This is a genomic window from Fontibacillus phaseoli (genome assembly GCF_003337355.1).
GTDB lineage: Bacteria > Bacillota > Bacilli > Paenibacillales > Paenibacillaceae > Fontibacillus > Fontibacillus phaseoli.
The window spans coordinates 628,952-686,622 of the sequence record NZ_QPJW01000001.1 but is presented as its reverse complement, the minus strand read 5'-3'; the positions used below and the strand labels follow the sequence as shown (position 1 = coordinate 686,622).

General features: G+C 51.7%; 50 protein-coding genes (2 of these 50 running past the window's edge). 6 read left to right on the top strand and 44 right to left on the bottom strand.

Annotated features, from left to right (window positions below; genetic code table 11):
- The 8 genes from DFP94_RS03350 to DFP94_RS03315 form a co-directional block, all read right to left on the bottom strand.
- A protein-coding gene (locus DFP94_RS03350; RefSeq protein ID WP_114495004.1) for a glycosyltransferase family 2 protein crosses the window boundary here: on the bottom strand, window positions 1-690 show its 5' portion. 687 nt of this gene lie to the left of the window's left edge; 690 of the gene's 1,377 nt are visible here — the first part of the coding sequence; its start codon is at window positions 688-690; its stop codon lies beyond the left edge, outside the window.
- Window positions 691-733: 43 nt separating this feature from the next.
- On the bottom strand, window positions 734-1,924 hold the full coding sequence (locus DFP94_RS03345) for a HEAT repeat domain-containing protein (RefSeq protein WP_114495003.1): 1,191 nt from the start codon (window positions 1,922-1,924) through the stop codon (window positions 734-736).
- A 72-nt stretch (window positions 1,925-1,996) separates the two neighbouring features.
- Window positions 1,997-4,216 carry a hypothetical protein gene (locus tag DFP94_RS03340; protein ID WP_114495002.1) on the bottom strand — a complete coding sequence of 740 codons (2,220 nt, stop codon included), beginning with the start codon at window positions 4,214-4,216 and terminating at the stop codon, window positions 1,997-1,999.
- Window positions 4,217-4,891: 675 nt separating this feature from the next.
- Complete coding sequence (locus tag DFP94_RS03335) at window positions 4,892-5,389, bottom strand: YhjD family protein (RefSeq protein WP_114495001.1); 498 nt, start codon at window positions 5,387-5,389, stop codon at window positions 4,892-4,894.
- Window positions 5,386-6,639: a DNA polymerase IV gene (locus DFP94_RS03330; RefSeq protein WP_114495000.1), complete on the bottom strand. Its 1,254-nt coding sequence runs from the start codon at window positions 6,637-6,639 to the stop codon at window positions 5,386-5,388. Before DFP94_RS03330 ends, DFP94_RS03335 begins: the two co-directional genes overlap by 4 nt.
- Before the next feature lie 351 nt (window positions 6,640-6,990).
- A complete protein-coding gene (gene map, locus DFP94_RS03325) occupies window positions 6,991-7,737 on the bottom strand; it encodes a type I methionyl aminopeptidase (protein ID WP_114494999.1) in 747 nt (248 codons plus the stop codon).
- 49 nt (window positions 7,738-7,786) lie between these two features.
- Window positions 7,787-8,599 carry a TetR/AcrR family transcriptional regulator gene (locus DFP94_RS03320; protein WP_114494998.1) on the bottom strand — a complete coding sequence of 271 codons (813 nt, stop codon included), beginning with the start codon at window positions 8,597-8,599 and terminating at the stop codon, window positions 7,787-7,789.
- Window positions 8,600-9,235: 636 nt separating this feature from the next.
- The gene (locus DFP94_RS03315; protein WP_114494997.1) at window positions 9,236-9,523 is read right to left on the bottom strand and encodes a stage VI sporulation protein F; all 288 of its coding nucleotides are present in this window, start codon (window positions 9,521-9,523) and stop codon (window positions 9,236-9,238) included.
- Between the two features lie 169 nt (window positions 9,524-9,692).
- Here DFP94_RS03315 and DFP94_RS03310 point away from each other — a divergent pair, with 169 nt between their 5' ends.
- Entirely contained in the window at window positions 9,693-10,190 is a 498-nt protein-coding gene (locus DFP94_RS03310; protein ID WP_114494996.1) for a hypothetical protein, read from the top strand.
- Between the two features lie 106 nt (window positions 10,191-10,296).
- Here the strand turns inward: DFP94_RS03310 and recG are convergent, their stop codons facing one another.
- From recG to DFP94_RS03290, 4 genes are read right to left on the bottom strand one after another with little or no spacing between them, the layout of a single operon-like run.
- Window positions 10,297-12,342, bottom strand: a complete 2,046-nt coding sequence (gene recG, locus DFP94_RS03305; RefSeq protein WP_245954446.1) for an ATP-dependent DNA helicase RecG — start codon at window positions 12,340-12,342, stop codon at window positions 10,297-10,299.
- A gap of 18 nt (window positions 12,343-12,360) precedes the next feature.
- A complete protein-coding gene (locus tag DFP94_RS03300) occupies window positions 12,361-13,230 on the bottom strand; it encodes a DegV family protein (RefSeq protein ID WP_114495758.1) in 870 nt (289 codons plus the stop codon).
- A 26-nt stretch (window positions 13,231-13,256) separates the two neighbouring features.
- On the bottom strand, window positions 13,257-15,032 hold the full coding sequence (locus tag DFP94_RS03295; RefSeq protein WP_114494994.1) for a DAK2 domain-containing protein: 1,776 nt from the start codon (window positions 15,030-15,032) through the stop codon (window positions 13,257-13,259).
- A 14-nt stretch (window positions 15,033-15,046) separates the two neighbouring features.
- A complete protein-coding gene (locus DFP94_RS03290; protein WP_114494993.1) occupies window positions 15,047-15,406 on the bottom strand; it encodes an Asp23/Gls24 family envelope stress response protein in 360 nt (119 codons plus the stop codon).
- A gap of 295 nt (window positions 15,407-15,701) precedes the next feature.
- On the opposite strand from DFP94_RS03290, the gene rpmB reads away from it, so the two are divergent.
- The gene (gene rpmB, locus DFP94_RS03285; RefSeq protein ID WP_068781907.1) at window positions 15,702-15,890 is read left to right on the top strand and encodes a 50S ribosomal protein L28; all 189 of its coding nucleotides are present in this window, start codon (window positions 15,702-15,704) and stop codon (window positions 15,888-15,890) included.
- A 103-nt stretch (window positions 15,891-15,993) separates the two neighbouring features.
- Here rpmB and spoVM read toward each other — a convergent pair whose 3' ends face one another.
- From spoVM to DFP94_RS03185, 20 genes are all read right to left on the bottom strand, one after another.
- Window positions 15,994-16,074 (bottom strand): stage V sporulation protein SpoVM, encoded by an 81-nt coding sequence (spoVM, locus tag DFP94_RS03280; RefSeq protein ID WP_036621610.1) that lies wholly within the window; start codon window positions 16,072-16,074, stop codon window positions 15,994-15,996.
- A 185-nt stretch (window positions 16,075-16,259) separates the two neighbouring features.
- Window positions 16,260-16,919 carry a ribulose-phosphate 3-epimerase gene (gene rpe, locus DFP94_RS03275; RefSeq protein ID WP_114494992.1) on the bottom strand — a complete coding sequence of 220 codons (660 nt, stop codon included), beginning with the start codon at window positions 16,917-16,919 and terminating at the stop codon, window positions 16,260-16,262.
- A 4-nt stretch (window positions 16,920-16,923) separates the two neighbouring features.
- The gene (gene rsgA, locus DFP94_RS03270) at window positions 16,924-17,832 is read right to left on the bottom strand and encodes a ribosome small subunit-dependent GTPase A (protein ID WP_114494991.1); all 909 of its coding nucleotides are present in this window, start codon (window positions 17,830-17,832) and stop codon (window positions 16,924-16,926) included.
- 33 nt (window positions 17,833-17,865) lie between these two features.
- The gene (gene pknB, locus DFP94_RS03265; RefSeq protein WP_114494990.1) at window positions 17,866-20,010 is read right to left on the bottom strand and encodes a Stk1 family PASTA domain-containing Ser/Thr kinase; all 2,145 of its coding nucleotides are present in this window, start codon (window positions 20,008-20,010) and stop codon (window positions 17,866-17,868) included.
- Window positions 20,007-20,780: a Stp1/IreP family PP2C-type Ser/Thr phosphatase gene (locus DFP94_RS03260; RefSeq protein WP_114494989.1), complete on the bottom strand. Its 774-nt coding sequence runs from the start codon at window positions 20,778-20,780 to the stop codon at window positions 20,007-20,009. Before DFP94_RS03260 ends, pknB begins: the two co-directional genes overlap by 4 nt.
- A gap of 6 nt (window positions 20,781-20,786) precedes the next feature.
- The gene (gene rlmN, locus DFP94_RS03255) at window positions 20,787-21,833 is read right to left on the bottom strand and encodes a dual-specificity RNA methyltransferase RlmN (RefSeq protein WP_114494988.1); all 1,047 of its coding nucleotides are present in this window, start codon (window positions 21,831-21,833) and stop codon (window positions 20,787-20,789) included.
- A 212-nt stretch (window positions 21,834-22,045) separates the two neighbouring features.
- Window positions 22,046-25,063: a DUF5704 domain-containing protein gene (locus tag DFP94_RS03250; protein WP_147273835.1), complete on the bottom strand. Its 3,018-nt coding sequence runs from the start codon at window positions 25,061-25,063 to the stop codon at window positions 22,046-22,048.
- Window positions 25,064-25,347: 284 nt separating this feature from the next.
- Window positions 25,348-26,598, bottom strand: a complete 1,251-nt coding sequence (locus DFP94_RS03245; RefSeq protein WP_114494986.1) for an S-layer homology domain-containing protein — start codon at window positions 26,596-26,598, stop codon at window positions 25,348-25,350.
- Between the two features lie 232 nt (window positions 26,599-26,830).
- Window positions 26,831-28,324: a 16S rRNA (cytosine(967)-C(5))-methyltransferase RsmB gene (rsmB, locus tag DFP94_RS03240; RefSeq protein WP_114494985.1), complete on the bottom strand. Its 1,494-nt coding sequence runs from the start codon at window positions 28,322-28,324 to the stop codon at window positions 26,831-26,833.
- Complete coding sequence (gene fmt / locus DFP94_RS03235; RefSeq protein ID WP_114494984.1) at window positions 28,321-29,265, bottom strand: methionyl-tRNA formyltransferase; 945 nt, start codon at window positions 29,263-29,265, stop codon at window positions 28,321-28,323. The genes rsmB and fmt overlap by 4 nt, the downstream gene beginning before the upstream one ends.
- 7 nt (window positions 29,266-29,272) lie before the next feature.
- Window positions 29,273-29,755, bottom strand: coding sequence for a peptide deformylase (def, locus tag DFP94_RS03230; protein ID WP_114494983.1), 483 nt, complete (start codon window positions 29,753-29,755; stop codon window positions 29,273-29,275).
- Between the two features lie 261 nt (window positions 29,756-30,016).
- Window positions 30,017-32,569, bottom strand: a complete 2,553-nt coding sequence (gene priA / locus DFP94_RS03225; RefSeq protein ID WP_114494982.1) for a primosomal protein N' — start codon at window positions 32,567-32,569, stop codon at window positions 30,017-30,019.
- The gene (coaBC, locus tag DFP94_RS03220; RefSeq protein ID WP_114495757.1) at window positions 32,566-33,786 is read right to left on the bottom strand and encodes a bifunctional phosphopantothenoylcysteine decarboxylase/phosphopantothenate--cysteine ligase CoaBC; all 1,221 of its coding nucleotides are present in this window, start codon (window positions 33,784-33,786) and stop codon (window positions 32,566-32,568) included. Before coaBC ends, priA begins: the two co-directional genes overlap by 4 nt.
- 169 nt (window positions 33,787-33,955) lie before the next feature.
- Window positions 33,956-34,177 carry a DNA-directed RNA polymerase subunit omega gene (gene rpoZ, locus DFP94_RS03215; protein ID WP_114494981.1) on the bottom strand — a complete coding sequence of 74 codons (222 nt, stop codon included), beginning with the start codon at window positions 34,175-34,177 and terminating at the stop codon, window positions 33,956-33,958.
- Window positions 34,178-34,201: 24 nt separating this feature from the next.
- Window positions 34,202-34,801 (bottom strand): guanylate kinase, encoded by a 600-nt coding sequence (gene gmk / locus DFP94_RS03210; RefSeq protein WP_114494980.1) that lies wholly within the window; start codon window positions 34,799-34,801, stop codon window positions 34,202-34,204.
- A 13-nt stretch (window positions 34,802-34,814) separates the two neighbouring features.
- Window positions 34,815-35,075 carry an extracellular matrix/biofilm regulator RemA gene (gene remA / locus DFP94_RS03205; RefSeq protein WP_044479181.1) on the bottom strand — a complete coding sequence of 87 codons (261 nt, stop codon included), beginning with the start codon at window positions 35,073-35,075 and terminating at the stop codon, window positions 34,815-34,817.
- A gap of 51 nt (window positions 35,076-35,126) precedes the next feature.
- Window positions 35,127-36,017, bottom strand: a complete 891-nt coding sequence (locus DFP94_RS03200; protein WP_114495756.1) for a YicC/YloC family endoribonuclease — start codon at window positions 36,015-36,017, stop codon at window positions 35,127-35,129.
- Window positions 36,018-36,052: 35 nt separating this feature from the next.
- The gene (locus tag DFP94_RS03195; protein WP_114494979.1) at window positions 36,053-37,927 is read right to left on the bottom strand and encodes a bifunctional homocysteine S-methyltransferase/methylenetetrahydrofolate reductase; all 1,875 of its coding nucleotides are present in this window, start codon (window positions 37,925-37,927) and stop codon (window positions 36,053-36,055) included.
- A gap of 938 nt (window positions 37,928-38,865) precedes the next feature.
- Window positions 38,866-39,702 carry a diaminopimelate epimerase gene (gene dapF, locus DFP94_RS03190; RefSeq protein WP_114494978.1) on the bottom strand — a complete coding sequence of 279 codons (837 nt, stop codon included), beginning with the start codon at window positions 39,700-39,702 and terminating at the stop codon, window positions 38,866-38,868.
- Between the two features lie 105 nt (window positions 39,703-39,807).
- Window positions 39,808-42,606 carry a calcium-translocating P-type ATPase, SERCA-type gene (locus DFP94_RS03185; protein WP_114494977.1) on the bottom strand — a complete coding sequence of 933 codons (2,799 nt, stop codon included), beginning with the start codon at window positions 42,604-42,606 and terminating at the stop codon, window positions 39,808-39,810.
- A 183-nt stretch (window positions 42,607-42,789) separates the two neighbouring features.
- Between DFP94_RS03185 and DFP94_RS03180 the strand changes: the two genes are divergently transcribed.
- Window positions 42,790-44,544, top strand: coding sequence for an Rqc2 family fibronectin-binding protein (locus DFP94_RS03180; protein WP_114494976.1), 1,755 nt, complete (start codon window positions 42,790-42,792; stop codon window positions 44,542-44,544).
- Between the two features lie 191 nt (window positions 44,545-44,735).
- Here DFP94_RS03180 and DFP94_RS03175 read toward each other — a convergent pair whose 3' ends face one another.
- The 9 genes from DFP94_RS03175 to DFP94_RS03135 form a co-directional block, all read right to left on the bottom strand.
- Window positions 44,736-45,602: a PHP domain-containing protein gene (locus DFP94_RS03175; RefSeq protein ID WP_114494975.1), complete on the bottom strand. Its 867-nt coding sequence runs from the start codon at window positions 45,600-45,602 to the stop codon at window positions 44,736-44,738.
- A 44-nt stretch (window positions 45,603-45,646) separates the two neighbouring features.
- On the bottom strand, window positions 45,647-46,552 hold the full coding sequence (locus DFP94_RS03170; protein ID WP_114494974.1) for a selenium metabolism-associated LysR family transcriptional regulator: 906 nt from the start codon (window positions 46,550-46,552) through the stop codon (window positions 45,647-45,649).
- An 86-nt stretch (window positions 46,553-46,638) separates the two neighbouring features.
- On the bottom strand, window positions 46,639-47,082 hold the full coding sequence (locus DFP94_RS03165; protein WP_114494973.1) for a hypothetical protein: 444 nt from the start codon (window positions 47,080-47,082) through the stop codon (window positions 46,639-46,641).
- Between the two features lie 221 nt (window positions 47,083-47,303).
- On the bottom strand, window positions 47,304-47,567 hold the full coding sequence (locus tag DFP94_RS03160; RefSeq protein WP_114494972.1) for a YlbG family protein: 264 nt from the start codon (window positions 47,565-47,567) through the stop codon (window positions 47,304-47,306).
- 39 nt (window positions 47,568-47,606) lie between these two features.
- Window positions 47,607-48,047 carry a YlbF/YmcA family competence regulator gene (locus tag DFP94_RS03155; RefSeq protein ID WP_114494971.1) on the bottom strand — a complete coding sequence of 147 codons (441 nt, stop codon included), beginning with the start codon at window positions 48,045-48,047 and terminating at the stop codon, window positions 47,607-47,609.
- Window positions 48,048-48,161: 114 nt separating this feature from the next.
- Entirely contained in the window at window positions 48,162-50,039 is a 1,878-nt protein-coding gene (locus DFP94_RS03150; protein ID WP_114494970.1) for a helicase-associated domain-containing protein, read from the bottom strand.
- Window positions 50,036-51,727, bottom strand: a complete 1,692-nt coding sequence (locus tag DFP94_RS03145) for a DNA repair helicase XPB (protein ID WP_114494969.1) — start codon at window positions 51,725-51,727, stop codon at window positions 50,036-50,038. Before DFP94_RS03145 ends, DFP94_RS03150 begins: the two co-directional genes overlap by 4 nt.
- A 98-nt stretch (window positions 51,728-51,825) precedes the next feature.
- Complete coding sequence (locus tag DFP94_RS03140) at window positions 51,826-52,251, bottom strand: CBS domain-containing protein (protein WP_114494968.1); 426 nt, start codon at window positions 52,249-52,251, stop codon at window positions 51,826-51,828.
- Between the two features lie 61 nt (window positions 52,252-52,312).
- The gene (locus DFP94_RS03135; RefSeq protein ID WP_114494967.1) at window positions 52,313-53,482 is read right to left on the bottom strand and encodes a M20 family metallopeptidase; all 1,170 of its coding nucleotides are present in this window, start codon (window positions 53,480-53,482) and stop codon (window positions 52,313-52,315) included.
- Between the two features lie 206 nt (window positions 53,483-53,688).
- On the opposite strand from DFP94_RS03135, the gene DFP94_RS03130 reads away from it, so the two are divergent.
- Together DFP94_RS03130 and ftsW are read left to right on the top strand one after the other, a co-directional pair.
- A complete protein-coding gene (locus DFP94_RS03130; protein ID WP_114494966.1) occupies window positions 53,689-54,030 on the top strand; it encodes a YugN family protein in 342 nt (113 codons plus the stop codon).
- 12 nt (window positions 54,031-54,042) lie between these two features.
- Window positions 54,043-55,290: a putative lipid II flippase FtsW gene (gene ftsW / locus DFP94_RS03125; protein WP_114494965.1), complete on the top strand. Its 1,248-nt coding sequence runs from the start codon at window positions 54,043-54,045 to the stop codon at window positions 55,288-55,290.
- A 117-nt stretch (window positions 55,291-55,407) separates the two neighbouring features.
- On the opposite strand, the gene DFP94_RS03120 is transcribed toward ftsW, so the two are convergent.
- A complete protein-coding gene (locus DFP94_RS03120; RefSeq protein WP_114494964.1) occupies window positions 55,408-55,770 on the bottom strand; it encodes an Asp23/Gls24 family envelope stress response protein in 363 nt (120 codons plus the stop codon).
- Window positions 55,771-55,901: 131 nt separating this feature from the next.
- Here DFP94_RS03120 and cax point away from each other — a divergent pair, with 131 nt between their 5' ends.
- The gene (gene cax, locus DFP94_RS03115; protein ID WP_114494963.1) at window positions 55,902-56,972 is read left to right on the top strand and encodes a calcium/proton exchanger; all 1,071 of its coding nucleotides are present in this window, start codon (window positions 55,902-55,904) and stop codon (window positions 56,970-56,972) included.
- 64 nt (window positions 56,973-57,036) lie between these two features.
- On the opposite strand, the gene DFP94_RS03110 is transcribed toward cax, so the two are convergent.
- Window positions 57,037-57,324, bottom strand: a complete 288-nt coding sequence (locus DFP94_RS03110; RefSeq protein ID WP_114494962.1) for an Fpa/YlaN family protein — start codon at window positions 57,322-57,324, stop codon at window positions 57,037-57,039.
- 202 nt (window positions 57,325-57,526) lie between these two features.
- On the bottom strand, window positions 57,527-57,671 hold the 3' portion of the coding sequence (locus DFP94_RS03105; RefSeq protein ID WP_114494961.1) for an HPr family phosphocarrier protein. 101 nt of this gene lie beyond the right edge of the window; 145 of the gene's 246 nt are visible here — the last part of the coding sequence; its start codon lies beyond the right edge, outside the window; it ends in the stop codon at window positions 57,527-57,529.

Genomic DNA, 57,671 nt, shown 5'->3' with positions numbered 1-57,671 from the left:
CCCGTTGATCGAACTCCAGCCGATCCGTCCGCCAAGGAATGCCTTAAGATACTCTACAGCCTGAAACATCGGCCACATTTTGCGCGGCAGCGATATTTCCTTGACCGCACCGTTTTCGATGACGCAGCCATTGGCAATCCGCACGTCTCCGCCGATCGCGACGGTTTCTTCCGGATTTTCCATGTACATGCGGGCCATTCGGATCAATGCGTCCTTCTCCAGCAACGAATCCGCATCGATTGAAGAAATGAGCGGATAATGCGACAGGTTGATTCCCGCATTCAACGAATCCGCCTTACCGCCGTTCGGTTTATCAATTACATACAGATGCGGATACTGAGGATTGTAGTAAACCGAATTAATCGGCTGGCAGTCGATCGAGTTTCTCATTTCCGGATTCGGCAACGGTTCCAGTCCGAATTCCCTTCGGAGTACGCCAAGCGTATCGTCGCTCGAGCCATCATTGATCACGATGACCTCATAGGTCGGATAATTCAGCGTCAGCAAACATTTTACGTTCTCGATGACCGTCACTTCCTCGTTGTATGCCGGAACCAGCAGCGAGATCGACGGGACAAGTTCCGAACCGGACAGCGTGTTGAACTTGGAGTAAGCGGCCCGGCGGAAAATCGTCAAAATATTGCGGAATGAAAACGTCATAATCGAAAAATAAATTACATTTACGCTCATTACATAGTAAGTCGCAAACAGGCCGTAAATGAGTAAAATATCCCTAAGCAGTGTAATCCCCTCCGACCGCTGCGACCTGTCGAACCGGCTTGCTTTCGGAAACTCCGAAATACCGCTCGTACAGGAGCTTCTTTTTGTTGTAGGCCACCATCTGGTCGAGCTTTTGGTGTTCGCTTTCCTCGAGCATCGTCTTCTCGATATGGTGCAGGGCGGTTTCCCGCTCGATCCCGGACCCGTGCTTGGCCACCTGGCACAGCACTTCAAACCCCGTGTCACCCAGCTTCGCCAGACTTTCGGCGCTATTATTTCGCACCCGCCAGTTCTGGTCTTTCAAGGCTGTGCGCAGCAGCGGGATGCTGCCAGCCGCATGCATATTCCCCAACGTTTTGGCCACCTCCGCCCGAATTTCAGAGTCCGGATTAGCCATCAATTCGGCGATCGTTTCATCCTTCAGCACGGGATTGGAACTTAAATACAGCTTCACGGCTTCCGCCCGTACATCTTCTTCCGCGCCGACCAGCCGGTCGAGCGCAGGAACGACCTCGGGCACCGCCTGACCCCACATGGCGACGAGCGCCACCTTCACGAAGTCCGGATTCTCGTCTTCCAGCAATTTCAGCAGCAAGCGGCTTGCATCCAGTCCCGTCTCCATAACGATATCGGCGGCCATATTGTGAATAGGCTTGCCGTGCCGGAGCAGATGATGTAGCATTTCCTTGAGCTGATCTCCGCGTTCCGCGCTCTTGGCGATAGCGCGGGCGATGACGATCGTCAGCGGACTGTACTTCTGCTTCTCCATCATCAGCAGCATTCTCGGCACGGCTTCCGCCGCCCGCATGCCGCCGAGGCGGTACGCCGCCGAAATCCGCCGGCCGTAGAACAAGCTGTCCAATAATTTAATGTCGTCACGCACAAAGCCCGCGTCATGACAGAGCTTGACCAGCTTGTCGCGAAGATCGCCCTTGAATTGTTCGATCCATTCAATCAGTTTCTGCTGAATCACCCGCCGTTCCAGTTTCGTCAGTTTACCCGGCGGCAACTGCAATTCAGCGGCTCCGTTCAAATGCGTCTGGACAAATATGAAATAGTTCTGATGTTTTTGTAGATACATCTGTGTCTTCTTCGCGATGCCGAGCGCCCTGATTCTAAACCAGAACAGCAGCAGCATCCCTGCCCCAATCAATCCGAGGCAAATGTAAATAAAATAAATTGCCACGGTAAGATGCGAGTCCATAAAGAAAATTTCCTCCTCCCTGATACTTGCACAAAAGCGTCCCATTTTCGGACAAGATTACCGCGAGCGGATCTATCTACGATCCGGCAAGCTTGCATAGTAATCCTTCAAAGCATAGTAGCCCGCCTTCAGGTGCTCGGTATACTTGACGGTCTCCCATGGGGACCAGGTGTATTTCGGCTGGGTTGCCAGATCCAGCGTCCCGGTGTCGCCGGGCCAGGATACTTCGCCGCTGCCGCGCTCGACCATCCAGGGAACAAATGTGATTCCCGACGTTTTTTCGGTGGTGAAGCTGCGGTCCTTTTTCAACGGTCCGTAATCGATCACCTGCAGCGAACTAGGATCGGCAAATCCCAGCAGCATCCATGGAATGCGTAGCTCTACCTCATTGCCGCTGTATTGCCATGAAGTCAGCGAGTTGAAATTCTCGCTTTCGCGGTCCGATGTCCCCCGTACCAGTTTTCCGACCGTCATATCTTTAAACGGTTGGGCAAACCGGGTATCCGGCGGCGTCATCGTCAAGCTGACAGCCAGCTTCCACGGTTGAAACTGAACCTTCTGCTCCTCGGTTTGCTCGTCAAGCATCCAGTATCCGTACTGACCGTACAGGCGGCGGTGAAAATCATACGTAGGGGCCGCTTTAACCTGAGTCTCCTCGTCGCTGCCGATCACGATCAGATTTTCCAGGCCGTCGCTCAGCGTCTTGCCGGGAAGCTCGGTCTTGGGCTGATCTCCGCCGGACAGAATATCGCTGCCAAGATAGAGTTCCCGCTTGGCCGGATCGAACGGCTCATCCAGCGTGAGCCCCACATAAACGTAAGCTTCGTCATGCGTGACGCGCAGACGCTTCATTCCGGGCGAAGGATTATCCCACGACTTCACTTCTCCTTCGGCCAAAGCATCCCAATCCTCCAGCTTGCCGTCGATCGTAATTTGATCTTCCTTGCCCGGACCCATGGAGAGAATGCCGAACAGCTTCTCGTTCGTCAGCACGTTCAGCCAGTAGGAACGGCGATCTTCCGGAATCTCGAAGCGCATCGTATTCCACGTCTTCTTGAACCATTCATCCTGCCACATGAACAGGATCGCTCCCGCGTAGCCTTCGTCATAGATGTCCCGGGTGAGCGATACATCGATCTCCCCTTGTTCCTGCTCGCTGTGTCCGCCCTGGTTGCGGCCGCCTCGGCCGAGGTGGGATACGCCGAGTGAAGAAGGAACCCCGTATTCCGTCACCATGACCGGAATATCTTTGTAATAAGCCTTCAGCTTTTTCAAGTAAGCTTTGTACGTGTTGTAATCGTTATTCCCGTCCGGGATACTTTCCAGCGTTTTGTCCAGATGAAAGAAATCCGGATAATAAGGATACACATGATACGCGGCAAAATACCCAGCCTCCCAGTCCACCGGCTCGATATGGGTGGCATCGACGCTCGCCATATCTTCTTCGAAGAGCGGTTCGCCGGGATGCTCCAACACGTCGGTGGTCACCCAGTTCGTAAATGTGATTGGATGCTCCCAGCCGTAGGCTCGTTCCTGTGTTGCCGTCTGGTCGACCAGCTCCGCAAGCCAGCTCTCGAACGGACTCGCTTCCGCGGTAGCAGCAAAGTGTTTGCCTTGATATGGCTCCGTTCCCGCATGCACCTTGTTCGTGTTGTCTACCATTTCTGGGTCCCATTCGGTGCCGATGTGCCAGCCCATCAGGTAAGGTCCCGCGTTGGCGGTATATTTCCCTCCCGATTCTCCTTGAACGGCTCCGGCCTTCAAATCGCCGTACACCGCTTTAACCGCTTTTTCAATCTCCTTGTGGAATTTTTGTTTAATTCCCGGATTGTACGCATCCTTCAGTTCAATCAACTGTTCCTCGGGAGACCAGATTCCTTGCATGAAATACAGCGGGTCTTCTCCCTTATCCCGATTGTATTTAACCAGCGACTTATAAAATACCGGATTGTGCACCGTGTAAATACGAATCACGTTGGCTCCCATCTCGTCGATCTGTTTAAACCAGCGTACATAATCGTCTTCCGTAAGCGGAAACTCCCCCGGGAAATGTCCGGGAACCGTCGCGCCCAGGTTTACTCCTTTTACGAACATCTCGTTCCAGACCCCGTCACCCTCATATTCCATGAACCGGTCGCCCGAGGTTTGGAATTTGATCTCTGCGCCATCGGAGGTCGCGAAGCTAATGTGGGACGGAGGCAGAATCAAGGTTACGAGAAAAACGCCTCCGGCGATCAGGGCTGCTCCGAGTCCAATCCAAATAGCCAGTTTTTTTCGCGCTAATGTTGTCATCGGTATTTAATTTTTTCACCTCGCTAATCTTTTTGTATGCAGGCGATCATCAGTACGGCCCCTCACACCTCCACTCCTCAAATTACTTCTATCATTAACCAAGCGAACCTATAATGTAACTAGGCTAATGGAAGTGTTTTGTTTCTGGGTCCTTTCCAGGACCTGTCAGTATTATCGGGTCCATTTCCCATAATAAGGAAAAATAATGCCTGCCCCGCCATTTCCTCGTTTTCATGAAAAAAACCTGTGAAAACCCATACATTCCGTGAGAGGTTTCCACAGATTGTTTTCATGGGAAGCGGCGTTTGCGCCCTATTGCCCTTATTAGACGCACGAGGGAATTCGAAGTTTCGCTCTTTTTTTACACCCTTTTCCATAAAGGTTACAAAATTGATACCAAAGTCATGTTAGAAAATCGCTTAACGGCGCAGTTTTTCGCTGATTTGGATATTACATCCAATATGACAAAAAACATACTGTGGTCCCAGACTAGGCCCATTGGTTACTTGCTGGAGTGTTGCTCCTTCGATGGATGGTGGCTTTTTGGCCCAAATTGGCGACTAATTCCCCAAATCGGGAGGGCTAATCTTCCACTTTCCGGCTTGTTTTCCGTCCCTTTTTTGAGTCACGACCCCGCATTGCAAAAAAAAGAACAGCCATTAAGCTGTTCCCCGGTCAGGATTTGTCTCTCATTTCGGTTTCTTTGGCGTGTTCTTTGAGCAACACTCCCAGTTCGGACATATACTTTGTCAGCCGCAGACTGATCTCTGATCGCATCACGTCTCGGGTCATGCCGAACCGTTCCTCGTATCCCCGGCAATAATAACGATAATAGACTACGAGATCCGCTTGCTCCTCGCTGAGGATTTTAATGCTCCGCTGTTTTAGTTCGCGTCGCAGCTTGTAGGAGTCCCTGATGATCCGATTCAGAACGTATTGGCTCACCATGAGATGCAGGCGTTTGAGAATATTGCTGGAGTACTCGATGTCGGAAATGCTCTTTTGAACCATTTTTTCCATATGCGGCAACAAAATATAGTCCCGGAGTAGGCTGCGTTCCTCCGAAGTAATGATCCTGCTCTCATTGAAGCGGTGCTGCTCCTCGTATTTCTCGGCATGCTCCGTCAGCAGCATTTTGGATTTCCAACGGTCGTTTCCGTCAAGCTTGCTCATTTGTAGTGCCCCCCGATTTGCCCGGCTCTTTCCCGCGCAACGCCGGCTTCCATCAATGAAGAAGCGTGGATGATGGCGTCGCTCCCGTACCGGTCTTTAATGCTGTCGATGGCCCGTTCTTTATCGTAAGCGCGGGATCGATTGTCAAACAGAGTAAGCTGGATCATGCTGTCGTCGGTCAACTGGGCCAAGGAGACGGTCAAGCGGCTGACAGGCAGTCCGCCCCAATATTTCTTGAACAGATTCTGTACGGCGGAGGCCACCTCATGGGTCAGGGCCGTCGGTTCCGGCAGCGTGATCTGCCGGCTGAAGGAAGAAGAACGCGTCCCGTCCGTTTCCGCCGCCGAAACGGCAACGACCGAACCGAGGAAATGATGGCGCCTTGTGCGCCGGCATACCTCCACCACCAGCTCGAGCAGAACGATTTCGATGTCCTGGAGCCTTTGATACAGCTTCCAGCGAAGCGCCTTGCCATGACTGACCGATTTCAATTGATGACGGATGCCGGACACGACGGGACTTGGATCGATCCCGCGCGCGGTTTGCCAGTAATACTCTGCCTGAATATCGCTCTGTTTGCCCATTTCCTGCCGCATCCGCCGCTTGAACTCGGGAAGCTCCAGGCGCGCGATATCTCCGATGCAAGATAGGCCCATCCGGGTAAAATGACGGGTCATCGCGGAAGCGACCATAAACATTTGGTGCACGGGAAGCTTCCACAGCGTGGGCTCCAGATTCCCGAAAGAAAGCTCAAATATGCCTTCGGGCATTTTTTTGGCATAATTATCGGTCGCCATTTTGGCCAGCACCTTTGTAGGGCCGATTCCCACTCTCGTCCAGACACCCGTCGACAAAAGAACATGGTTCTGAATCCTTTTGGCCATTTCATACGGGGAACCGAAATAAGCCTGCGAACCCGTAACATCCAAAAATTGCTCGTCGATGCTAAAAGGCTCTACAAGGTCGGTGTAAGATTCGAAAATTTCCGTAATCAAGAGCGAAATCTGGATATAAGTGCGCATTCTGGGCCGGATGACAATCAGCTCCGGGCATTTGGCCAGCGCTTCCCCGACCCGCGAGGCGGTTGTCACGCCTCGGGATTTGGCGATGGGACACGCCGCCAGAACAATACCGTTCATCCTTGCAGGGTCTCCTACAGCCACAGGCTTATCGCAATACTCAGGGTGGGCAGCCTTCTCCACCGAGGCATAAAAAGATTGTCCATCGATTAAAAAAATCCGTTTCGACATAGGTGACCCCTCCATAAAACCTTATCCTAAAAAGAAGCATACTCAGATCTCTTTATGCTCCTGCAGCTATACCCCCTAGCCCCTGTTTTGTGCAAGCCAAAAAGGTTCCTAGAATGATGCGCATCCTAGTATTAGGTTGATTCTTAGCGAAACCGCCATTTCGTAAAAGGAGCAACCGGTTGGAGATAAAACATAGAACGTTTGTTCTTATTATATTCATAATACGAACAAATATTCGCTTTGACAACAGGTTAATGCTGGATAATGAAAAATTGCTGGCGGAAAAAGGAGTCCATGCAAAAAAACGGTCAAGGCTTTCGTCTCGACCGTTTGCAAAATTCAGTTTGGCTCTTACTGGGCCGTCAAGATGAGCGGTCCATCCGTCGTCAACGCGATCGTATGTTCGAACTGGGCCGACAGCTTGCCGTCCGCCGTTCTGGCCGTCCAACCGTCCTCGTCGATAGAAATGCGGAAGGTGCCCTCGTTGATCATCGGCTCAATCGTAAACACCATGCCTTCCTTCAGCCGAATTCCTTTTCCGGCCACGCCGATGTGCTCATAGCTCGGTTCCTCATGCAGCGTTCTGCCGATCCCGTGCGCGAGAAGATCCCGAACGACGGAGTAACCGTTGGATTCCGCATGCTTCTGAACCGCCGAAGTGATATCTCCGAGCCGATTACCCGGAACCGCTTGGGAGATGCCGAGCTCCAAGCATTCCTTCGTGACTTTAAGCAATTTTTCCACGGCAGGACCGGGGCTCCCTATTGTGTAACACCAGCAGGAATCACCGAACCATCCGCCGTATTCTACAACGATATCCAGCTTAAGCAGATCGCCGTCCTGCAGCGGTTTGGAAGACGGAAAACCATGCGCCACCACATCATTGACCGAAGCGCAAGTTTCGGCAGGAAATCCGTTATATCCTTTGGTAAACTGTTTCCCGCCCAATTTGACGATATGCTTGGCGACAAAATTGTTAATTTCCAGCGTGCTGATGCCCGGCTGAACCAATTTGGCAACCTCACGATGACAGTCGGCAACGATCTGGTTTGCCGCCTTCATTTCTTCAATTTCTCTGGGTGATTTCAAAATAATCATCTATGCTTCGCTCCACTCTATATCAAATCCTGCCGGCAAACCGGCCTTGCTAAAACAAAAACCGTACGATTTGCCCGGCTTCACTACGCAGCGTTCCGCGCCGGATGGACGACAACGCGCACCCCGTCAATGCCGCGAGCAGCCATTCCGCCTGACGTCCGGGCCCGGGAACCGGCGCAGTTCCGGAATGGCTAGAGGCGCCGGGTGGCCTAACTCGGCCGGGTTGTTCGGATGGCCCGGGTGGGCCGGACCTCCCGCTTCCTCCGTTGCTGGCTACGCTGATCAGACGGGACAGCGGGAGGAGTATCTGCTCGCGATAAGCGGCCGTAAGCCGGGCCGCTTGCTCCTCGGGCAGCGCCCGAAATTGATCGCCGCCGAGTTGGCAGGCCAAATAGAAGGCGTGGTCGTCCCCCCAGGACTCCAACAGCCTTACGGCCAGCGCCCGCAGATCATCCTGATCCTGCGGTGGCCCCGACCCGGTTTTTGCCGCAGCAACAACTCGCGCTTCGGTAGCCACGGCGGAAACCGCCGCGATGCCGCCGCCGTTTCCGGAAGTTCCGGCCGGGAACGCTGGAGTACCACTCGCTCCCACTGCATCTGCAGGGACCGCCACCACAGGAGACGAAAGCCGCAAAATTTCCTCAGCCCGGTTCATCGCTTGCGCCAGCAGATCATGCAGCACATCGGCTTTGTTTTTATAGTAATGATACACGGTCCCATAGCCCAGACCAGCTTCGGCGGCTACGTCCCGAATTTCCATCAGCATGCCTTTATCCAGGTACACATCCGCTGCAACCTTTAAAATTTGGGCCATTCGCCGGATACGAATTTGTTCATTCTGCTCTTTTGTCCGCGGAGTCATACTCTGCCTCCCAGTCTGCATTTTGTTTTGACCTACTGCCATGTCAATTTAAAAATACAACAGTATTCCCTTAAATGCAAGCCGAATTTGGCCCGGAATTATTAACTCAACGTAAAACAGGCATATCTCCGAGGGTAAGATCCATTATGGCCTCAAGATTTTACACGAATTATTACTCCCCTTAATCTCAATTTTACATCCATTGTACCTTTACATTTCTTTAACAATATTCCTTAGAAAGATGCACCCATCTCATAAAGAGCACGGGTCAGGTTTATCGCAACACAGGTAAAAACTCAGGTACAGCACAGATACAACATAGGTACAAGTCGCTCTAAAGTCCCGCAAAAAAATTTTACTGGAAAATCTGCTGCTAATTTCACGCAAATAGCCGAATTTGGCCAACTAACTGGAGAACATGAGGTTATTTGGAAGTAAACCCGGCCTTCTCGCACAAATCGAGCAAATTAATGCACTTTTTCCAGCTATACCTTTCCCAGACTCTGTTGGCGCGAAATTAGATGCATAAAATCCATTTAGAATCTCTTATCAATGAAAATCAGCCGGAGTTATCCGGCTGACCGATTTTGCCCGGAGTGCATCGGCAATGAATGGCAAGTTTCCGTTCCGTTTACGTTAACGAAACATTCCCCACAGCTTGATTAAGTGAAGCGTGCTCTTCGGATCGATTTTTTGGGCGATGACAAACTGAACGATCTGCTCTTCCTGTACCCCGGTCAACCGTTCATTCAGCAATGAAGCCGCCGATTTAACAAGCCGACGTACCTTCATGCGATCCTGAAGATCGGATTTGGTCAACCCCTCCACCAGTTTTTTTACGCGCTCCTTGGTAGCCGGATTTTTCATTTTTAATTTAATCCGCTCCACCAACTGCGGACTGATTCCAAATTGATGATAACTCAAAGACGCCCACACCTCCCGTTCTTTAGGCCTTCTCTCTAATGTATGAGCGGGAGTCCGTCCATAGTGCAAAAAAACAACACCCTTTCTCCAAAATCCGCCTGCGGCCAAACGGAACAATTCAAGGGATTGATCCGTCAAGAGGTAAAGACAACAGAAAAGGGGGACGCCCATGAGAAAAAAGAGGTTGATTTCATGGATAGTATTGGCTATATTAACGTGTGCATTCACATTCTACGCTGGTTATGTCATTGGCAGCCGTAACCACGATTCGGAAGGCCCATCGGCCTTTCATCAGGCACTGCGTTCAAAATGGGTGAAGGAAGAAAAGCCGCCTTTGCCAACAATTACGATTCAAGGTATTCCCATAGAGGTGGCCAGAGGAGGCTATAGCTGGTGCTCGCCTACATCAAGTAACGAAAGCCGTTGCGTAAGCGTAGATGCTTCTATCCCGGAACTGACAGCCACCGTCGTTCCCGCCGGTTCGGAGATCAAAACAGAGGCTCCGCAGGGAATCAAGGAATTCACGATAACAAACACAAGCAATGATAGTAACGATGACCCGTATTTCGTCCCTAAAACTAAAGGGAAATACTTGTACAACATTCATTGCGAATGGTTTCTGGATCAAGGTCAAGCCGAATACTATTTCCTCGTTGAGGTCCTATAGCATAGCGCAAAAAAATGGCAGCCATTCCGGCCGCCATTTTCCTTCTATATTATAGTGAAGTTTCTTCCTATTTATAATAGAAAGAAACCTGTCTCAGCCAATCCCTCTAATCGATCAGCTCGCCCTGCAAAATCTGCTCCCGCTGCAAATAGCTCCGCAGCGGCGCGTACTGCGGCGACGTCCAGAACGACGGGTCGCCCACCAGCCGGGCGGCGTCGTCCCGCGACGCCTCCAACACCTTAAAATCGCTGACCATGTCCGCGATTCGGAATTCCGGCACCCCGCTCTGCTTGGTGCCGAAGAAATCCCCGGGACCGCGCAGCTCCAGGTCCCGGCGGGCCACTTCGAAGCCGTCGTCCGTGTCGGTCATGACCTTCATCCGCTCCTGACCGACCTCCGACTTCGGATCGGCGATGAGCACACAGTACGATGCGTGCTCCCCCCGGCCTACCCGGCCCCGCAGCTGATGAAGCTGCGACAAACCAAAGCGGTCGGCGTCCATGACGATCATCAGCGTCGCGTTCGGTACGTCGACGCCGACCTCGACGACCGTCGTCGAAACGAGCAACTGCACCTCGTTGTCATAGAACGCACGCATCACTTCGTCCTTCTCCGCCGCCGTCATGCGCCCATGCAGCAGACCAACCTTGAAATCCGGGAAAGCCTGCTGCATCCCCACATACAGGTCGATCGCATTTTGCACATCGAGCTTCTCCGACTCTTCGATCAGCGGACAGATCAGGTAAGCCTGCCGTCCTAGCAAAACTTCTCGGGAAATGAAGCCGAGCACCCGGTCCATCATCCCGTGCTTGACCCAATAGGTCGAGATCGGCTTCCGTCCCTTCGGCCGCTCCGACAACGTCGACACATCCATGTCGCCGAATGCCGTAATAGCCAGCGTCCGCGGAATCGGCGTCGCCGTCATCGTCAGCACGTCGGGATTGAAGCCCTTGCGCCGCAAAATGCTGCGCTGGTTCACCCCGAACCGGTGCTGCTCATCCGTGACGACCAGGCTGAGCGAGCGGAAGAAAACATCTTCCTGGATCAGCGCATGGGTGCCGACGATAATATCCGTCATCCCCATTTGCAGCGAGGCAAGCAAGTCTTTGCGCCGCCGCCCCGTAACGCTGCCCGTAAGCAGGCCGACGGTGATCCCGAATGGCTCAAACAGCTTTGTCAATGAACGGACATGCTGCTCGGCCAAAATCTCGGTCGGCACCATGAATGCGCCCTGGTGCCCGGATTTTACGGCCGCGAACAAGGCGATGGCAGCAATGACCGTCTTACCGGAGCCGACGTCACCCTGCAGCAGCCGGTTCATGCAATAAGGAGAGCGCATGTCCTGCAAAATCTCCAGCTCGACTTTTTTTTGCGCATCGGTCAACTCGAACGGAAGGCTACGCACAAACTCGCGAATGGTTGCATTCTCCAGTTCATGCTGCACGCCATCCATGCGATCGTGATTCATCGCCCGGTACGCCTGCAGCTTGAGCTGGAACAGAAACAGTTCCTCATACACCATCCGGCGGCGCGCCAGTTGCCCTTCCTCGCTGTCCTGAGGCTGATGAATCCGCTGGATCGCGCGGCGGCGCGGCATAAGATCATACTCGCGCAACAATTCCGGAGGCAGGTTCTCAGGAATCATTTCCCCGTACTGCAGCAAGGCCTGTCCAATCGTCTTGCGGATCCAGGCCTGCGTAATCTTGCCGCCCACTGAGTAAACGGGCTGCAGGCTGCCGCTGCGCAGCGTTCCTTTATCGGGAAACTCAGAATCCGACACCGTCAGTTGACTCCGCCGCATGTCCCATTTTCCCGTTAGAATGATTTCGCGGCCCGCGGTTAATTCCTCCCGCAAAAAATGGCGGTTAAACCACGTCGCCGTAAACATCCAGTCCTCGGCTACCATTTTGCAGGTTAACCTGGACTTCTTGCCGTACCGCTGCAGCACGGGAATACCCATGATTTTGGCCTGAACGGTGATCTTGTCCCCGTCCTTGGCTTCCGTCAGGGAGCGAAGCCGGTAATCCTCGTAACGATACGGATAATATTCAATTAAATCGTTCACCGTAAAGACGCCAAAGGCGTGAAGCTCTCCTGCTTTAAGAGCGCTCACGCCGCTGACCTGCCTTACCGGTATATCATTCAAATCCATAATGATAATCCCTCACTTTTAAGCCGGCCAAACAAAAACGGCCACGGTGCCTGGTCCCACATGGGTGCCGACGACGGCCCCAATACTGGTGCGGACCACCTCATGCAAAGTGAAATGTTCCGACATCAGGCGGATCATTTCCTCGGCGCCCTCCGGATTGACGGCGTCGCAGACCGCGATGTTCACATCTTTCCGGTCTCCCAGATCGTTTAAGAACAATTCGATCACTTTGGAAACAGCCTTCTTCTGGCCTCTTACTTTGTCGACCGGGTAGATGATCCCCTCCTGATCCACCGACAGAATCGGCTTGATATTAAGAAGGGAGCCGACAATCGCCGCCGATTTTCTGATCCGGCCGCCTTTTTGTAAATATTCCAGGACGTCCACCAAAAAATAGAGCCTGCGTTCTTTACCGACACGCTCCACTTCGGCTTTGATTTCTCCAGGAGAAATGCCCTGCTTAGCCATTCTGGCTGCTAAGACAACCTGAAGTCCAAACCCGTAAGTAGCGCACAGGGAGTCGATTACCGTAATATCGGCATCCACACCTTCTTCTTCCTCTAGCATACTTTTCGCAAGCAGAGCCGATTGATACGTACCGCTCATACCCGATGAAATATGAAGGGACACAATCGGAGTGCCGGGGTGCTCCTGCATCAAATTCCGGTACACCTCAACATACTGGGATGGAGAGGTTTGTGAAGTCGTCGGCAACTCCTTGGATTTGGTCAGTTTGTCGTAAAACTCCTCGACAGTAATGTCGATGCCTTCCACGAAAGACTCCTCACCAAATGAAAGCCGCATAGGAACGATATGGATTCCGTATTCCTCAACCATCGCCTTGGGTACATCGGCCGTACTGTCGGCCACGATAATTGCCTGCTTCAAAGAGATCCCCATCCTTTCATCTTCCACTAGGATTCAACCGAGAACAAATAATAATATATCGGCTGACCGCCCTCGTGAACTTCCACTTCGGCGTCAGGATAAACCTCATGAATCCAGGCTGTAAGCGATTCGGTAATGTCCAAAGAAGCCTCTTCGCCCACCAGAATCGTTACGATCTCGTCACCGCCGGCGAGCATTTTGGTAAGCAGTTCTTGGCTCGTTTCCAGCAGTCCTTCTTCCGTGCTTACGATTTTGGAATCCGCGATGCCGATATAATGTCCGGCTTTGATTTCCAGATCGTCAAACACCGTATCCCGGACGGCATAGGTAACTTGTCCCGTTTTCACGTGCTGAACTGCATTCAACATGCTGTCCGTATTGCTCTCCGCGCTCTCTTCTTCCTGGAACGCGAATGCCGCAGCAATCCCTTGCGGGATGCTCTTGCTCGTAATAACCGTCACGCTGCGTTCCCCTTCAAGAAGATCACGGGCCTGTTGGGCCGCGAGCACAATATTGGAATTGTTCGGGAGCACGAAAATATGCTCGGCCGAAATCGAATGGATCGCCTTTACGAAATCCTCCGTGCTCGGGTTCATCGTCTGTCCGCCGGACAAGACGACATCGACGCCAAGGCTCTTGAAGATATCCGTAATCCCTTGGCCCGAAGCCACGGCGATAAATCCGTAAGGAGCCATCTCATCGGCCGGAAGCTTAGCCGGATCACTGGAGCGAACCGGTTCCGCCGGAATCTCGGCGAACAGTTCCGCTATCGGAGCCGCATCCATGCCGGCCGTGAGCAAATCGCGATGCTGTTCGCGCATATTTAAAATATGAATTTGCGTAATTTCGCCAAAGCGTAGCGCGAGATTCAATACCTCGCCCGGCGCTTTGGAATGGACATGCACTTTAATAACTTCATCGTCCGCGATCACAATGATGGAATCTCCATTCACTGACAGCGCTTTCCGGAATTGATCCTCGTCAAAGTTCGAATTCGGGCCTTCACCAAGCTTACGATTAATAAAAAATTCCATATCATACAAAAACTCAATATCTTCGGTTTCAAGCTTTGCCTGTGCCGAAACAGGATGCACGGTATCGAACGCCGCAGGGGTAACTTGAAGCGGACGACTGGTAGCTGCCGATGCTGCGAATTGTCCCTGAACCGGTACATGAGCCTGTACTTTGCCTGTCAATTGCTCCAGAAAACCCTCATAAATATAAACCAGTCCCTGACCGCCGGAATCCACGACGCCGACTTGTTTCAAGACAGGCAGAAGCTCCGGGGTACTGGCAAGGGCTTCTTTGGCTTTGGCCAGCACTTCGGTCATAAGTTCCGTAACATCATTGGTCCGTCTGGCATAAAAGACCGCATGTTTGGCGGCTTCCTTCGCCACCGTAAGGATCGTTCCCTCCACCGGCTTCACAACCGCTTTATAGGCGGTATCGACACCGCTTTGCAGCGCGGCCGCGAACTGAACCGTATTCAATTCCTCATAGGAAGTCGCATAACGGCCAAATCCACGGAACAACTGGGATAAAATAACCCCCGAGTTCCCCCGTGCACCCATCAGCAACCCTTTGGACAGAACGCCTGCCCGCCTGCCTACGCCGCCCGATCCGTTATTTTTCAGCTCGGTTACACCGGCCGTCATCGTCAAATTCATATTTGTGCCGGTATCCCCGTCGGGAACCGGAAACACATTCAAAGAATTGACATGCTCGGCATGTTGTGTTAGCCGATCCGCCCCGGCAAGTACCATGGCGGTAAAATCTGTTCCATTTATAGAACGCTTACTCAAGAGAATTCCCCTTCCTAGCTTGATACACGTACGCCTTGAACCACGACGCCAACCTCGGCGACTTCGAGTCCAACGACTTCACTTAACACGTATTTTACTTTTTGCTGTATGTTGTGTGCGACCTCGGAAATTTTCGTGCCATAACTAACTATAATATAAAGATAAATTGCCAATCGATTATTATCAAGGTTCACTTCAACACCCCGGGCCAGATTTTCGCGCCCAAGCAATTCGGCGATGCCGTCTTTAAACTGCTTTCGGCTTGCCATTCCTACCAGTCCATAACATTCCATGGCGGCCGATCCGGCGATAACCGCTATCGCTTCTTCCGAGATATCGATGTGTCCATATTCGGTATCCAATTGTATAGCCACGCCTGCACTCACTCCTCCCTTGAAATTATTATGGACTAAACAATATTGTACTATAAGAATAAAGAGAAATAAATAAAAGATGGGCAAGCAGCCAGAAATAATGTTTGACGATCGGTTGACGGGGCTTTTTTTACTATGATATTATATTTAAGTATTGTTTTATGCGGTTTTCCCTGTCCGTAACGATCAGATCGGGAAATCGACCGGCATTTATGGCCGGCTTGAACAATAACTGTGAACTTGCTAATAAGCTGTTATTTTCAAGACAGGTGTATTGGAACAGGAGGTGTAATGAATGTCTCGCAAATGTTATGTAACAGGTAAAAAGCCTAGCAGCGGTAACCATGTTTCCCATGCTAACAATCGCAACCGCCGTTCTTGGGGCGTAAACGTGCAAAAAGTTCGGATCCTGGTTGACGGTAAACCAAAACGCGTATACGTCAGCACTCGGGCTTTGAAATCCGGTAAACTGACCCGTGTATAAGACTCAAATAAGCATATAGACAAAAAGCACCTTTTCTAATAGAGGTGCTTTTTTGGTGCTTCCATGTCACTCCGGGTCTTCCTTGGCCTGGCATCCGTCCGATCTAGTTTTTGTGGAACGTGTTCAATACGGCCTTAACGAATCCTCCCAGAAATTTAGGCAGCTTGAATGTGTAAAATTTCATCGTTCACCCTCCCCATCATTCTCATGCCTTCACCCATAGTCTATGTTCCGAGCCCTTTACCCGTGTATTTCCACTACAAAAAAAAGGCTACATGAGAACCCTGCTCATGTAACCCATTGTATGCGAAGCGATGATTCCCTATGCCAACGGACAAGAGCAGAAATAAGCCCTTTCCCGTGAAAAAGCTAGATGCTGGCCTTGATTTCGGCAATGGCGGCACTCCGGTCGGGACGGCCGAATACGGCGTTCCCCGCCACCAGCACATCGGCGCCGGCTTCAACCACGAGCGGCGCGGTGGAAGCGGCAATGCCTCCGTCAACCTCGATACGCAGATGATCCAAACCTAGCTCTGTTCTCCATTTGCTCAATTCGCGAATTTTGCGCAGCGTTGCGGGAATAAAAGCTTGTCCCCCAAAGCCGGGATTCACGGTCATGACGAGCACCAGATCCAGATCCTCGATCACTTCGCGGATCGCCGATACCGGGGTAGCCGGATTAATGGCCACGCCGGCTTTGACGCCATGCTCCTTGATCAAATGGATAACGCGGTGCAAGTGCACGCAAGCTTCGGCGTGCACGGTAATGACATGCGCTCCCGCCTGGGCGAAGGCCGGGACGTACTCCTCCGGCTTCTCGATCATCAGGTGCACGTCCAGCGGCAGCTTGGTCAGCGGGGCAATCGCCCCCATCACCAGCGGTCCGAAGGTCAAGTTCGGAACGAAATGCCCGTCCATGACGTCCACGTGAAGCCAGTCGGCTCCACCGCGTTCCACATCCGCCACTTCTTGACCGAGCTTGGCAAAATCCGCAGATAAAATAGAAGGTGCGATATAGATATTCTTCATGATGCTAATACCTCCGTTTTTTCTCTTTCATCTCTTCGTGGAACTGCACGTAATGCTTATAACGGCTCGATGCAATGGCATCGTCTTCCACCGCCTGCCTTACTTTACAGCCCGGCTCATGGAGATGGCTACAGCCGCGGAATTTGCATTCCTCGGCAAACTGGCGGAACTCTATAAAACAAACGGACAACTCTTCTACGCCCAGCTCGAGAAAATCAAGTTGACTGAAACCCGGCGTATCCGCTACATACCCTCCATTTTCCAATTCAATCAGTTCGACATGGCGGGTCGTATGGCGGCCCCGGCCGAGTTTCATGCTGATTTCGCTCGTTTCAAGAGACAAACCGGGTAGCATGGCGTTAAGCAGGGAGGATTTCCCTACGCCGGATTGACCGGAGAATACGCTAATTTCCCCAGCCAGGCGGGATTTGACTTCCTCGGTCCCGGTTCCGATCCTGGAACTGGTCACGACCACTTCGTATCCGATTTTTTCATACAGTTCTTTAACCTGACTGGTCAAATCTCCATCCTGGTCGCTCTCACCCTCATCCAGCAGATCTTCTTTGGTCAGACAAATTAGGGTGCGCAGCCCGGACTGCTCAATATGAACCAGAAATTTGTCCAGCAACTGGAGATTTAAATCCGGTTCCTTTAATGAAAAGAGCAAAACGGCAAGTCTCGCATTGGCTACCGGCGGACGAATAAGCTCCGTATCCCGCGGCAAAATTTCTTCAACGGCTCCCTCACCGTTTTCGGTAGGCGTGTATAGAACACGGTCGCCCACCAACGGAGTCAGACCCTTCTTCTTGAAAATGCCGCGCCCGCGGCACTGGACCGTTTCCCCAGGTGCCGCGGAGTCGGACTTCACGTAGTAATATCCGCTTAATGCTTTAACAATCAAGCCTTCAGGCATACTTACTTGGCCTCGCTTTCGTGTATGTCTGCCTTAATGGTTATTGTTCCCTTTGCCTTTGTTTCCTTTACCGTTCCCTTTTCCGCTAGCTTTTTCCGCATTAGCCAGAGAACCGGTATTAATCATGCCCGTATCCGGAATATTCTCTCCCTCATTAGAATTCATTACGCCCTCGTCCTGCTGTTCTTCTTCAGGAAGCGACAATTCGGGAACGGTTCCCTGTTTGGCATCGATGTACGATACCGGATACGTCTCTATAAGCACGCCGTCGCGCAATACGGAAACATAACCGTTCTTGTTGGGAGCCAACAGCAGATCGACCGATAAATACTGCGGTTTGCCGATCGTTTTGGTGCCCCAATCCAGGTTTTCGCCGCGCGCATCCCCGTACGTCAACTGGATCTTGCTCTTCTGGCCTTCGACTGCAGGAGTGACAGGAATTTCATACGTAAACTGTAGCGCCTCCGGCGGATAACCGGAGCTAACGGTCAGCCTAACCCCTTCGGAGTCGGTCGGCACTTTATCGTTCGGATTGAACGGCCATTGTTCCATTACTACCCCGGCTTCAACTTCGAAGCTCGATTTTTCCTGAATTCCATCCTTGGCAATCGGTATGTTGCGTTCCTGAAGCATCGCTTTCGCCTTTTCCAGGGTTTCACCGACCAAATTCGGCATATCCACGCTGTCTTGCCCCTTGCTGACCTTCAAGACCACATCCACTAAAGCCGGATCATATTCCGCATTGGCATCGGGGCTTTGCCCGATGACTTTACCAACCTTTTCTTCGCTAAAATCCTCGGACTTCCTGATCCGGTCCTCATCGATGCCGCGTTGAACGAGCTGTTCCACCGCATCCTCGTAAGTCATGCCGGTCAAGGAGATCATCTGAGGAAGCTCCTTGGCGGTACTGACGGTAATGTCGATCGCCGCCCCTTCTTTGAGCGTCGTCCCTTCCGGCTTGCTTTGTTCGTAAACGATGCCTTCGTTGACGCCTTCTTTATACTCCCGCTTAACGTTCCCGACTACCAATCCAAGCTCGGTAAGCTTCGTGGTCGCCTCTTGCTCCGACAGGTTGAGCACGCTCGGAACCTTCGTTTCGGGCACGGTAACCATCTTGTTGACGTACCAGGCAACGCCAAGCATAGCCAGCAGCACAACCACCGTAAGGCTGATCCAAAGAGCGGCTTTTCCTTTTGCTGACGCCTTATTGGCCGCCTTTCCATCATCGGGAACCTGGGAATCCCGCGAAAGCTTCGATCCGCCTGCCGCGGTCTTGCCTTGAGGCTTAATCGCCGGAACGATCCGGGTACTGTCTTCATCCTCCTCATCGGCAAAAGACAGTTTCGATTCCAGCCGTCTTTCCGGCAGAAGGCAGGTTTCCAGATCGCGCAGCATTTCTTTGGCCGATTGATAGCGTTCGGCGGGATTTTTGCGCATCGACTTCAAAATAATATTTTCGACGCTTTGAGGAATCATCGGATTCACCATCCGCGGCTCCTCAAAATGCTCCTGCAAATGTTTAAGCGCCACGCTGATTGGGCTTTCGCCAAGGAAAGGCAGTTGTCCCGTCAGCATTTGGTAAAGCACGATCCCCAGGGAGTACAAATCCGACTTTTCCCCGGTCGTTACACCCTTGGCGTGCTCCGGTGAGAAATAGTGGACCGAGCCTACCACCGAACCCGTCTGGGTAATCGTGGACGAGGTTACCGCCCGGGCGATACCGAAATCCGTTACTTTTACCCGTCCGTTGCGTCCTATTAAAATATTATGAGGTTTAATATCACGGTGAATGATCTGATTTTGATGGGCATGATCCAGCGCGTCAGCGATTTGCGAGGCGATCCGGATCGACTCCTCCACCTGCAGCGGTGCGCGCTCCTTAATGATTTCGTTCAAATTCTGGCCTTCTATATATTCCATGACAATATAATGAATGTCTTCTTCCTGGCCAACATCATACACGCTTACGATATTAGGATGAGACAATGAGGCTGCAGACTGCGCTTCTCGGCGAAAACGGCGGATAAACTCCTCGTCATTCACAAATTGCTGTCGCAGCACTTTAATAGCTACGAAACGGTTTAAAAGGATGTCTTGTGCTCTGTATACAAGCGCCATCCCGCCTCCGCCGATTCGCTCGATAACCTGGTAACGACCGCCCAATTCGTGTCCGATCATGAATTCCACTCCTTTACGCTAGACCCGTCTTCTCCGCAATGCTCCAGTAATACGACGGTAATATTGTCGTCGCCCCCGGCCAGCAAGGCAAGCCGAAGCAAACGGTCGGCCCGGTCATTCAATTCGAGAGCCTCCGAGCTTAGCGTTTGCGTCATCTGTTCCAACGTTACATAATTGCTAAGCCCGTCGCTGCAAAGCAGCAATATTTCCCCTGGCTCCAAAGAAACGGGATACAAGTCGACAATGACTTGCGGGTCCGTACCCAGAGCCCGGGTAACTACGTTGCGGTGCGGATGCACGGTGGCTTCCTGTTCACTGATCTGCTTGCTTTTGAGCAGCTCATTGACCAAAGAATGGTCTTCAGTCAATTGAACCATCTCGCCACGGCCGAATTTGTAGACCCGGCTATCGCCGATGTGGCCGATCATGCCTTCTTGATTACCAAGCAGTACAGCCACCACTGTCGTTCCCATGTTGTGATACTCTTCATGTTCCGAAGCTTCCCGGTAAACGACTTCATTCGCATGCAAAATAGCCTGTTTCAGCTTTTCGCCGCAAATCTCGGCGGTAAGGCCCGGGGGCAGATAGTGCAAATCCTGCACAATGGTCTCCACAGCCAACCGGCTCGCGGTGTCTCCTGCCTGGTGACCGCCCATCCCATCAGCAACAATGGCCAGCGTATAGCCTTGTTCCAACTGGGCAACCCAGGAGCTGTCCTCATTTACCGAGCGGACACGCCCTACATCACTTACATAAACCGTCTTAATCAAATTCGATCACCTCGTACCAGACTCCATGTGCTTCGCCCGCAATTGTCCACAGGCCGCCGCAATATCATGGCCTTGCTCCCGGCGGATAGTAACATTGACCCCTTTTTCCGCCAAAATGCGTTGAAATTGAAAAATGTCGTTTCTGGATGTTCTGACATACTTGCGCTCCGGCACATGATTGACCGGGATCAGATTGACGTGGCAGAGCATACTTTTTAGTACATCGGCCAGTTCTTCGGCGTGCTCGGGACGGTCGTTCACCCCGCCAATCAGCGCATATTCGAAAGTGATTCTCCGGCCTGTTTTGGCGATGTAATACCGCAAAGACTCCATCACATCGTCAAAAGGAAACCGCCGGTTTACCGGCATGAGCTTGGATCTTAACGCATCGTTCGGCGCATGAATCGATATGGCCAAATTGATTTGCGTATCCTCATCGGCGAATTTGTAAATGTTCGGGACGATCCCGCTCGTTGATACAGTAATATGCCGTTGTCCGATATTCAAGCCCTTTTCGTGGATCATAATCCGCAAAAATTTCATCGTGGCTTCATAATTCTCAAACGGTTCGCCGGTCCCCATAATAACGATGCTGCTCACCCGTTCGCCACGGGTATCGAGAATCTTTTGGGCCTGGACAACCTGGGCGACGATTTCACCCGCCGTCAAATTCCGTTTAAGACCTCCCAGGGTGGAGGCGCAAAACGTACAACCGACCTTGCAGCCGACCTGAGTCGTCACGCAAATGCTGTTGCCGTAGTTATGCTTCATAATCACTGTCTCGATCGCATGCTCATCATGCAAACCGAACAGGAACTTCACGGTGCCGTCTTTGGATTCATACTTCGTAATTTCATTCAGGGTCACAAACGCAAACTGCTCGTCCAGCTTTTGCCGCATGCTTTTGGACAGGTTACTCATTTCCTCAAAAGAATTCACCCGTTTGACATACAGCCAGTCAAAAATCTGCCCCCCCCGAAATGCCGGTTCACCTTGTTCAACGGCCCATTGTTGCAGTTCTTCCAAACTAAAATCATATATAAAGGGTTTCATCTTCACACACCTATTCGTTTAAATTTATCTGTATTTCTCCATTCATTCTTCCTATTTTAGCATAAAATGCGATTACACTAAAGACTGGGGTAGGTCGGCGACTCCAAATGCGCTATTCCGTACGAAAAAAGGCCGGCTCACGCTCTTGTTTCAGCGCATTCCAGCCTTTCCGTCAAGCTCGCTTGCTTAATTAATTGGCGACTTACCGGTCCTTAATGCGTAACCATGGACCGAAAGTCGTCCCGGCTCGAACCGGCCGCTTCATAAAACACTACATCTCCGTCCATAAGTACAAAAGTACGGCCGTAGGGGTCACTCACCCGGCGTACAAAACCTTCGAGCTGATGCCACTGATTCATCAATGGTGCATGAATATACTGCAAATAGGGGTGTGCGGCATCTCCGTTGCGGACGGTCTCAATATTGAAATTAACTACTATATACCCTTCTTTCAAAAAAATCGGCGATTGATCACTCAGCCCATTATGACTCCGACCATATTCAGCCACATTAGTCCCCGCGTTCACCACAAAAAGATCAGCCGGCAGACTGTACTCCCCGTACCATTTTTGCACGGCGGCATTGACTCTTGCTGGATCTACCCCGGCCGGTATCCCGCTTTTCGGCCCAATTAGTGTACGGATACGCTCATTCAACTCCAACAGGCTTAAAATGCCTACCGGCGTTTTTTGCAGGGTTATTTTTGAGATATAGTTCTGTACATATTGCGCGCGCCCAACCCCGGATACTTGATCAAACGTAAAATCGTGGTCGTATTTATACAAGGCCGTATCAGTCAGTTCCTCCATAGGCACACTACGCAGTCGCTCGTTCAGAATGACATAACGCTGTACCTTATCCCTTGGCGATCCGATTTTGACGTAGCTGCGGTTACCAGCATGATAATAAAGATCCACGGCCTTCCGTGTACCGTCTTTGGCGCTGACAAAGTAAAACGAAGGCGTAATCGTGATACAGTCTTTCATCCCGAACATATTCCCTTTCGTCTTCAAGTCAAACTTGAAATGATACCCCGTCTTGATTACCGCATTGGTATAAAGCGGATGACTGCCGGGAATGATGGGCAGCGTGAATCTCGACGTATTTCCGCGGGGCACGCCGTCTATTCCATTTATTCCAACCCAATAAGACGACCCCGTTGGTACCGATGAACCGGCCGAGGTTCGGAATACCGTCTCCCAGTTATAGTCGGCGATATCCGTAATCCGGAAATCATACACCCGCCCGATCACATCCACCGGAACCGTTTCGTAGGCGATATGATGCGTAAGATCCAGATTTGCCTGGCTCTGCTGGCTGGCTCCGTCCGGCGCATTATGCGCTATTGTGCGAAACTCCACCTGATAGAACCCTTCATCCACCCATACCGGAAGAAAGTATGAGAAAGACTCCATGGATTTATCAACTTCGATCCAGGTGTTCTTCGGATGAAATGTCACCTTGTTCCCATCGTACACATCAAAAGGAAAGCGGACCTGCTTGCGGCCTATGTATTTCAAATAATTGTTATAGCCGTATCCCTTGTAATCGGCATGCTGCCCACTATTCGGCATGTGAACCGAAAACGGCCGATCGAGAATGACGGCGGACCGTCCGGCGGCCGGCACCGTTTTCTGATTGTGTTCCGCGTCGTCCGACACATCCGGATACATGACCACCGGAGTATGCACCGTCACCGGATTAATCCCGTAGATCGGATAATTCTCATCCGCTCCGCCATTAATATTACCGCTCATCAAACCGTAATAAATCGTCCCGCTGCTGCTTTGATTTGCCTTATTTGTCTTGCTGGTTGGAATACTATTTCCGAGGCTGTAAAGAACATTTTGATGAATTTGCGACGGCATCGGTATGGAACCCGGTACGGGTCCGGTCTCATTGATTTGGCCCCCGTTCATGATCGTCGAACCGTTAAAGGTAAGCGTATCGTTTTTAACTTTTACTTTTCCGACGGCCTGTTGTGCATAAGACTCCAAATTCTCATTCGAAATATCCGGCTTCTCCTTTCCCCCCGTCTTGCTTCCTTTCGGAGCATCCACAGAGTCTGGAACATGAGGCGGTACGTACTCATTAGATTTCGATGAAGAAAAACTCGGCGGCGAATAACCGCTTGGCATAATCATAATGCCACCGCCACTAAACGCGTAATTCCACAGTTTCGCCTGATCGATCTTATAGACCTCAAGATTTTCAATCACCCAGAAGGAATAAGGCCGCTCGATGGTATATGACTTTGTCAGCGTCTCCGTTGCCGTTTGCGGATCAGGCGCATCCATTTCGCCGGTACCATCCGGTTTTGGCACTTTTTTTCCGGGATCCCATTTCAACTCGTACTCTCTGTTTACAGTGACTTCATATGTACATTTCCCGCTCATTTGCACGAATTTATTTTTAGACAGATAGCTATTCGCCAAAACATTGCCGTACAGACTTTCCGTGGTCGGAATTCCATCGAGAACGTCAAAGCGCTCATTGCCCCGGGTATCCGCTTTAATTACGGCGCTAACGTTAGGGGAGGTCAAGGGAGCTTCCTTGACTTGACCGCTCGGGCTCGGTTCCGTACATCCTTCAGGCGGCGGGTTGGTACTTCCTCCTCCATCGTCTTCCTTGTAATAAATTTTCATTTTATCTGGATATTGATAAGTATAAGATGTTAGGATGAACCAGTTGGAATTCAAGTAATACATCATGGCCGCATTTCCACCGGCGGGTAAGGGGACTTTGATTCCTTCGTGATCATAAGTTTGAATATAATGAACGTCTACTTCATTTAGGCTTTTGACCACTAGACTGCCTATTTGGGTTGAGGGATCTACTCGACCTACACCATGCGGATATTGAACATTAGCGCGACTTACTTCAGCATCCACGTTTATTCCGACCCGAGTTCGATTTAATCGTCGTAATAATTGAAGATCATCATCGATGACACCTGTTTTAAAGCTTCCATTATAGTAATTCGTATTCATATAAGCCGTCGAACGTGTTGAAGAAACTGGAATATCTACTTTGACTCCGGGATACATATCTGCCCCATGAACGTCCCTAGGAACGTTATAACTTTCCAAAATAGTATAGTCGCCAGAACCAGGCTTCCATTTCGTCGCTGCAGCGTTACGCTGCCATGCAAAGAAGCCACCATATTCCATAGAGTTCTTGTCAGTAGTTACTGTAACCTGGTGTCCCTCCAAATTCACCTTGGTATCCATAGACTGATATCCCCAGTTTAACGTTTTAACTATATTTCCATTCATGTAAAACTCAATTTTTGTAATGATCCTACTAGAACCAACATCCTCCTTAATCTGAGGTTGAAGAGTTTTAAATTTAGTAAAAATCGACCCCGGAGTCTCTAGACGATTGTCTTCGTTGAGGGTATAAGGGATGTCTTTTATTGGAAGGCTTTGTTCTACGCCATTAGATTGAGCCATAGTAGGAGGTGTGATAAACAACCATAACAATAAAAAAGAAAGATAGCTTACCCAATTACTTCTCAATCCTCATCACCTTGTGTATTTTTTATAAATGGACCATTAATTTTTAATAAAGTATTGGACTTATAACCATATTTACTTCGGACAGGGGTATAAATTCGAATTTCAATAGGATGAATACCTTGTGTCCAACCTTTCTTTGGAAGAATATACCCGTTAATATCAGCAAACTTTCTATGAAAAAGGTTTCCAATTCCATTCAATTCTCCCTGAAAAAATGCATCTCTATCTGGTGATTCTATTCCATGTATTCCATGAGCTGGTCCATTTGGATCAGAATAATATAAATTGGAATCGCTGTTGTAAACCTCCTTACCTATAAATAACAAAAAGTAACTTGCAGGAAGCTTGTTAACTGGAATATATTTCGTAGGTATTCCATTGTACTGGCTTCCAAAGTAATCCCACTTCACCTCCTCCAGCGGAGGCAGCAACTTCAGATTTGGATCATTCGGATCTTCTAAATCGATTGCAATTAAAGCCTCTAACTCTCCCTTGTATTTTCCATTCCCCGGATCAACGACCATCAAGTCTTCGCGCCAAAGTTCTTCCACCGGCTTACCGTTCAACTGCTTTTCATTGGTTACAAAGACTTCCGGCATGACGCTAAAAATATTTGTACCATGCCAAGCAAGTTCTGCAGTAGAGACCGCATATTTATCAACAGGCAGCACAGCTCCCTCGCGTGATTTTAAAACACGCTCAATAATCGTTACTGCCTGAGCCCGGGTAGTTGTTACTTTCTCTCCTAGTTGGCCTTGTCCAAGACCGGTAATCAATCCCTTTTTAGTAGCTAAATAAAACCACTTATCATCGTCATCCGTGTTCTCGCCTACAGCCCGCGCTGCAATGCGAGCCATCTCCTTTCGTGTAATTTTCGCTCGCCATGACTCTTCTGAATTTTCAAAATCGCTCGTGCTATATAACTTTTGCTCCTCGGCAGTCTGGACATAACTTGCATACCACTCATCATTATCGCTAGTTATCATGTCTTCCGTGAGCCCTAATGAGGAAACAACCAATTTAACGAATTCTGCCCGGCTAATTTCCAAATCAGGCTTAAATAATTCTCCAGGGTATCCAGAAACGTATCCTTTATCAACAGCTGCCATAATCGTACTTTTCGCCCAGTGTCCTGCAATATCATTAAAATCAGTAGGTTGTATTTCAGCGCTGGATTTTAAAGAAAGGCATTGAAGATTTGCCAGTACAAGCGCTACGCACAATGAAACTGTCACTTTTTTATTCATTACACTTCTCTCCCGTCTACATCAGAAATTTGATATCCTACTCATTCGTGAATCTCATCACTTTCACCTCCTTTCGAATTACTAATTTGATAAAAAAAGGAAAATAACGCAATAAAAAACACACCTTTATCTATCGTTAAACGATAATAAAGGTGTGCTTCACCTATTCCAGTATATACCAGCTCGTTAAATTCGTAAATGGTTATATCTCAAACCGTCTTTTGAATAACTTTTAGGCTTGCTTCAGCTTCACCAGCCGTGCGATATAAAAACCGTCCGAATGGGCATCCTGCGGCAAAATTTGCAGCCCGACCGATTCCCGGTCCTTCGCCACGGGAAGATTCCCCCAGCTACCCGGCTCTTCTTCGGCCAGTTGGAATTCCGGATGGCGGTCTAAAAACCAGCGAACCATCTCGCTGTTCTCCGCCTTCTCAATCGTGCAAGTGCTGTAAACAAGCATCCCACCCGGCTTGAGCAATCCGCTTACGGTATCCAGCAATTTACGCTGTATGCCGGAGATTTCCGCGATATCTTCCGGTGTCTTGACCCATTTCAAATCCGGTTTACGGCGGATAACGCCAAGTCCTGAGCAAGGTGCGTCAAGCAGCACCCTATCAAAAGACTCCGGAGCAAACACCTCCGTGAGCTTTGTCGCATCCCCGGAGAGTGTGCGAACATTGCCCAGGCCCAGCCGGTTAGCATGATCCTCGATCAGCTTCGCTTTGTGGGGATGGATGTCATTGGCGACAACCTCTCCGCCGCCGTCCATCAACTCTGCGACATGGCAGGTTTTCCCACCGGGAGCCGCGCAGCAATCGAGCACGGACATCCCGGGTTGCGGATCCACCGCTTCACCGACCAACATGGAGCTCTCATCCTGAACGGAAATCAAACCTTCCCGGTACCACGAAGTCAGTGCCATATTTCCGCCGCTTAATACAAGAATGCCGTCCTGAGACATTGGCGAAGGAACCGCCTCAAGATCCTGCCCTTTCATCGCCTGCAACATTTCATCCCGGCTGTTACGAGACCGGTTGACCCTAACGCTGACGGAAGGTGGTTCATTGTTCGCCCTGCAAATCGCCTCAGCGGTTTCTTCTCCATACTGTTCCACCCAGCGGGCAACGAGCCATTCCGGATGGGAATGTACCAGCGAAATCCGTTTCACTGCCGGCATATTTTCCGGTAACGTCAATTCATCTTTGCGTCGCAGCACATTTCTTAGTACGCCGTTTACCATCCCCGAAATCCCTTGATGTCCCCGGCGTTTCGCAATATTAACCGCTTCATTGACTGCCGCGTGAGGCGGAATCCGGTCCAAATAGTACAGCTGATAAAAACTAAGCCGCAACAAGTTTCGGACCCAAGGCTGAAGCTTGGCCAGCCCTTTAGCCACGAACGGCTCCAAAAAGTAATCGATCGTATTCAGGCGGGAAATCGTCCCATACACTATCTCCGTTGCAAGTCCGGCATCCGCACCGGATAAGCCCGACTTTTGGAGCGAACCATTCAGAAGCAGGTTGCTATAAGCTCCTTCTTGCTCTACCGCCGTCAGCACCTGCAGCGCCGTATCCCGAGCCGTGGGTTTGTTGGCCTGCTTTGACTTTCCACTCCCGGAGCCTGTGCCCCTGCCAGCGCTAGAACCGGAACCCGCCCCTGATCCGGAATACCCTCCAGTTCCGCGCCCTTTCCCTTGAAACCGTTCCTGGTTTTTTTCTCCGCTCATAACAGGACCGTTCCTTTTTTCATCACGCCGCCGCGGATAAATTCAGAGGCGTCCATGGCCTTTTTGCCCGCAGGCTGAACGCGGGTCAGCAACACCGTGCCATCGCCCGTTTTGACCTCGATTCCGGCGGGAGACAGCTCCAGCACCGTGCCGGGAGCTTGTCCGGACGATGCTCCCTTCTCCCTTTGCGAAGGATTCGCAACGGACCAGACCTTAAACACCTCTCCGTCCCAAGTCGTAAAACCGCCCGAAAAAGGAACGAGACCCCGTACCCGGTTGTAAATATCCCTGGACGATGCATTCCAATCGATCCGCTCGTCATCACGGGACAGATTGGGGGCGTAAGAGGACTCGGCATCATTTTGCGGAATCCGATCAGCCGTTCCGTCCAAAATGAGCGGGAGCTGCTCGATTAAAAGCTCGGCACCGACCACGCTCAATTTTTCAAAAATAGAACCCGCCGTGTCCTCGTCCTCAATCGGAATGATCGATTTGGCGATCATATCGCCTGTATCCAGGCCTTCCGCCATATACATCAGCGTAATGCCGGTTTCTCTTTCCCCGTTGATAATCGAACGTTGAATCGGCGCCCCGCCGCGGTATTTCGGCAGCAAGGAACCGTGCACGTTCAGACATCCGTATTTCGGCAGATCAAGCACCGTTTTCGGTAAAATTTGGCCATAGGCTGCCGTCACGATAAGATCAGGCTTCAGAGCGGCCAACTCTTCCACCGCCTCCGGAGAGCGCAAGCGCTGCGGCTGCAGCACCGGCAGACCGTGTTTTAAAGCAGCCTCCTTCACCGGCGTTGGGGTGAGTACTTTTTTTCGGCCTTGCGGACGGTCCGGCTGAGTCACGACTCCCACGACATGATATCCTTCCTTCAGCAAAGCCTCCAGGGAAGGAACTGCAAATGCTGGAGTTCCCATAAAAACTATATTCACGGAGAGATCACTCCTTCTCTTCTTCCTCAGGGGGAATTTCATAAACGTGTTCAGCAATGTCGGTATACAGCACGCCGTTCAAATGGTCGATTTCATGCTGAAAAGCTCTGGCAAGCAAATCGGATCCGGTATATGTAACCTCGTTTCCATTGCGATCCAATCCTTTGACAGTCACCGTTTGCGCACGGCGCACATCTCCGCGGTATCCTGGAATACTAAGGCAGCCCTCTGGCCCGAATTGCTCGCCATCTTTGGAGACGATTTCCGGATTGATTAGCTCAATCAGCCCGTTATCGTCACCGACATCAACGACGATTACCCGTTTGAGAATCCCGATTTGCGGGGCAGCCAGGCCGACGCCCTCTGCCTCGTACATCGTTTCGGCCATATCGGTCAAAAGTTTCTGCACGTTCGGCGTAATTTTTTTGACTTCCTTCGCCACCTGGTGGAGCACTTCATCGGGTTCCAATACTATAATTCTCAATGCCACAATACCACCATCTTTCTAGAAGTTATTCATATATATTATTTAGAAAAACGCCATAGGGGTTCCTTATCTAGCTCGATTTTATTTTATTCCTGTAAAAACAGCTTCCCCATTAACCCGCCACAACACTTGTATATGGAAATATCCACTCAAGGCCCTTCCTTAGAGCGATTTGTCGTGCCTCCCGTTGGATATTTCCAATGAGCTACGCGCTATGCAAGGCACAAAGCGCAACCCTCATCGCTTAACGGGCCCCGAAAGAGCCTACATCAGCATTTGAGGATCTACGTCGATGCTGATTTGCAGCGATGCGTCGCGCAGGTTATCGAGCGTCGCGGCCGCCGTTTCCCGGACCAGTTGGACGGCGTCGAGCGGGCCGCGGTACTTCACCATGCACTGGAACCGGTAGCGGTTCTTGATGCGCGGAATCGGCGAAGCGACAGGCCCAAGGATATCGAGCGCCTCCTCCGCAAAGCGGTCGAGGTTGCCGTACCATCCCAGCCGCTGGGCTTTGGCCCGCAGATCGCCGGCAAAATTCTCCGCCATCCGCAGCAACAGCGGCAGTTGTTCATGCGACAACGTCACCAGAATCAATCTGCTGTACGGCGGATAATGCAGCGTCTTCCGGTGGTTCAGTTCCTCCCGGACAAACGAGCCGTAATCATGCCCGCTGGCATGAATAATGGAGTAGTGTTCCGGCATATAGGTCTGGATGAACACTTCCCCGGGAAGCTGATGGCGTCCGGCTCGGCCGGCCACCTGGGTGAGGAGTTGGAACGTTTTTTCCGCAGAACGGAAATCCGGGAAGTTCAGAGCCGTATCCGCCGCAATAACGCCGACCAGCGTTACATCGGGAAAATCCAGTCCCTTGGCGACCATTTGCGTGCCGAGAAGCACATCGCCTTTCTTTTCCCGGAACGCCTGCAATAACTTCTCATGCGAACCTTTCTCGGTCGTCGTGTCCACATCCATCCGGATGACCCGGATTCCGGGGAACAGCTTCGCCAATTCTCCCTCAACCCGCTGCGTACCGGTTCCGAAATAGCGGATATGCTCACTGCCGCACTCCGGACAGACCGAAGGGGCAGGGACCGCATAGCCGCAGTAATGACAGCGCAGGTTGTTTGATTTTTGATGATAGGTCAGCGAAATATCGCATTCCGGGCAACCTGCCACATACCCGCAAGTCCGGCACATCACAAAGGTCGAGTATCCCCGGCGATTGAGAAATAGCACGGTCTGTTCGCCCTTCTCCAGCCGGGAAGAGATCCCTTCATGCAGCGCCCGGCTGAACATCGAGCGGTTACCGTCCCGCAACTCCTCCCGCATATCGACGATATGCACGCCGGGCAACCGGCTCCCGGAAGGACGCTGCTTCATCTCCAGCAGCAGCGGGGCAAAGTCGTCATCCGCCCGGGAGCGGGCGGCATGGTAACTTTCCAGCGACGGGGTCGCCGAGCCCAAAATGACGGCAGCTTCATGCTGCCGAGCCCGCATAACGGCTACATCCCGTGCATGGTATTTCGGCGTTTCCTCCTGTTTATACGAGGTTTCATGTTCTTCGTCCATGACAATAAGACCTAAATCCGCAAATGGAGCAAACACCGCAGACCTGGCGCCTATGGCGACTTGAACCCGCCCTTCGCGGATTTTACGCCATTCATCGTAGCGTTCCCCGGTAGACAGCCGGCTGTGCATGACCGCCACCTTGCCGCCGAAACGTCCTTTAAACCGCTCCACCATCTGCGGCGTCAGCGAAATTTCCGGCACCAGCACGATCGCCTGCCGTCCCAACGAGATGCAGCGCTCGATCGTCTGCAGATAGACCTCCGTTTTACCGCTCCCGGTCACGCCGTGCAGCAAGAACACACCATAGCTGCGGTCATCCAACACCTCGGTTACCTTGCCGAATACAACCTCCTGCTCCGGGGTCCGTTCCAACGGCTCGGAACTCTTGAACCGGCGGCCTTGGTAAGGATCGCGGAAGACCTCGACATCCTCGATCACCGCAAACCCTTTTTCGGTCAGCTTGCTCACCGTTCCCGCGGTAACCCGCAGCGTCGACAGCACTTCCTGAAGGGTTAACGGAGCACCGACCTCAAGCAGAAATTGCAATACTTCTTTCTGACGCCGGGCTTGGCCGCTAAAAGATTTCAGCGCTTCCTCCGCTTCTTCTCCGCTCACCACCGCAACGACCGTTTTTACCGTTTTTTTGCGTACCTTATCTTTGATCATTTGGCTTTCCGTGAGAATGCCGCGCTGGATAAGGCCTTTAATCTCACCGGCCCGGTCCGGGTAGCGCCCGCTCAAGTGATCCATCGTCACCTGACCCGATGCCTTGACGTAGGCGACGATCTCCTCTTCTTCCCCGGTTAGCATTGTCGGAATGGCAAACAGGTCTTTCGCACGGCTTCCCTCAGCCTCGGGTTCAACCTCATCCTCGCCCTCAAATCCGGACACGGATATATATCTTTCCGCCTTCCCTTTCAGTGCGGCGGGAATCATTGCCTGTAACGCCGAGATCATGCTGCAGGCATACTTTCGGCTCATCCATTCCGCCAGTTTAACGAGATCCCGCGGCAGCGGCGGCATCAGATCCAGCAACTCCTGAACCGGCTTCATCCTTCTCGGATCCATCCCGCTTTCCTGATGCAAGGACAGCACAAACCCCTGAACCGTCCGCCGGCCAAAAGGCACGCCGACCCGGCTCCCGATCTCGATCCATCCCTGCATTTCGTCCGGGATCAAATAATCAAAAGGCCGGTCGGTCTCTCTGCTGGGCACATCGACTATGACCTTGGCCACCCGGTATGTCATTCCTGAGCTCCTGGCAACCGGGCCGCCGCCAGTTCCATAATCCGCATTCCGAGTTCTTCCTTGGACAAGAGCGGAAGAGACTCAATCAGACCGGTTGTGTCGTAAATATTCACCAGGTTCGTATCGGTGCCAAACCCGGCGCCTTCCCGAGTCACGTCATTGGCGATAAGCAAATCGCAATTTTTCCGTTGGAGCTTGTCCATGGCGTACTTCTCCAGGTCATTCGTTTCGGCCGCAAAGCCGATCAGCAACTGCTTCGTTTTTTGTTTGCCCAAAGACTCCAAAATATCGATGTTTTTCACCAGTTCCAAAGTCAAAGTTTCCCCGGACTTTTTAATTTTACGGTCGGACACTTCCTTTGCCCGATAATCAGCCACAGCAGCGGCCTTAACCAAGATGTCGGTAACGCTCCATTCGGCCAATACCGCATCATACATCTCCTGGGCGGATTCCAGATGGACTACCCGGATTCCCGCCGGCAAAGGCAAATGCGTGTTTGCCGCAAGCAAAGTGACGTCCGCTCCGAGCTCATGGGCCGCTTTCGCCAGGGCGAAGCCCATCTTACCCGAAGAATCGTTGGAGATGTATCGGACCGGATCGATACGCTCCACGGTTCCTCCTGCCGTCACAACGACTTTTTTCCCTGATAGCGGCAGTTGACTCCGCTCATAAAGACGCTTGAAAAAAGAGTTTACTACAGCCACGATGCTCTCGGGCTCTTCCATCCGCCCTTTGCCGGTATAACCGCAGGCCAGCAGTCCTTCGCCAGGCTCGACCAACATGACGCCGCGAGCCGCCAGCTCCGCCAAATTCCGGCTTACCGCCGGATGAACATACATATGAACGTTCATGGCAGGCGCAAGCATAATCGGCGCTTGTGTAGCCAGCAACGTTGTGGAGAGCATGTCATCGGCGATGCCCGCCGCCATTTTTCCAATGATATTGGCCGTCGCCGGGGCGATCAGCACCAGGTCGGCCCAGTCGGCCAGATTAATGTGCGCAATGGCCGCCGGATTCTTTTCATCAAAAGTATCGGTATACACCGGATTTTTAGACAAGGACTGCAGCGTCAATTCCGTAATAAACTTCGTGGCCGACTCCGTCATAATTACGCGGACCTCCGCCCCTTGCTGAACAAGCTTGCTGCACAATGAAGCCGCCTTGAACGCGGCAATTCCTCCGGTAACGCCAAGCAAAATTTTTTTTCCGTTTAACAACGCATTCCCCTCGCTTTCTCCCAAAGAACTCGAAAAGAGTTTTTTAAAAGTCATCTACCTATCACGAAGCAAATCATGAAATTAAGTCCGGCAGAAAAAAATAACAACCTCGCGGTTGTCATAAAGAGGTTGTTATTTATATCTTTCGACCCACGAGGTCACTTGGAAACTATTTGTTTTCATCCGGTTCTACCTGACTACCTTGCTTAAGCTTCACATAGTCACCGTATATTTCCTCAAGCGCCACCCCAACCTGCTTATGGGATCTTGGCTGCTTCAATTCGCTTTTCTCGCCTTCTCTCAGTTGTCTTGCTCTGCGGGAAGCCGCTACAACCAGAGAATACTTGCTGCCGACTTTGCCCAACATTTTATCGATAGATGGATACAGCATAAAAATACACCTCTTCTATTAGACTCATTTACCAATTTGTAATTCTTTGGCTTTGCTTCTGACCTTACAATGTTCGGCAACGACAATCGATTCTATTCTTTTGCAAGCCAGATCAATTTCGTCATTCACGACCGCGTAGTCGTAATTTTCAAGCAGCCCGATTTCATAAGCCGCTACGGACATCCGATGGTCGATCGTTGCCTGATTTTCCGTGCCCCGGCCTTGAATCCGGCCCTTCAATTCATCGAGTGACGGCGGCAGCAAGAATACAAAAATACCTTCCGGAAATTTTTCTTTCACCTTAAGCGCGCCTTGAACCTCAATTTCAAGAATGATGTCTTTACCGTTCTCGATCGTCTGTTCCACGAAATCCCTCGGCGTACCGTAGTAGTTCCCTACGTATTCCGCATGTTCCAGCAACTGATCGTGTTCGATCATGTCCAGAAATTGTTCACGTGTCTTGAAAAAATAATTCACGCCATGCTCTTCGCCGAGCCGCGGCCCCCGGGTAGTCGCCGAAACAGAATAGACGAGCTCGGGCAAACGCCGCCGCAGCTCGTTACATACTGTACCTTTGCCTACTCCCGAAGGTCCTGATAAAACAATGAGTAACCCTTTAGCCATATTTCTCTCCATTTTATTCGTCGTTGTCGTCATCTTTGGCAGAAAGACGGTGGGCAACCGTTTCCGGTTGCACTGCCGACAGGATGACATGATCGCTGTCCGTAATGATCACCGCACGGGTGCGGCGGCCGTATGTAGCGTCGATCAGCATATGCCGGTCCCTTGCCTCCTGAATAATCCGTTTGATGGGAGCGGATTCCGGGCTCACGATAGAAATGATCCGATTGGCCGATACGATATTCCCAAAGCCGATGTTAATAAGTTTAATAGCCATGTTAAGGTAGTTCCCCCTATTTTACTTGACTCACCTGTGTCAACTGTGACGTTATTCGAGATTCGCTGCCTGCTCGCGAATTTTCTCCAGTTCCGCTTTCATTTCCACGACACGGTTGACCAGAGCCAAATGATTGGCTTTCGATCCAATCGTATTCGTTTCCCGGTTCATTTCCTGTATCAAAAAATCAAGCTTGCGTCCAACCGGCTCGGAAGACTGCAGCAGCGTCCGGCATTGTACGAAATGGCTTCCCAGCCGGGTCAGCTCTTCATCGATGTTGGAACGATCCGCGAAAACGGCTACCTCCATCGCGAACCGGTGCTCGTCGAGTGCTCCTTCCAGCAATTCGGAGAGCCGTCCCCTAAGCCGGTTGCGGTATTCGCCCACCACCTGCGGGGCAAGTTCAACAAGCTCGGCGTGGAGTTCCTCCAATCTGGACAGACGGTGCTCTAGATCAGCGGCGAGATGAACGCCTTCCTTCTTACGCATTTGCAGCAGTCCGGCTACCGCCTCCTCCAGACCGTCCATGAGTACGCTCTCCCAAGCTTCACCCGTGACGGCTTCTCCATCTAATGAATGATCCTGCGGGATTAAAACATCGGGAAGAGACAGCAGATCTCTTGCAGTAAGGGAAGGCTCCAGACCGTACTTCGCTTTCAGGTCTTCGGCCGCCCGCAAGTAGGATTCCACTACGCCGGAATTCAGAACAAAGGGCAGGGTAGCTTCGTCATCCTGCTCTTTGCTGATATATACATCAACCCGTCCCCGTTTCAAGTCACGCTGAACCAATCGCCGCAATCCGTCCTCATAACATGTCCATTCCCGCGGCAGGCGCAGGACGACCTCGGAATAGCGGTGATTGACGGATTTTATTTCAAACTGAATGATATACCCGCCGAAAATTCTGGCGGAACTACCGTATCCTGTCATACTGTGAGACAAAGGCATCACATCCGTTACCCTATTGTAATTGATAATTATGAACGAGACAAGTAGGCCGATTTCTGTTTTGACTTCTCGTGAACATAATTCGTCAAAGCGACATTCATTTCATAAAACATAAACGGCGTCATCAAATAAATTCCGTTAAAATGCTCCATCGCCGTATCGAGCAGTTCTTTGGCGATTTCCACGCCCATGGCGCGTCCCTCAGGTCCCTGCAGCCCCTCCATCCGTTTCCGGACTTCCTCCGAAAGCTGGATGCCGGGCACTTCATTATGAAGATATTCCGCATTTTTTCCGCTGGCCAGCGGCATGATGCCAATAAAGATCGGAATATCCAAATGGGCTGTCGCCTGTTTGATCGCGACAATGAGCTCGGGATCATACACCGGTTGGGTCATAATGTAATCCGCACCGGAGGCGATCTTTTTCTCCAACCGCTCCACCGCTTTGTGCAGATGCTTTACATTCGGATTAAAAGCGGCGCCGACAACGAATTTCGCTTTTTGCTTTAGCGGTTTGCCGGAAAAAGCCACGCCCTCGTTCAATTGTTTGATCATGCGAATGATTTCGAAGGAAGTCGTGTCATATACGGAGCTGGCTCCCGGCAAATCCCCGAAGCGGGCCGGATCCCCCGTAACCGCGAGCACATGGTCGATGCCGAGGGCATCGAAGCCCATCATATGCGACTGGGTTCCGATCAAATTGCGGTCGCGGCAGGCGATATGGATCAACGGACGCAGCCCCAGCTTGAGCTGAACCAGATGGCCGAGCGCCATATTGCTCATACGCGTAACCGCAAGGGAATTGTCGGCCAGCGTCAGCGCATCCACGCCAACTTCCTTAAGCGCCGCCGCACCTTCCATAAATTTGCCGATATCCAGGTCCCGCGGCGGGTCCAACTCCACGATCACGGTATGCCGCTCTTTCACGAGCTCCGTAATACCGCGAAGTTGACCGTGATCCGAAGAACCTCCGGGATTGCCGAGGATAACCGATTCCCGCGGTTTCGGCAGAGGCGCGCCCTGCTGAAGCGGCTTCGCTTGATACCCCTGCAAAGCTTGTGCGGTAGCCGCGATATGCTCCGGCGTCGTTCCGCAGCAGCCCCCGATCAGGCGGGCACCGAGATCAGCGAAAGAACGGGCGCATTCTCCGAAATAGTCCGGAGTGGCTCCGTACACATATTCTCCATCCACATAATCCGCCAAGCCCGCATTGGGGAAAACGGAAAGCGGAACGTTCAGCGGTCCGTCCAGCCCGGACATCACACTCATGATCCCTTTCGGTCCCGAATGACAGTTGAAGCCGAGAACGTCGGCCCCTTCGTCCCGCAAAAGGCTGAACGCATCGGAAATCGTATACCCGTCCAACGTGCGTCCGACCTGGTCGACCGCGAATTGGCAGATGGCCGGGATCTCCGTCAACTGACGGGCACGGCGAAGCGCAAGCCGCATTTCCCCCAAATCGTAGAACGTTTCGAACAAAAGCGCATCCACACCCTCTGACAACAGGGCGGCAATTTGCTGCTCATAATACTTGCTCAGTTCCTGATCCGTCACATTCACTCTTCGTCCGCCTCGGATCGAACCGACCGCTCCGGCCACGTACGCCTCGCTCCCGGCCGCTTGTCTCGCAATGCGGACAGCGGCCCGGTTGATTCCCTCCACCTGCGATTCCAGTCCGAATTTGGACAGCTTATAATAATTGGCGGAGAAGCTGTTCGTCTCCAACAGCTCCGCACCAGCATTTATATAATGGCTATGAACGTCGCCAATTACCTCGGGCTGCAGCAAATTCAGCTCTTCATATGAAATGCCGACGGGAAATCCGAACTTGTACAGATACGTCCCCATCGCTCCGTCGCCGACCAGAACCCCATTTTCCCATCTTTTGCGCAAATCAGGTCTCATTTCAGTACCTCCTGAGGCTTTTAATGAATATAAAAGAGCCCTCCAAGCTCGTTTCCTTCACAATTTCATTCTAATGTACCATAAATCCACCTGAATGATAAGAATTGATCGCAAAATCGGTTGAGTTCACTTTCTATTGCGGTTTTGCTTTGGGGTGGGGCGTGTAATGGTTGTTTATACTGGTGCTTTTACTATAGTGCGGGATATGGCTCCTGTAATACTTGTAGTGGTGAACGTGGCGGTGTTCATGTGTAATGCTCATGTGCGGTGTTCATGTGTAGTGCTCATGTGTAGTGCTCATGTGTGGTGCTCATGTGTAATGCTCATGTGTGGTGCTCATGTGTGGTACTCATGTGTGGTGCTCATGTGTGGTGCTACTCGACTCGGGGTGCAACTCTTGTTTTTGCCAATACTGGGACTCTGGGTAATACTCGTGTCGTAGCTCGCACTGCATGCTTCTGCTGTCGCTTTAGCTAGCGTTGTCACTTGTCTAGCGGTAGGGTAACTTGTGCTCTTGCCGGAACTGCTGCTGATACTGCCACTTACGATTGTGGGTGTGATCGCACCTTCTTCTTTTTATGCCGTTACTAGTCTGCTACTTGCTAGTCCTTCTGCTTATGCTAGTGCTTATACTGTTGTTCATTTTTGGCTTCAGTCATATCTCCAACGTCCGCTTACTCCACCGTTTTATCCTTCCTCGAGTTTTAACGGACATGAGGGACGCTAAATACCCCAAATCGGCCATTTATCCGAGCTAACGGACACAGCGGACCTTAAATCTTGAGAACAGGCTGTTATTCGAGTGTTCCGGCATGTTTAACGGCCCCCATGTCCGTTAGGTTTGAAAAACAGCCATTGGGGTCAGATTAACGGCTCTCATGTCCGCTAAAATTCATCAGCAAAACAAACGGGCAACCCTCGGCTGCCCGTTTCCTCATTTAAATATCAATGTTGCCTTTAAATACGGCTTCCGCCGGACCAGTCATATACACGTGATTGTCCCGCTCATCCCATTCGATAAAAAGATCCCCGCCCTTCAGCCCGATCCAGGCCGCGCGGTCCGTAAGTCCGTTCAGCACGGACGAAACCAGGGTCGCGCAGGCTCCTGTGCCACACGCAAGCGTCGGCCCCGCTCCGCGTTCCCATACGCGCATCTCCACCCGGTCGCGCCGGGTAACCGTAGCGAATTCCACGTTGATTTTCCGCGGGAAGAAGGGATGCACCTCCAGCTTCGGCCCCCAAGTGCCGAGATCGAAATTCGGGGCGTCCTCCACGTAGATGACGCAGTGCGGATTTCCCATCGATACCGCTGTGAACTGAAATTCCCGCCCGTCAGTCTCAATCGGCTGCGCCAGCACCGGGTTTCCTTCCAGCGTGGTCGGAACCGACAAACCGTCCAAGACCGGTTCACCCATATCGACCCGGACCGTTTGCACGATTCCTTGCTCAATCTGCAAGGTTACCTGCTGTACGCCAGCTCCGAGCGTTTCGATCGTGATCCGCTCTTGATCCGTAAGGCCGTTGTCGTAGACGTATTTGGACACGCAACGGATGGCATTTCCGCACTGCTCTGCTTCCGTTCCGTCCGAATTAATGATCCGCATCTTAAAGTCAGCTTTCTCCGACGGCAGAATGAAAACCAGCCCGTCCCCGCCGACCCCAAAATACCGGTTGCACCATTGAATCGCCAGCTCGGAAACGCATTCCGGCAGTTCCTGTTCCCCGTAAAAGACCAGGAAATCATTTCCGAGTCCATGCATTTTCGTAAATTCCATCGTACCATCCACCCCTTTGAGTCTTTGCGCACCTGATCAACTTGGTGTACAAAGCTTGCTTCATGGGGTAAGTCTACCCTCTCAAAGAGTGGATGGGTATTGATTCTATGCACGAATATTTGTACTTTTCGCGGTGACTATCCGACGCGGGCCGCTATATTTGCGGCGGCGTTTGCCGGACCATACGCTGCCCGCACCCATCAAGAATGTCGGTATTCCGGCAGCGACCAGAGAAATCGCCCATTCGCGGGTACCGAGCGGCACCGTCTTGAAGATCGGTTGCAGCGCTTCAATATACATGACCCCGAGCAACAATAGCACGGAAGACAGGACGGCCACGACCAAATAGCGGTTCTGGAAAATGTTGCGATGGAAAATCGAGCGTGAGCTGCGGCAGTCAAACACATGGATGAGCTGAGCCATAACCAGCGTGACGAAAGCGACCGACTGTGCCGTTGCCAATTGTCCCGCATCGTCAGGAGCGACGCTCAAGGTTATCCAGAACGCGCCGAGCGTACACAACCCGATTAAAAGTCCACGGCTAAGAATTTTCCAGCCAAGCCGTCTGGCAAAAATATTTTCGTTCTTGCCTCTCGGCTTGTGCTCCATCAGATCCTTCTCCGGCTGATCCACCCCGAGCGCCATGGCGGGCAAACCGTCCGTCACAAGGTTAACCCACAAAATCTGAATCGGAAGGAGCGGCAGCGGAAGTCCTGCCAGCATAGCGAATAACATCGTCAAAATTTCACCGACATTGGACGCCAGCAAATACCGGATAAATTTACGGATGTTTTCATAAATGTTTCTACCCTCTTCGATCGCCGCCACAATAGAAGAAAAATTGTCGTCGCTAAGGATGAGCGAAGAGGCTTCCTTGGAAACGTCCGTGCCCGTAATGCCCATAGCGATGCCGATGTCCGCCGCCTTGATCGCCGGGGCGTCGTTAACCCCGTCGCCCGTCATCGCGACGACATGGCCTTTGCGCTGGAGCGCCTTAACGATGCGCAGCTTGTGTTCCGGGGCAACCCGGGAATACACGTAAGTTTGATCGACCTTCCGATCCAACTCCTCGTCGCTGAGTCCCGCCAATTCCCGGCCCGACATCGAATCTCCGCCACGCGGCAGAATACCGAGATCGCCCGCGATCGCTTCTGCGGTGAGACCGTGGTCGCCGGTAATCATCACCGTCTTGATGCCTGCCCGGCGGCATACCGCAATCGCGTCCCGCGCTTCGCGGCGCGGCGGATCGATCATCCCGGCCAATCCGATGAAGACGAGCTGCGATTCCACGCACTCCTCGCTGTCCATATTCTCATGCGCCTTCACATCCCGATATGCAAACCCCAGAACGCGCAGTGCGCTGCGGGCCATCTTTTCATTTTCAGACTGCACCCGTCCCCGAAGCGTTCCCGTAAACGGTACGATCTTGCCTTCCCATAAGATGTACGTGCATTTATCCAGCAACATATCAGGCGCACCTTTAACTAGCGCCATTTTCCCGCCCTGGTGTCCAACGACTACGGACATCATTTTGCGCTTCGAATCAAATGGAAACTCCTGCTCCCGCTGATATGAAGAACTAAGCGATCCCGGTGAAAGCCCCATTTTCGAGGAAAGTACGACCAACGCGCCTTCCGTCGGGTCGCCTTTAAGCTTCCACTGGGTTCCTGCGCTTTCTTCCTTAGCTTTTTTGCGCCCGCGAATATCGGCGTCCGCTTCATAAATGACCGCATTCGAGCACAGGGAGCTGGCCTGGAGAAGGCGGCGCAGACTCTGATCCTTCTTCAAATCGACCGGCTGGGCGTTTTCCAGAACTTGACCCACTGGCTCGTATCCTTCGCCCGTGACTTCAAGCAAACGTCCCTCCACCCATAACCTTGTCACGGTCATTTTGTTCTGCGTCAGAGTTCCCGTTTTATCCGAGCAAATGACGGAGGCACAGCCAAGCGTTTCAACGGAAGGCAGCTTGCGGACGATGGCCTTGCGTTTAATCATCCGCTGTACGCCAAGCGCGAGCGCAATGGTCACGATGGCGGGCAGCCCTTCCGGAATTGCGGCTACCGCAAGACTTACCCCGGCAAAGAACATCGCTCCAGCTGGCTGTCCGCGCAATATCCCGACGAGTACGACAAGCACCGTCAACGCAAAGGCCAGATAGATCAATATTTTGCCGAGTTGCTCAAGCCGTCTTTGCAGCGGGGTTTCCTGGCTGTCCGTGTTCTGGATCAGGTCGGCGATTTTCCCCATTTCGGTATCCATTCCCGAACGGATGACGATGCCCCGGCCGCTGCCTCGCGTAATCATCGTTCCCATGAACCCGATGTTTTTCTGATCGCCCAGCGGAACCTCAGCTTCGCGAATGGCGCCCGCGTGCTTGCCGACCGGATGCGATTCCCCCGTCAGGGCAGACTCTTCCACGTCGAGACTGTGCGTAACCAACCAGCGGATATCCGCCGGAATCCGGTCTCCGCTTTCCATGGCCACGATATCGCCCGGAACCAGCTCCTTGGCGGGAATATGCCGGACAACCCCGTCCCGCAGGACATTGGCATGGGGGGCCGATAATTCCTTCAAAGCGCGGAGGGAGCGCTCGGCCCGGAACTCCTGGACAAATCCGAGCACACCGTTCAAGACGATGATGGCTATAATAGTAACGGCGTCCAGGTATTCGCCGAGAATGCCGGAAATTAATGTGGCGCCCATCAGAACGAGCATCATGAAATCTTTGAACTGGTTTAAAAACAGCAGCAACGGGGAAACCCGCTGCCCCTCCGACAGCTCGTTCCATCCGTACTGCTCGCGTCTTTGAGCCGCTTCCTCCTGGGTCAGGCCCTGCTCACGCGTGACGCCAAACCGTTCCAGAAGCTCTTCCCCACTCCACTGGTGCCAGTTTTTTTGTTCCATGTTCCCTAATCTCCTCCCGTATTTTGTGCAGTATACAGCGTGAAGGCTTTTCCACCTAGGGTAAATGTATTCCGGCCAGTCCCAAATTATCACAGCGAGGCACTTAAGTTTTTGCCCGAAGTTATGTATCATAAAGGAAGGCTTATATCTTCTATATAATCAGAGACAGGAGAAAATATTGATATGGCATTGGACGGAATTGTAACACGCGCGATTGTTCACGAATTGCAAGCGGTCGTAGGCGCCCGCATCAATAAAATACATCAGCCATCTCCAAACGATATCATCATCCAGCTGCGCTCTTCGGGCGGAAACCGGCGCCTGTTGCTATCGGCGAATCCCACGTACCCCCGTGTACAGTTCACGGAGCAATCATTTCCGAATCCCCTGGAAGCGCCCATGTTCTGTATGCTGCTGCGTAAATATTGCGAAAGCGGAATCATCGAATCCGTCACCCAGGTCGGGATGGAGCGGATTATACATTTCGACGTGCGCCAGCGCGATGAACTCGGCGATGTTTCGCTCAAAAGACTGGTGGTCGAGCTAATGGGTCGCCACAGCAACATAATCCTGCTCGATCCCGTCACAGGGATCCAGTTGGAAGGAATTCATCATGTGACCCCGGCGATCAGCGGATTTCGCGTCGTCATGCCCGGCTTTACTTATACCGAGCCTCCGCAGCAGCACAAGCTAGATCCGCTCAACGCAAAAAAAGAAGACTTTCAAAAAGCCTTCCCTTCGGCCCTGGAAGAAAATCAGGGACCAGGCTGGCTGGTGGCCGCATTCAGCGGTCTCAGTCCATTAATGGCGGAGGAAATCTATTTGCGGGCTTATGGACAGCAGGAATCGAAGGATGAGGAAAGAGAGCCCGAAAAACTCTGGGTCGCTTTCGACCGGTTAATGACAGAGATACGGGAGCATCGCTACAACCCGGTTACGGGAGAGAACGCTAAAGGCAAAAGCATCTTTTCGGCCGTAAAGTTGACGTTAATTCAGGGAGAAATGCAAACTTACAACTCCATCAGCGAATGTATGGAGGACTACTTCGGCGAAAAAGCGCTGCGGGACACCGTTAAGCAAAAGACGAGCGATCTGCTGCGGTTTCTGCAAAACGAACGCAACAAAAACATCAAGAAGATGTCCAATCTTGAAAATGACCTGGCGGAAGCGGATGACGCAGAGCGTTACCGGATTTGGGGCGAGCTGCTGCTGCCCTCTCTGCATACGATCTCCAAAGGAGACCGCAGCGCGGAGCTGGTCAATTATTACGACGAGGATCAGAAGACGGAGACCATTCCGCTTGATCCGCTGCTCACTCCTTCGGAGAACGCCCAGCGCTATTTTAAAAAATACAACAAATTCAAAAACAGTCTGGCCGTGATCGATGAGCAGATGGAAAAAACGAAGGAGGAAATATCTTATCTTGAGGGATTGCTCCAACAGTTGTCCTTTGCCACGTTAAGCGATGTGGATGAAATCCGCGAGGAATTGATCCAGCAAGGCTACTTGCGGGACCGGGCGAAAAAGGGCAAGAAGAAGAAAAAGACCGACCGTCCGACGCTGCACGTCTACACTTCTTCGGAAGGAATCGACATCTGCGTCGGCAAAAACAATCTGCAAAACGAATATGTAACCAACCGGCTGGCGGGGCCGAACGATACATGGCTGCATACGAAGGACATTCCCGGCTCGCATGTGGTTATCCGCAGTTCCAATTTCGGCGATACAACCCTGAACGAAGCGGCCCAACTCGCCGCGTATTTCAGCCAGGCGAAAGAGTCGAGCAGCGTCCCGGTCGACTGCACCCTGATCCGCTATGTCCGCAAACCGAGCGGGGCCAAGCCGGGCTTCGTCATCTACGATCATCAGCGCACCCTGTTTGTGACGCCTGACGAACAGCTGATCAAACGACTGCCGACTGCGGTGAAGAACGGCTAATTTGGTAGGATCTTGTCTCAATTGACTTGGAAGTGACTTGGAAGAAACAAAAATAGACCGTCCTTTAGTGAAGTGCTCCCATTATAGTAGACAGTAGAAAAAACAAAACTTCTACTGCTACCATGATGGGAGCATATCATTAGTGGGCGGTCTTTTTCTTTTTTTTTGGAAAGTGAGTTGTTGCTATTCATTCAATCCGCCGCAGCATCTCGCAAAAGCCCGACGCATTCGCCGGAGACATAACGGCTGCCGAGATCGCCATGAAACACGACTCCCTGGCGGACGCCGTGGTAATCCGAGCCTCCAGTCGGGATCAAGCCGTAACGTTCCGCCATAGAAGCATAACGTTGCTCCTCCTCTGGCCCATGATCGGAATGATATACTTCCACGCCTGCGGGACGGCCGCGCTCCAAGATATCACTGACCAGATCGTCATCCCCGTAAAGTCCCGGATGTGCGAGCACCGCCACCCCTCCGGCTTCCCGAATCCAGTTCATTGCTTCTTCGGGTGCTATGCGGGGCAGTGAAGCATAGCCGGGCTTCCCTTCAGCAAGATAGCGGTCAAAGGCGTCCCGAAGATCATTGGCATACCCTTTGCGCACAAGCGTATCCGCAATATGCGGGCGGCCCAGGCTTTCATCATTCCGCAGCGGGCGACCTAGCCCTGCAATGACTTCGTCCAGCGTAATGGCTATCCCAAGCTCCTGAAGCTTCCGGATGATCTGCCCGTTCCTGGCCTCCCGGGTTTCCCGTAAACTTGCCAGCCTTTCCAGCAGCGTAGAATTTCTAGTATCCAAAAAGTAACCGAGCACATGAATGTCCTTACCGGCGGCGCGGGTGCTGATTTCAACTCCGGGAATGACGAGTACCCCCAACTTTTCCCCTGCTTCCACAGCCTCCCTAACTCCCGCCACCGTATCATGATCGGTGATGGCGAGACCGGCTAAGCCTTTTTCTTTAGCCAGCCTGACGTTTTCGGCGGGGGTATTCATCCCGTCGGATGCCCGGGTGTGGCTATGCAAATCAAACCGCTGCGCTGAACCGTTCCCTGTATTCATAAAATTCGCTCCTCAAATTTGTATCTGATCAGTCGTTTCCTTATTTACAAAGGCTGTTTTGCATCTTTTAAAAACGCCAGGAATGTCACCGCCGAAACCGGTAACAACGTGGACTTCAAATGAATCGAGTAAAATTTTCGTTTAAATTCCGCGTCCTCAATATCGACGACTTTCAGTAGTCCCAGCGCCTGTTCATGCTTTACGGAAGATGGCGAAATGATGGTCACACCTAGCCCGGCCTCTACCGCCGACTTCACCGCTCCCGTACTGCCAAGCTCCATCACCGTTTCCAGCCGCTCCGGCCGAATTCCCCGGCGTTCCAGTTCCGCTTCCATCACTTGCCGGGTTCCCGATCCTTTCTCCCTGAGCACAAACGGATAAGTGACGGCTTCGTTAAGCTTTACCAGATCCTTTGCTGCCAAAGGGTGTCCCACGGGTACGATCAGTTTCAGTTCATCTTCCATGACCGGCTCGGAGACCATATCCGGATGATGCACCGGGGCTTCAACCAGTCCGAAATTGAGCTGATGGCTAACGATATCTTCAATAATCTGCGTCGTGTTCATGACTTTTAACGCGATCGAGATATGAGGATGCTGCTTGCCAAAAGGTCCAAGAAGCCGGGGAAGCACATACTCCCCGATCGTCAGACTGGCACCGAGTTGGAGCCTGCCCTCAAGCATGGAAGTAAAGCCGGACATCGATTTTTCGGTCTCACGCATCAGTTCCATGCTCCGAAGCGCAAAAGGAAACAGCGTATGACCGGCTTCCGTCAGCTCAATCTTTTTAGTCGATCGGATCAGCAGCTTGCTGCCGAAATAATCCTCCAGCGCCTGAATCTGCATCGTCACGGCAGGCTGCGTCATATGCAGTGCCTGTGCGGCGGCCGAAAAACTGCCCCTTTCCGCAACGGTATAAAAAATATGAAGCTGGTGGTAATTTAACGCCATGCCTTCTCCACTCCTTCTCCCTTTACAATAGCATGACCGAAAGCGCAAAAAAAGCATGCTCCCAGGGAACATGCTTGGTCTTGAAGTTATCTCCGTTTACGGGTGTTCTTCATCAGCGTCATACGTCTTGAATGGCGAAGCCAGGAATAATAAGACTTCAGATCTCGAAGCTCGATTGTCTCCGACATCTTGCCCAGGAAAGTAACGATGATCATCCTGTGCATCGGATTTCCCTTTAGATCGAATTCACCGGGAATCTCGGCAAATTCGGCCACCATAACCAGATCATCATCCACCAAATAAACGTCTTCCTCATTCCGGTAATAAGGCTCGATTCTGTCCTGCTTCAAGCAATCCCACGCCCAGCGGGCGATATTGTCCACACTGTTATTGGTCCGGTCGATCCGATCCTGATACCGAAGCTTGGCATGATGAGTAATGACGATATCGGCAACTCTTTTATCACCTAATAGAACATGGAATGCTTCACAGGTCCCTGTACCCCATCGCTCCGTAACCTTATTTCTCATGCCCCACCTCGCAATATAGGTCTTTGTAACTAAGTATAATTACCTATTATATTACATCATTACCTATGTTTCGACAATGGATTTTCCCCACAAAGTGGCATTTAGTTATGCAGTTTATTCCAAACGCTTAACGAAGCCCTAATAACTCATCACATAAACAGTCCCTGCAATTAAAAAAGCGGCCCGAAGGCCGCTGAATAATTCTGGGTAATGCACATCCGCTAAAGTCCGTAGTACCGGGTTTTGTCCGGAATGTCCTTGCTGTATTCCGTCTTGATTTCATTACGGTAGGAACGTTCGATTTTACGAACATAGGGCAGTTTGCGGACATTTTTCATCGTCTCTTCCGCCCGCTCCGCATTCACATACATCACAACATAATGCATTCGGCGGGATAAATAATGCACGCTCCCGTATTTGTCCAAATTCCTTGCAGCTTTTAAATCGCTTACCCAAATGATATAGCCTGTACGCTCCGGAAACATGATTTGTCCCTCCTTTGCTAATAATTCATATCCGATCCGTTAACCGCAGCCGCAACTGCCTCCGCTGCCGCAACCCCCGCCTTTCGGATTCGGATCGTTGCTCGGCACCTTAATGCTTTCCGAAACGGCCAAAGCGATTGTCTCGGACATCTGATGCAGGATATCGTCCAGTTCTTTCTCCGCGGCCTTGAAGCGGCGGACCGCTTCAAACTGTTCAAGCTCGACCTCAACTTCGGTCACCTTATCCTTGGCCTCGTGATAATTGGGGTGAAAATGGCCGAAACGCTGCGTCTCATCGAAGAGTTCCTTCTTTGCGGCCAGTTTCTTTACGAGGACCTGAATATCGGCATCCTCTTCCACACGGCGCTTCCAGTATAAATAATCGGAAACGGCGGCGGATTGATTTATCATATCGCCTAATTCATAGGCGTTTGTCAGCAGCTCGGCCATATCGACCGTGTTGGTCTCCGTTACGCTCATGAATCTTCAACTCGATTCTATTCAAAGTATTCCACCCGAAAGTAGACGAATTAATCATACCACAATCTCTTTACCAGCAGAAGAAGTAATCTGCATTCGGAGAGAATAACGGTGTCATGAAAATTCCGGCTGGATCAGGCGCATGGCTTCCCATTCGCCGAGGGTTAGTATGGTTTCCTTTTCGTCTTCCCCATCCAGTCCGTTTTCGTTTAAAAAGAGACGTCCCTTTACTCTCCACCTCTCTTCTTCCGTTAAAGAAACCGGCATGAATTCCGCAATCGATCCGCCCTCCATCCGCAGCAATACTTTAGCTTTCCATACGATAGCCTGGGACATGATTTTCCGGGCGGTGGAACCATGATAGTCTCTCATTTCATTCAGCCACATGTTAGGAATTTCATTCCAGCCAGGAAATAAATCCTCCGGCTCTGGAGCGTCATCGGAACGGTCATAAAAGTGAAGCTGCGAACCTTTATAAATCCAGACCCGTTCTTCTGCTCTCCCGCCGCTCAAGATGGCCAGTTCCACCGGCGAACCTGGTTCTCCGAGCTTCGGATATTCCAACTCTGCTGAACCCGTATTCCGCTGTTTGGAAGGAGCCAAGGACACTCCCTCCAGAGCTTTGCGGACTTTGGCGGACTGCCCTGCATCGACGATAAAATCGCGCGGGCCGATTCGTTCAACCATTCCGGCCAGAGCGGGTAAGGAAGCTACCGTATCGGCCGCTTTCTCATCACCGCAGCGCAGTAGAAGCTTCTCCTCAAGCGAGGTCCGGCCCATCTCGCCGGCCCACTGCTCCAGGGCCAGCTTCACATTTTCGGGTACGCCCGCCGAAGACGATTCAAGAAAATCAAGCACGGCGCCAGGTGAGCGGCCGAGTTCGGAAGCCCGGGCCACACTGGCACGGCTGATCCGATAAACGGACATCGTGTCCATCGTCTGATTATCGCAGCAGGCCTCCAACTCCCAGCGGACCCGGTAAGACACATCGGGCGGAACCAGTATTTCATAGTCCGGCTGAACGTAAAATACACCGGAAAGCGCGGCTGCTCCCCTGTTATCAGCCGGGTTAATACCGTCCGAATTCACCGGATCCGCAGCTCCCTCCAACCCTTGCAACAACTCTAACCGAGGCCTGCTCTTCCAGCGGATCAGATCTTCTCCGCCGCCATTCTTACTGAGATCCAGCCAGCCAAACCCGCTTAAAGCACTTAGCCAACTCCCCACCCAGACGGTCACCTCTTCCGGCAAACGTTCGGGCAGCATTTCCAGACGTTGCAAAGAGTCGTACAGCTCCTTCAGCGAATACCATGTTCCCTCCTGCAGATCGTTTCGCGCCAGTCTGTACGCCGCATGCTGGATGCCGACATGATCCGGGAGATAGCGTTGAAGCAATTCGCGAAACAGAATGGCTTCTTGCATCTGTGGCCCAAGTTCCAGCCAGGCGGTCAGTTCTCCGGAGTCCAGTCCCCATAAGGTCCGCTCCTTTTGGAGAAGCCCGAGCGCCAGAAGCAAATCCAGCACGATGGCGAGCTGAGGAGGATACACGTCCTGATGAGGGTAACGCAAGTCCAGACCGGCGACGTCTTCCTCCTGCAAATACAAGTAACGGGCCAGCTTACTGACCGATTTTTGATGAATCGTACCTTTGGAAGTCGTGGGCAGTCCATTTCGGGCGATCCAGGTTAAAGCCCGGAACAAATTCATCCCCAGGCCCGGTCCGGCCTCCTTGTCCAGTTGTATCGAACCGGCGGTATGAGGCTTGGGGGGAAATGAGGGCAGGTGCGCCCAAAGCTTCGGCAGATGATCCGCAGGGATGTAAAATAACTTTTCGCCCCAAGCCTTCTTGACCGCAGACAGTTCTCCCCTCCTCAACATTCCGGGAAGAGCCGCACGTAAGTCCGCGCCGGCCACCCGGCCGGACGCGGCCTCATCCACCCTTTCCAGCTTGAACGGAAGACCGGCAAACCGCCGAAAAATGTGCTGGATCATGCCCCTTCCTCCCGCTCGAAGCTTACTGCGTATTCATACCCCTGCTCGATCAAAAATAGCTGCCTGCGCATGGCGAAGTCCTGCTCGCGCGTCTCTTCCGATACGAGCGTATAGAAAAATGCGCCGCTCCCGTCCTGCTTGGGCCTCAGGATTCGCCCCAGCCGCTGGGCTTCTTCCTGGCGTGAGCCGAAGCTTCCGGAAATTTGGATCGCCACGGAAGCATCAGGCAGATCGACTGCGAAATTGGCAACCTTGGATACGACCAGAACCGAAATATCGCCCTTACGGAATAGTGCGAACCATTTTTCCCGCTCTCCCTGCGGCATGCTCCCGGTAATGAGCGGAACGTCTAATGACTGTGCTATTTTGCGCAGTTGTTCCAGGTACTGACCGATAATCAATATCTGTCGACCGGCATGGCGCTCAACCAGCCGCTCTACAATTTCGCTTTTCCGCGGATTCTCCGCCGCGATCCGGTATTTCTCCCGGCTTTCAGCCTGAATATACCGCTGCTTCAATCCACTGGGCATGCTTACCCGGACCTCCTGGCATTCCACCTGGGCGATAAATCCCCGTTCTTCCAACGCTCTCCAAGGCACCTCATAACGCTTTGGTCCAATCAAGGAAAATACATCCCGCTCACAGCCGTCTTCTCGTACCAGCGTCGCGGTAAGCCCCAGCCGGCGGGTAGCTTGAATATCCGCAGTAGCACGGAACACAGGCGCTGGCAGAAGATGAACTTCGTCATAGATAATGAGCCCCCAATCCCGCTCGTTAAACAGGTTCATGTGCTTGAATTCCTCGTCCTTTTTTCCCCGATGGGTCAGGATCTGGTAGGTCGACACCGTTACCGGGCGGACAAGCTTCCTATCTCCCGTATATTCTCCCACCGCCTCCGAAGACAGCGTAGTCTTGTCCCTGATTTCGGAGATCCATTGCCGGACCGAGGTTACGTTGGAAGTGAGAATCAAAGTTTCACATTGAAGCTGAGCCATTGCCGCCAAGCCGATCACCGTTTTCCCCGCACCGCAGGGCAGAACGAGAACGCCGCTTCCGCCGCGGCTGTCATGTTCTCCGGCGAATGCTTCCACCCCGTCCATCTGATAGGACCGAAGCTCAAAGCGTTTACCGCCCGCGGTAAACTGCCGCAATTGAAAAGAAAGACATTGTCCGTGATGATACCCCGCCTCATCCATAACCGGATACCCGAGACGGGCCAACGCCTGCTTCAATGCTCCACGCCATATGGAAGGGAACAGCACTCGGCAGGGATCAATCAGTTTCATATTAAATCCTTCCAGCCCTTTCTCTTGAATCAACGACTCAAGCAGCCCGGTTTCGCCGCTGATGCAGTTCAAACACAACTGTTCGGGATCATTTTCGAGCCCCCGCAACTCTAGACTTCCGTATCTGGACATCCACTTACTGATGTCTTCCAGCACTCCGCCGGGAATATCCCAACGGGATAACCGCTTCATTTCCGACGCAACCTGTTCCGCCGATATGCCGGCCGCAGCCGCATTCCATAAAGATAAAGGCGAAATTCGATATGTATGATAATAAGCAGGGCTTTTTACAAGTTCGGCAAATAGCGCCAACCGCTCCCTGGCGTCTTCAAAACCGGGATGGTTTTTCTCCAGCAGGACCGTAAGATCCCGTTGTACGATGCAAGCTCCGTCCGTGTTCATCGTTGTCGCCCTCCAAATTCCTTTACTTATAAAAAGAAGCCCGTCAGCCAGCGGCCACGAACTTCTTTTCCCGCGCCTATCCATCGGATTACGCTCTTTTAATGCACATGTTCCGAAATTTCCGACAGTGCCTCGCCAGCGTTGTCCGCAAAAATATTCCGCACCGCCAGGTCGCCGATCGAAACGATTCCGATCAGCCTGTCCCCTTCGGTGACCGGAAGCCGGCGGATTTGCTGCTGTGCCATCAATTCGGCTGCATCATCCACCGACATCTCCGGCGATGCCGTTTTAATGCCTTTGGTCATCACGGTCTCCACTGCAGATGATCCCGGATGCTTCTCGGCAATGCCCCGAACGACCAGATCGCGGTCGGTGATGACGCCGATCAGTTTGTCGCCGCCCTTTTCCACCACCGGGATGAAACCGGTGCCGTGCTGTTTCATTTTAACCGCAACTTCGTAGACATTGTCTTCCGGAGTTACCGTAACGACTTCCCGAGTCATAATCTCGTTAATTTTTTTCAACTTCATCCCTCCTTCGGACATAGAGTTCCAAGGGAGAAACTTTTTTATACGAGTGAGTGACTCACTTGTCATCGCTGCAGTAGGACTCCCTCATCGCAATCAGGAGCGCCGCCGCATGCAGCATGGATTGTTCGTCAATATCAAATTTGGGATGATGGTGCGGATAAAGGATGCCCTTCTCAGGATTCCCGGCCCCAACGAGCATAAAGCAGCCCGGTACCTTTCTTAAATAATAGGCAAAATCCTCGGCCGGCATAATTTTCGGCGAGACTTCCGGAATGAGGCCCGCATCGAAAGCAGCCGTTCCGTAAAACCGTTCGAATTCCCTCGGCTCGTTGACCAGGCTTGGATAACCCATCATATAATCTACCGAAGCGCTTGCCCCGTAAGCTGCAGCCGTACCTTCAGCCAACTCACGAACCCTGGTGCGGATCAAATCTCTTGTTTCCTCGTCAAAGCAGCGCACCGTTCCCGCCAAGCGGCAACGATCGGCAATAATGTTTTGCGCCGTGCCCCCCTGAATCGACCCGATCGTAACCACGGCGGGATTCAGCGGGTCGACCGACCGGCTGACGACGCTTTGCAACTGCAGCACAAGCGCCGATCCCGCCACTACGCTGTCGATACTTTTGTGCGGCATGCCGCCATGTCCGCCCCGACCCTGGATTTCGATGAAAAATTCATCGGTCGATGCCATCAGCGCATCCGGCGCGCTCCCTGCCTTTCCCACCGGAATCGGCGTCCAAAGATGAACGCCATAGATGACATCCACCCCGTCCAAGGCCCCCGCCTCGATCATGGACACCGCCCCGCCGGGACAAACCTCCTCCGCCGGCTGAAAAATCAACCGGATTTCTCCTTGCAGTTCAGCCCTGCGCCCACTGTAGTATTCCGCTATGGCTAGAAGGACCGCCGTATGACCGTCATGCCCGCAAGCATGCATCACGCCTGGGGACTGTGATGAGTACTGACACTGTTTCTCATCCTGGATAGGTAACGCGTCCATATCCGCCCGCAAGGCTACCGTTTTTCCCGGCATATTTCCACGCAGAACACCGATCAATCCAAAGCCTCCGATACCGGAGGTTACTTCTATACCAAGTTTTGCGAGCCGTTCCGCAACAAAAGCTGAAGTTTCTTTCTCCATAAAAGACAATTCCGGATGGCGGTGCAAATGGCGCCGATCTGCCACCATGCCCGGCAACAAAGCCTGAAGCGCTTCCTTTACCATTTTAGCCACTTCCTTTTCAGTAAATCCCTACCTTCATTGTAGCAGAAAACGGACAGCCTTGTAGCGGTCATAAAAGCGATGAACCAGCATAAACTTCACCATTTCATAGGGTTTCCCATGCTTGCACAAGTGATGGAAACATAATATCATGGGGAGAGAACTTTCATGACTTTTTTACGAACTTTTAAAGGAGGCCTTCTGAAAAGATGATTGTTGAAAATACAGGTTTGGACGGATTAAAGAGCGATTTGGCCTATTTAGACGAATCTGCAGAAAAGGTAGGCTTCGTTCGTTGGCAGTGGGAATATTATCGGGCTACATACGATTATAAAATTGAATTCAATAACGACGAATACTTTCTTCGTATTAATACTCGTGCCGTTGAAGGCAAATTGGAATCTCCGGACACCGTTCTGGCGATCGAAGCGGTCTACATGGGGCGGGCCACTTTCCCTCACGGTCTGGAATACGAATCCGAAATTCCGGCTCTGGTCATGAAGACCGCAAGCCACAAGCTCGCCGAGTTGAAGGAACTTCTGGAGGCCTAGGCCGTCACTTCCATGAGAGACAACAAGGAAGAGCCCCGGCGCGGAACTCCCGATTTCCAGCTTCTAATTCTCACCCTGCTGATGGTGGGTTTCGGGATTGTCATGGTGTTCAGCTCCAGCTCAAGTATAGCTCAAATCAACAAATCTTTCGGATATGACCCTATGTATTTTACCAAACGCCAGATTGCTTTCGGGGCGGTTGGCTTTATCGGAATGTTCATTTCGATGAACATTCCTTATGAGAAGTACAAAAAGCTGTTCGCTCCCGTGTTTATTCTGGCGATCATCCTGCTGTTGATCGTTCCGTTCTCGGGAAGCATTAACGGCGCCAGCAGCTGGTTCAAAATCGGTACGCTCGGGATTCAGCCGACGGAGCTGGCCAAGATTACGACCATCATGTACTTGTCGGCCCTGATATCAAAAAAAGGCGAACGGTTTCGCGATCTGAGGACCGGTTATATCCCGGTTATGGTCATTGTCGGCTTCGTCGCCGGTTTGATCATGCTCCAGCCGGACCTCGGTTCCTGCCTCATTCTCGTTGCAACGGCGGGATTGATTATTTTTGCGGGGGGCGCAAACCTGAAGCATATTATGGGTTCGATCGCGTTGCTCGTCCTTGGCGCCAGTATCGTCATGGGAGTCGGAGCGCTGTGGGACAAAATCAGCCCGAGCGAATCGGCGGCGGCGGAAAGCAACTACAAGCTAGGACGGATTCAAGCGTTTATCAACCCTTGGGAAGACCCTCTGCACACTGGCTATAACCTGATTCAATCCATGACCGCCATCGGTCATGGAGGACTCACCGGAACGGGGTTCGGACAAGGCATTCAGAAGCTTCACTATTTGCCCAATGCTTATAACGATTTTATTTTCTCCGTCATCGGCGAAGAATTCGGATTTATAGGAACTATTATTTTCCTGATTTTTTATATTTACTTTATATGGCGAGGACTGCTGGTATCCCTTCGTTCGCACAGTACTTTCGGCACTTTGATGGGCGTGGGCATCATGGGTCTGATCGCGATTCAGGCTTTCATCAATATCGGCGGCGTGACCAGAACGATTCCCGTAACCGGGGTTACGTTGCCTTTTATCAGCTACGGCGGCTCCTCCCTGCTGGTCATGATGGTAGCGATGGGAATTGTCCTCAGTATTTCAAGGGAATCCTCGCTCCCGACCAAGCAGGAAAGAACGAAATCGGTCGTTGTAAAAGATTCGGCCTCCTACGACTGGAGCAACCGCAGACGGCACCAAGGTTAGTTAGCTAACACATAATGGATCTGGACACTTCCCTACATCGCAAAAAAGACTTCAGGACAAGGCCTGAAGTCTTTTTGATTTGCTCAGGGGTTATAAACTGGCCGATGATCGCTTGGATCAAATTTCGTCGTCCTTGAATGCGACGCCCTCTACCTTGACGTTCACTTCAACGACCTTCAGCCCGGACATGTTCTCCACAGCTTCCCGTACATTCTGCTGCAGCATCCGGCACACTTCATGAATCGGAGTCTCGTACAGGACGATGATCCTGAGATCAATCGCCGCTTCCAATTGACCGACTTCTACGGTGACGCCCTTTTGTACATTTTTACCGCTTAACCGTTTGGCCCATCCTTCGGACAGTCCTCCGGACATTGCGGCTATACCAGGGGTTTCCAAGGCGGCCATTCCGGCGATTTTGGAAACAACGTCATCTGAAATCCGAATAAGCCCCATATCGAGTTGCAACTGTTCGGTCATGGTCATTCCTCCTTCAACCTCATTATTCTTCATTGTAATTGCTAATTTCCTTTTAAGCAAATATAGACCATTTTTCAATCATCGTTTATAATCACTACGTTATTGGTTATATTGAATTTGGAGGTGTTGAAATGAAAAAATATTTATCCCCTGGACTACTCGTCCTTTTTTTCGTACTAAGTGCCATCGGTCATTACGCCCATTGGTCCGCAACTTTGGAATTCATCATCTCCGCGGTCGCTGTCATCTTTGTCGCCGGTTTCCTTGGCAAAGCCACCGAAAGCGTGGCTCATTACGCCGGGCAGCGTTTAGGAGGTTTTTTGAATGCCACGTTCGGTAACGCGGCTGAACTAATCATCGCCATCATGCTCTTAAGGGAAGCCAAATTCGATATGGTCAAAGCAAGCATCACCGGCTCCATTATCGGCAACCTGCTGCTTGTGCTCGGACTCAGCCTGTTCGCAGGCGGATTGAAGTACAAGGTGCAGAAGTATAATGTTTCCCTTGCCGGAATGAACGGCTCCCTGATGATCGTTGCAATCATCGCCCTGTTCGTACCCGCCATCTTCCTGAATACCCATGTGCTTCACGAAGATGACCGGAATATCCTCAGCCTCGTCGTAGCGGGTGTACTGATTGTCGCCTATATCCTTTGGTTGATCTTCTCTATGGTAACCCATAAAAACTATCTGGCCGATGTTACCGAAAGCGACGATCAAGAACTGCCGCATGAGCATGAACCGACCTGGTCCAAAAAACGTTCTATTTTGTATCTGGTTCTCGCTACAGTCATGGTGGCGTTTGTCAGTGAATGGCTCGTACATAGCCTCGATACCTTTTCCACCAAGTTCGGATTGAGCGAAATTTTCGTCGGCGCCTTTGTCGTCGCGATTGTCGGGAATGCCGCAGAACACAGCGCAGCCATCTTGCTCGCCATGAAGAATAAAATCGGTGCCGCGGTCGAAATCGCGGTGGGAAGCAGTCTGCAAATCGCCTTGTTCGTTGCGCCGGTCCTGATTTTCGTCAGTCACCTGCTCGGCAATCCGATGGATATCGTCTTTACGGTCATCGAACTTGCGGCCATCGGCGTTGCTGTCTTCATTGCCAAATCGATTACCCAGGACGGTCAGACCAACTGGTACGAAGGCTTACTCCTAATCGCCGTATATTGTATTCTCGGCTTCTCTTTCTATTTGGTATAATAACTTCCAAAAAAAAAGCGCATGCCCTTGTTAAAAGGGTCATGCGCTTTTGCTTTAACGAGCATTACTCTTTATTGTTCATGGCTTCGTAAAGCGTAGCCAGATTACGTTCCAGTCTGCTCAAGATCTGTTTGCCTACCGGCTCCTGAACCAATCCGACGCGCACTGCATAATCGACCTGCCTGGAGAAACCGTACATCTGGGTATCCAGTACTTCCTCATAGAGAGGGCAGTAACGCGTAGCCAGGTTCTCCATCTGCACTTCGATCAGCTTTTCTATTTTATCTGCATCCTCTTTCAGAAGATTGAGCGCTCTGAGATTCAGTTGCTCTTGCAAATCAGATGAAGTCATGTTCATCCCCCCCCTAGGTCCTCCAAAATCTCCACAAGCTATTCTATTCATAATTTTAGACGAAATCGGAAGCCAATACAAGAACCCCGCTAAATAAACGATGCCTCAAATCTATTCTCTTATCATACCGCAATTCACGAAAGAAATATCCATACAAAAAATACCCCTGCCCTAATAGGGCAGGAGTATTTCCTGATCTAGCTTATTCGGCCACTATTTTTACATCCAAGCCGTATTTTGCAAATACTTCCGATACAGCCGCTTTGGCTTCATCTGCGTCCGGTCCGTGAACATGCAGCTCATAGCTCTTCGTGTTCACCAAGGTAGTGAAAAGACCGAGGATACTT

Bases quoted from the DNA above. Each gene is read 5' to 3' on its own strand.
- rpoZ (WP_114494981.1), bottom strand. From the start codon at position 34,177: ATGCTGTATCCATCTATCGATAAAATGTTGGGCAAAGTCGGCAGCAAG.
- rsmB (WP_114494985.1), bottom strand. From the start codon at position 28,324: ATGAGCGGAGAAAAAAACCAGGAACGGTTTCAAGGGAAAGGGCGCGGA.
- DFP94_RS03150 (WP_114494970.1), bottom strand. From the start codon at position 50,039: ATGATCCAGCACATTTTTCGGCGGTTTGCCGGTCTTCCGTTCAAGCTG.
- DFP94_RS03180 (WP_114494976.1), top strand. From the start codon at position 42,790: ATGGCATTGGACGGAATTGTAACACGCGCGATTGTTCACGAATTGCAA.
- DFP94_RS03195 (WP_114494979.1), bottom strand. From the start codon at position 37,927: ATGAGACCTGATTTGCGCAAAAGATGGGAAAATGGGGTTCTGGTCGGC.
- DFP94_RS03145 (WP_114494969.1), bottom strand. From the start codon at position 51,727: ATGAACACGGACGGAGCTTGCATCGTACAACGGGATCTTACGGTCCTG.
- DFP94_RS03250 (WP_147273835.1), bottom strand. From the start codon at position 25,063: ATGGATACCAAGGTGAATTTGGAGGGACACCAGGTTACAGTAACTACT.
- remA (WP_044479181.1), bottom strand. From the start codon at position 35,075: ATGGCTATTAAACTTATTAACATCGGCTTTGGGAATATCGTATCGGCC.
- ftsW (WP_114494965.1), top strand. From the start codon at position 54,043: ATGAGAGACAACAAGGAAGAGCCCCGGCGCGGAACTCCCGATTTCCAG.
- gmk (WP_114494980.1), bottom strand. From the start codon at position 34,801: ATGGCTAAAGGGTTACTCATTGTTTTATCAGGACCTTCGGGAGTAGGC.
- pknB (WP_114494990.1), bottom strand. From the start codon at position 20,010: ATGATCGGACACGAATTGGGCGGTCGTTACCAGGTTATCGAGCGAATC.
- recG (WP_245954446.1), bottom strand. From the start codon at position 12,342: ATGGATTTGAATGATATACCGGTAAGGCAGGTCAGCGGCGTGAGCGCT.
- DFP94_RS03245 (WP_114494986.1), bottom strand. From the start codon at position 26,598: ATGAATAAAAAAGTGACAGTTTCATTGTGCGTAGCGCTTGTACTGGCA.
- DFP94_RS03130 (WP_114494966.1), top strand. From the start codon at position 53,689: ATGATTGTTGAAAATACAGGTTTGGACGGATTAAAGAGCGATTTGGCC.
- priA (WP_114494982.1), bottom strand. From the start codon at position 32,569: ATGACATACCGGGTGGCCAAGGTCATAGTCGATGTGCCCAGCAGAGAG.
- DFP94_RS03120 (WP_114494964.1), bottom strand. From the start codon at position 55,770: ATGACCGAACAGTTGCAACTCGATATGGGGCTTATTCGGATTTCAGAT.
- DFP94_RS03170 (WP_114494974.1), bottom strand. From the start codon at position 46,552: ATGGCGTTAAATTACCACCAGCTTCATATTTTTTATACCGTTGCGGAA.
- DFP94_RS03165 (WP_114494973.1), bottom strand. From the start codon at position 47,082: ATGAGAAATAAGGTTACGGAGCGATGGGGTACAGGGACCTGTGAAGCA.
- DFP94_RS03110 (WP_114494962.1), bottom strand. From the start codon at position 57,324: ATGACTTCATCTGATTTGCAAGAGCAACTGAATCTCAGAGCGCTCAAT.
- DFP94_RS03310 (WP_114494996.1), top strand. From the start codon at position 9,693: ATGAGAAAAAAGAGGTTGATTTCATGGATAGTATTGGCTATATTAACG.
- rpe (WP_114494992.1), bottom strand. From the start codon at position 16,919: ATGAAGAATATCTATATCGCACCTTCTATTTTATCTGCGGATTTTGCC.
- rpmB (WP_068781907.1), top strand. From the start codon at position 15,702: ATGTCTCGCAAATGTTATGTAACAGGTAAAAAGCCTAGCAGCGGTAAC.
- rsgA (WP_114494991.1), bottom strand. From the start codon at position 17,832: ATGCCTGAAGGCTTGATTGTTAAAGCATTAAGCGGATATTACTACGTG.
- DFP94_RS03160 (WP_114494972.1), bottom strand. From the start codon at position 47,567: ATGTTTCCGGAGCGTACAGGCTATATCATTTGGGTAAGCGATTTAAAA.
- DFP94_RS03320 (WP_114494998.1), bottom strand. From the start codon at position 8,599: ATGACTCCGCGGACAAAAGAGCAGAATGAACAAATTCGTATCCGGCGA.
- DFP94_RS03345 (WP_114495003.1), bottom strand. From the start codon at position 1,924: ATGGACTCGCATCTTACCGTGGCAATTTATTTTATTTACATTTGCCTC.
- spoVM (WP_036621610.1), bottom strand. From the start codon at position 16,074: ATGAAATTTTACACATTCAAGCTGCCTAAATTTCTGGGAGGATTCGTT.
- map (WP_114494999.1), bottom strand. From the start codon at position 7,737: ATGATTATTTTGAAATCACCCAGAGAAATTGAAGAAATGAAGGCGGCA.
- DFP94_RS03135 (WP_114494967.1), bottom strand. From the start codon at position 53,482: ATGGTAAAGGAAGCGCTTCAGGCTTTGTTGCCGGGCATGGTGGCAGAT.
- DFP94_RS03335 (WP_114495001.1), bottom strand. From the start codon at position 5,389: ATGAGCAAGCTTGACGGAAACGACCGTTGGAAATCCAAAATGCTGCTG.
- DFP94_RS03185 (WP_114494977.1), bottom strand. From the start codon at position 42,606: ATGGAACAAAAAAACTGGCACCAGTGGAGTGGGGAAGAGCTTCTGGAA.
- DFP94_RS03155 (WP_114494971.1), bottom strand. From the start codon at position 48,047: ATGAGCGTAACGGAGACCAACACGGTCGATATGGCCGAGCTGCTGACA.
- dapF (WP_114494978.1), bottom strand. From the start codon at position 39,702: ATGGAATTTACGAAAATGCATGGACTCGGAAATGATTTCCTGGTCTTT.
- DFP94_RS03340 (WP_114495002.1), bottom strand. From the start codon at position 4,216: ATGACAACATTAGCGCGAAAAAAACTGGCTATTTGGATTGGACTCGGA.
- cax (WP_114494963.1), top strand. From the start codon at position 55,902: ATGAAAAAATATTTATCCCCTGGACTACTCGTCCTTTTTTTCGTACTA.
- DFP94_RS03330 (WP_114495000.1), bottom strand. From the start codon at position 6,639: ATGTCGAAACGGATTTTTTTAATCGATGGACAATCTTTTTATGCCTCG.
- rlmN (WP_114494988.1), bottom strand. From the start codon at position 21,833: ATGAAACCCTTTATATATGATTTTAGTTTGGAAGAACTGCAACAATGG.
- DFP94_RS03175 (WP_114494975.1), bottom strand. From the start codon at position 45,602: ATGAATACAGGGAACGGTTCAGCGCAGCGGTTTGATTTGCATAGCCAC.